The organism is Pseudoalteromonas piscicida (assembly GCF_002208135.1).
Taxonomy (GTDB): Bacteria; Pseudomonadota; Gammaproteobacteria; order Enterobacterales; family Alteromonadaceae; genus Pseudoalteromonas; species Pseudoalteromonas piscicida_A.
Genome location: NZ_CP021646.1, coordinates 3,375,454 through 3,427,500, shown reverse-complemented (window position 1 = coordinate 3,427,500; position 52,047 = coordinate 3,375,454). Strand labels below are relative to the sequence as shown.

39 protein-coding genes, 2 rRNA genes and 5 pseudogenes (2 of these 46 cut by a window edge) are annotated in these 52,047 nt (G+C 44.4%); 29 read left to right on the top strand and 17 right to left on the bottom strand.

Annotated features, from left to right (window positions below; translation table 11 throughout):
- Both B1L02_RS15720 and rrf read left to right on the top strand, forming a co-directional pair.
- Positions 1-1,730: ribosomal RNA gene (locus B1L02_RS15720) — 23S ribosomal RNA — on the top strand; it begins 1,155 nt to the left of the window's first position.
- A gap of 191 nt (positions 1,731-1,921) precedes the next feature.
- Positions 1,922-2,035: ribosomal RNA gene (rrf, locus tag B1L02_RS15715) — 5S ribosomal RNA — on the top strand.
- A gap of 420 nt (positions 2,036-2,455) precedes the next feature.
- On the opposite strand, the pseudogene B1L02_RS24140 reads toward rrf, so the two are convergent.
- The 3 genes and pseudogenes from B1L02_RS24140 to B1L02_RS15700 form a co-directional block, all read right to left on the bottom strand.
- Positions 2,456-2,671, bottom strand: a pseudogene (locus B1L02_RS24140) (transposase); the annotation flags it as partial.
- Positions 2,672-3,520: 849 nt separating this feature from the next.
- Positions 3,521-4,891 (bottom strand): oxygen-independent coproporphyrinogen III oxidase, encoded by a 1,371-nt coding sequence (gene hemN / locus B1L02_RS15705; protein ID WP_088532294.1) that lies wholly within the window; start codon positions 4,889-4,891, stop codon positions 3,521-3,523.
- 109 nt (positions 4,892-5,000) lie between these two features.
- Positions 5,001-7,031, bottom strand: a complete 2,031-nt coding sequence (locus tag B1L02_RS15700; RefSeq protein ID WP_088531780.1) for a methyl-accepting chemotaxis protein — start codon at positions 7,029-7,031, stop codon at positions 5,001-5,003.
- A 127-nt stretch (positions 7,032-7,158) separates the two neighbouring features.
- Here B1L02_RS15700 and B1L02_RS15695 point away from each other — a divergent pair.
- A pseudogene (locus B1L02_RS15695) lies at positions 7,159-7,940 on the top strand (NADP-binding protein).
- Positions 7,941-7,946: 6 nt separating this feature from the next.
- On the opposite strand, the gene hutH reads toward B1L02_RS15695, so the two are convergent.
- The 3 genes from hutH to hutC all read right to left on the bottom strand — a co-directional run bounded on the left by hutH (position 7,947) and on the right by hutC (position 12,080).
- Positions 7,947-9,479, bottom strand: coding sequence for a histidine ammonia-lyase (gene hutH, locus B1L02_RS15690; RefSeq protein WP_088531779.1), 1,533 nt, complete (start codon positions 9,477-9,479; stop codon positions 7,947-7,949).
- 2 nt (positions 9,480-9,481) lie between these two features.
- Positions 9,482-11,161, bottom strand: a complete 1,680-nt coding sequence (gene hutU, locus B1L02_RS15685; RefSeq protein ID WP_088531778.1) for a urocanate hydratase — start codon at positions 11,159-11,161, stop codon at positions 9,482-9,484.
- A gap of 157 nt (positions 11,162-11,318) precedes the next feature.
- Positions 11,319-12,080, bottom strand: a complete 762-nt coding sequence (gene hutC, locus B1L02_RS15680; RefSeq protein WP_088531777.1) for a histidine utilization repressor — start codon at positions 12,078-12,080, stop codon at positions 11,319-11,321.
- Between the two features lie 114 nt (positions 12,081-12,194).
- On the opposite strand from hutC, the gene hutI reads away from it, so the two are divergent.
- Complete coding sequence (gene hutI, locus B1L02_RS15675; RefSeq protein WP_088531776.1) at positions 12,195-13,418, top strand: imidazolonepropionase; 1,224 nt, start codon at positions 12,195-12,197, stop codon at positions 13,416-13,418.
- 24 nt (positions 13,419-13,442) lie between these two features.
- Positions 13,443-15,227, top strand: a complete 1,785-nt coding sequence (locus tag B1L02_RS15670; protein WP_088531775.1) for an EAL domain-containing protein — start codon at positions 13,443-13,445, stop codon at positions 15,225-15,227.
- A 43-nt stretch (positions 15,228-15,270) separates the two neighbouring features.
- On the opposite strand, the gene B1L02_RS15665 is transcribed toward B1L02_RS15670, so the two are convergent.
- Both B1L02_RS15665 and rraA read right to left on the bottom strand, forming a co-directional pair.
- Entirely contained in the window at positions 15,271-16,326 is a 1,056-nt protein-coding gene (locus B1L02_RS15665) for a formimidoylglutamase (RefSeq protein ID WP_088531774.1), read from the bottom strand.
- A gap of 18 nt (positions 16,327-16,344) precedes the next feature.
- The gene (gene rraA, locus B1L02_RS15660) at positions 16,345-16,848 is read right to left on the bottom strand and encodes a ribonuclease E activity regulator RraA (protein WP_010607046.1); all 504 of its coding nucleotides are present in this window, start codon (positions 16,846-16,848) and stop codon (positions 16,345-16,347) included.
- Between the two features lie 158 nt (positions 16,849-17,006).
- Between rraA and B1L02_RS15655 the strand changes: the two genes are divergently transcribed.
- The 4 genes from B1L02_RS15655 to B1L02_RS15640 all read left to right on the top strand — a co-directional run bounded on the left by B1L02_RS15655 (position 17,007) and on the right by B1L02_RS15640 (position 21,173).
- Positions 17,007-17,531: a phosphatase PAP2 family protein gene (locus tag B1L02_RS15655; RefSeq protein ID WP_088531773.1), complete on the top strand. Its 525-nt coding sequence runs from the start codon at positions 17,007-17,009 to the stop codon at positions 17,529-17,531.
- Complete coding sequence (locus B1L02_RS15650; protein WP_088531772.1) at positions 17,528-18,580, top strand: MJ1255/VC2487 family glycosyltransferase; 1,053 nt, start codon at positions 17,528-17,530, stop codon at positions 18,578-18,580. Before B1L02_RS15655 ends, B1L02_RS15650 begins: the two co-directional genes overlap by 4 nt.
- Before the next feature lie 105 nt (positions 18,581-18,685).
- Positions 18,686-20,566: a methyl-accepting chemotaxis protein gene (locus B1L02_RS15645; RefSeq protein WP_088531771.1), complete on the top strand. Its 1,881-nt coding sequence runs from the start codon at positions 18,686-18,688 to the stop codon at positions 20,564-20,566.
- A gap of 88 nt (positions 20,567-20,654) precedes the next feature.
- Positions 20,655-21,173, top strand: coding sequence for a GrpB family protein (locus B1L02_RS15640; RefSeq protein WP_088531770.1), 519 nt, complete (start codon positions 20,655-20,657; stop codon positions 21,171-21,173).
- Here B1L02_RS15640 and B1L02_RS15635 read toward each other — a convergent pair.
- The 5 genes from B1L02_RS15635 to priA all read right to left on the bottom strand — a co-directional run bounded on the left by B1L02_RS15635 (position 21,170) and on the right by priA (position 26,238).
- A complete protein-coding gene (locus B1L02_RS15635; protein ID WP_088531769.1) occupies positions 21,170-21,544 on the bottom strand; it encodes a gamma-butyrobetaine hydroxylase-like domain-containing protein in 375 nt (124 codons plus the stop codon). The genes B1L02_RS15640 and B1L02_RS15635 overlap by 4 nt on opposite strands.
- Before the next feature lie 49 nt (positions 21,545-21,593).
- The gene (gene hslU / locus B1L02_RS15630) at positions 21,594-22,922 is read right to left on the bottom strand and encodes an HslU--HslV peptidase ATPase subunit (protein WP_010607051.1); all 1,329 of its coding nucleotides are present in this window, start codon (positions 22,920-22,922) and stop codon (positions 21,594-21,596) included.
- A gap of 11 nt (positions 22,923-22,933) precedes the next feature.
- Positions 22,934-23,452: an ATP-dependent protease subunit HslV gene (hslV, locus tag B1L02_RS15625; RefSeq protein WP_010368932.1), complete on the bottom strand. Its 519-nt coding sequence runs from the start codon at positions 23,450-23,452 to the stop codon at positions 22,934-22,936.
- A 70-nt stretch (positions 23,453-23,522) separates the two neighbouring features.
- On the bottom strand, positions 23,523-24,053 hold the full coding sequence (locus B1L02_RS15620) for an SPOR domain-containing protein (RefSeq protein ID WP_088531768.1): 531 nt from the start codon (positions 24,051-24,053) through the stop codon (positions 23,523-23,525).
- Between the two features lie 13 nt (positions 24,054-24,066).
- Positions 24,067-26,238, bottom strand: coding sequence for a primosomal protein N' (gene priA / locus B1L02_RS15615; protein WP_088531767.1), 2,172 nt, complete (start codon positions 26,236-26,238; stop codon positions 24,067-24,069).
- Between the two features lie 214 nt (positions 26,239-26,452).
- On the opposite strand from priA, the gene rpmE reads away from it, so the two are divergent.
- Positions 26,453-26,668 (top strand): 50S ribosomal protein L31, encoded by a 216-nt coding sequence (gene rpmE / locus B1L02_RS15610; RefSeq protein WP_010607053.1) that lies wholly within the window; start codon positions 26,453-26,455, stop codon positions 26,666-26,668.
- 771 nt (positions 26,669-27,439) lie between these two features.
- Positions 27,440-28,681, top strand: coding sequence for a malic enzyme-like NAD(P)-binding protein (locus tag B1L02_RS15605; RefSeq protein WP_088531766.1), 1,242 nt, complete (start codon positions 27,440-27,442; stop codon positions 28,679-28,681).
- Between the two features lie 80 nt (positions 28,682-28,761).
- Here B1L02_RS15605 and metJ read toward each other — a convergent pair whose 3' ends face one another.
- Positions 28,762-29,082 (bottom strand): met regulon transcriptional regulator MetJ, encoded by a 321-nt coding sequence (metJ, locus tag B1L02_RS15600; RefSeq protein ID WP_010368921.1) that lies wholly within the window; start codon positions 29,080-29,082, stop codon positions 28,762-28,764.
- Positions 29,083-29,426: 344 nt separating this feature from the next.
- Here metJ and metB point away from each other — a divergent pair.
- Both metB and metL read left to right on the top strand, forming a co-directional pair.
- Positions 29,427-30,646: pseudogene (gene metB / locus B1L02_RS15595) on the top strand (cystathionine gamma-synthase).
- 4 nt (positions 30,647-30,650) lie between these two features.
- Positions 30,651-32,999, top strand: a complete 2,349-nt coding sequence (metL, locus tag B1L02_RS15590; protein ID WP_088531765.1) for a bifunctional aspartate kinase/homoserine dehydrogenase II — start codon at positions 30,651-30,653, stop codon at positions 32,997-32,999.
- Positions 33,000-33,043: 44 nt separating this feature from the next.
- On the opposite strand, the pseudogene B1L02_RS15585 reads toward metL, so the two are convergent.
- Positions 33,044-35,499, bottom strand: a pseudogene (locus B1L02_RS15585) (penicillin-binding protein 1A).
- A 130-nt stretch (positions 35,500-35,629) separates the two neighbouring features.
- On the opposite strand from B1L02_RS15585, the pseudogene B1L02_RS15580 reads away from it, so the two are divergent.
- The 9 genes and pseudogenes from B1L02_RS15580 to B1L02_RS15540 all read left to right on the top strand — a co-directional run bounded on the left by B1L02_RS15580 (position 35,630) and on the right by B1L02_RS15540 (position 44,492).
- Positions 35,630-36,708, top strand: a pseudogene (locus tag B1L02_RS15580) (pilus assembly protein PilM).
- Entirely contained in the window at positions 36,696-37,268 is a 573-nt protein-coding gene (locus B1L02_RS15575) for a PilN domain-containing protein (protein ID WP_088531764.1), read from the top strand. Before B1L02_RS15580 ends, B1L02_RS15575 begins: the two are co-directional and overlap by 13 nt.
- Positions 37,269-37,284: 16 nt before the next feature.
- Positions 37,285-37,890, top strand: coding sequence for a type 4a pilus biogenesis protein PilO (locus B1L02_RS15570; RefSeq protein ID WP_088531763.1), 606 nt, complete (start codon positions 37,285-37,287; stop codon positions 37,888-37,890).
- Positions 37,887-38,429 (top strand): pilus assembly protein PilP, encoded by a 543-nt coding sequence (locus tag B1L02_RS15565; RefSeq protein ID WP_088531762.1) that lies wholly within the window; start codon positions 37,887-37,889, stop codon positions 38,427-38,429. The genes B1L02_RS15570 and B1L02_RS15565 overlap by 4 nt, the downstream gene beginning before the upstream one ends.
- Positions 38,419-40,485, top strand: coding sequence for a type IV pilus secretin PilQ (locus tag B1L02_RS15560; protein ID WP_088531761.1), 2,067 nt, complete (start codon positions 38,419-38,421; stop codon positions 40,483-40,485). The genes B1L02_RS15565 and B1L02_RS15560 overlap by 11 nt, the downstream gene beginning before the upstream one ends.
- 150 nt (positions 40,486-40,635) lie before the next feature.
- A complete protein-coding gene (aroK, locus tag B1L02_RS15555) occupies positions 40,636-41,154 on the top strand; it encodes a shikimate kinase AroK (RefSeq protein ID WP_010607062.1) in 519 nt (172 codons plus the stop codon).
- 24 nt (positions 41,155-41,178) lie between these two features.
- The gene (gene aroB / locus B1L02_RS15550; protein ID WP_088531760.1) at positions 41,179-42,249 is read left to right on the top strand and encodes a 3-dehydroquinate synthase; all 1,071 of its coding nucleotides are present in this window, start codon (positions 41,179-41,181) and stop codon (positions 42,247-42,249) included.
- A complete protein-coding gene (locus tag B1L02_RS15545) occupies positions 42,250-43,611 on the top strand; it encodes an AAA family ATPase (protein WP_088531759.1) in 1,362 nt (453 codons plus the stop codon).
- A gap of 47 nt (positions 43,612-43,658) precedes the next feature.
- Positions 43,659-44,492: a Dam family site-specific DNA-(adenine-N6)-methyltransferase gene (locus B1L02_RS15540; RefSeq protein ID WP_088531758.1), complete on the top strand. Its 834-nt coding sequence runs from the start codon at positions 43,659-43,661 to the stop codon at positions 44,490-44,492.
- Between the two features lie 19 nt (positions 44,493-44,511).
- On the opposite strand, the gene B1L02_RS15535 is transcribed toward B1L02_RS15540, so the two are convergent.
- Together B1L02_RS15535 and B1L02_RS15530 are read right to left on the bottom strand one after the other, a co-directional pair.
- Positions 44,512-44,706, bottom strand: a complete 195-nt coding sequence (locus tag B1L02_RS15535) for a DUF2970 domain-containing protein (RefSeq protein ID WP_010368896.1) — start codon at positions 44,704-44,706, stop codon at positions 44,512-44,514.
- 38 nt (positions 44,707-44,744) lie between these two features.
- On the bottom strand, positions 44,745-45,047 hold the full coding sequence (locus B1L02_RS15530; RefSeq protein ID WP_088531757.1) for a hypothetical protein: 303 nt from the start codon (positions 45,045-45,047) through the stop codon (positions 44,745-44,747).
- Positions 45,048-45,184: 137 nt separating this feature from the next.
- Between B1L02_RS15530 and rpe the strand changes: the two genes are divergently transcribed.
- From rpe to astA, 7 genes are all read left to right on the top strand, one after another.
- The gene (gene rpe / locus B1L02_RS15525) at positions 45,185-45,856 is read left to right on the top strand and encodes a ribulose-phosphate 3-epimerase (protein ID WP_088531756.1); all 672 of its coding nucleotides are present in this window, start codon (positions 45,185-45,187) and stop codon (positions 45,854-45,856) included.
- Entirely contained in the window at positions 45,856-46,521 is a 666-nt protein-coding gene (locus B1L02_RS15520) for an HAD-IA family hydrolase (protein ID WP_088531755.1), read from the top strand. Before rpe ends, B1L02_RS15520 begins: the two co-directional genes overlap by 1 nt.
- A gap of 25 nt (positions 46,522-46,546) precedes the next feature.
- Complete coding sequence (trpS, locus tag B1L02_RS15515; protein WP_088531754.1) at positions 46,547-47,554, top strand: tryptophan--tRNA ligase; 1,008 nt, start codon at positions 46,547-46,549, stop codon at positions 47,552-47,554.
- Positions 47,555-47,735: 181 nt separating this feature from the next.
- Entirely contained in the window at positions 47,736-48,317 is a 582-nt protein-coding gene (locus B1L02_RS15510; protein WP_088531753.1) for an anthranilate synthase component II, read from the top strand.
- Between the two features lie 213 nt (positions 48,318-48,530).
- On the top strand, positions 48,531-49,706 hold the full coding sequence (locus B1L02_RS15505; RefSeq protein ID WP_017217249.1) for an HDOD domain-containing protein: 1,176 nt from the start codon (positions 48,531-48,533) through the stop codon (positions 49,704-49,706).
- A gap of 357 nt (positions 49,707-50,063) precedes the next feature.
- Positions 50,064-51,275: an aspartate aminotransferase family protein gene (locus tag B1L02_RS15500; RefSeq protein ID WP_088531752.1), complete on the top strand. Its 1,212-nt coding sequence runs from the start codon at positions 50,064-50,066 to the stop codon at positions 51,273-51,275.
- Between the two features lie 67 nt (positions 51,276-51,342).
- Positions 51,343-52,047 carry the 5' portion of an arginine N-succinyltransferase gene (astA, locus tag B1L02_RS15495; protein WP_088531751.1) on the top strand. Its footprint extends 309 nt past the window's final position, so only the first 705 of its 1,014 coding nucleotides appear in the window; it begins with the start codon at positions 51,343-51,345; the stop codon falls past the right edge of the window.

The window sequence follows — 52,047 nt, the reverse complement described above, 5'->3', positions numbered from 1 at the left end:
GACTTTGTCTGCGGGGTAGGGGAGCGTTCTGTAAGTGGCTGAAGGTGTGCCGGGAGGCATGCTGGACATATCAGAAGTGCGAATGCTGACATGAGTAACGACAAGAGGAGTGAAAAACTCCTCCGCCGGAAGACCAAGGGTTCCTATCCCATGTTAATCAGGGTAGGGTGAGTCGACCCCTAAGGCGAGGCTGAAGAGCGTAGTCGATGGGAAACGGGTTAATATTCCCGTACTCGGTATGAATGCGATGGGGGGACGGAGCAGGCTAGGCAAGCATGGCGTTGGTTGTCCATGTGAAAGGCTGTAGGCTGGTGACTTAGGAAAATCCGGGTTGCTAAGGCTGAGAGTCGAGACGAGCCACTAAGGTGGTGAAGTTGTTGATGCCCTACTTCCAGGAAAAGCCTCTAAGCTTCAGTTCATACTGAATCGTACCCTAAACCGACACAGGTGGTCAGGTAGAGAATACTAAGGCGCTTGAGAGAACTCGGGTGAAGGAACTAGGCAAAATTGTACCGTAACTTCGGGAGAAGGTACGCTCTTGTTTGTGAAAGACTTGCTCTGTAAGCAAACGAGAGCCGCAGTGACCAGGTGGCTGGGACTGTTTATTAAAAACACAGCACTGTGCAAAATCGTAAGATGACGTATACGGTGTGACACCTGCCCGGTGCCGGAAGGTTAATTGATGGGGTTAGCTTAGGCGAAGCTCTTGATCGAAGCCCCGGTAAACGGCGGCCGTAACTATAACGGTCCTAAGGTAGCGAAATTCCTTGTCGGGTAAGTTCCGACCTGCACGAATGGTGTAACCATGGCCACGCTGTCTCCACCCGAGACTCAGTGAAATTGAAATCGCAGTGAAGATGCTGTGTACCCGCGGCTAGACGGAAAGACCCCGTGAACCTTTACTACAGCTTGGCACTGAACATTGACCCTACATGTGTAGGATAGGTGGGAGGCTTTGAAGCGCAGACGCTAGTTTGTGTGGAGCCGACCTTGAAATACCACCCTTGTAGTGTTGATGTTCTAACTTAGGCCCCTGAATCGGGGTTGAGGACAGTGCCTGGTGGGTAGTTTGACTGGGGCGGTCTCCTCCCAAAGAGTAACGGAGGAGCACGAAGGTTTGCTAAGTACGGTCGGACATCGTACGGTTAGTGTAATGGTAGAAGCAAGCTTAACTGCGAGACAGACACGTCGAGCAGGTACGAAAGTAGGTCATAGTGATCCGGTGGTTCTGAATGGAAGGGCCATCGCTCAACGGATAAAAGGTACTCCGGGGATAACAGGCTGATACCGCCCAAGAGTTCATATCGACGGCGGTGTTTGGCACCTCGATGTCGGCTCATCACATCCTGGGGCTGAAGTCGGTCCCAAGGGTATGGCTGTTCGCCATTTAAAGTGGTACGCGAGCTGGGTTTAGAACGTCGTGAGACAGTTCGGTCCCTATCTGCCGTGGGCGTTTGAGAATTGAGAGGGGCTGCTCCTAGTACGAGAGGACCGGAGTGGACGAACCGCTGGTGTTCGGGTTGTGATGCCAATTGCATTGCCCGGTAGCTACGTTCGGAATCGATAACCGCTGAAAGCATCTAAGCGGGAAGCGAGCCTCGAGATGAGTTCTCACTTTGACTTAGAGTCAACTGAAGGGCCGTTGAAGACTACAACGTTGATAGGCGAGATGTGGAAGTGCTGTGAGGCATTAAGCTAACTCGTACTAATTACCCGTGAGGCTTAACCATACAACGCCAAAGTGGTTTATAAGCGACAGAAGTTAATAGACTAAAGTAGACAAAAGAATTTAATAAGCTTTTTCCAGATTTAAGAATTAAACAAGGTGACCAACCTCAGCGGTATCGCGAAATCGGTTCACCTTGCGCAAATGGAATGCTCGTGCGAGGCACGATGTCATTAGACATTTGCCCCCAGTTTTCCTGGTGACTATAGCGTTTTGGAACCACCTGACCCCATGCCGAACTCAGAAGTGAAACAAAACAGCGTCGATGATAGTGTGGATTACCCATGTGAAAGTAGAACATCGCCAGGGCCAAATAAGAGAAACCCGTTGCAGAGATGCGACGGGTTTTTTTCGTTTGGAGTAAAGTACTTCCATGTAGCATCTCCCCTTCGCGCGTCCTTGCGCTCACTTCCTCGAACTGCGAAGCGGTGCTTCGGTTTCTCGTCACCCGAACTCAGAAGTGAAACAAAACAGCCGAAGGGTCGGCCCCGGTCAATGATAGTGTGGATTACCCATGTGAAAGTAGAACATCGTCAGGGCCAATTAGAGAAACCCGCTGCAGCAATGCGACGGGTTTTTTGCTATGTGCGATTAAAAAAACCTCGCAAGCCAATCAACACATCGCGAGGTAAACTCGCTCCTACCACAGTATCAGCACAGTGCAACATGGTAGGAGATGTATGGACTCCTCTCCCTTAACGGGAGAGTACGGTATAATACCAATCCATCTTAACTTTTTCCCACCTCTATCCAGTCACGTTGACACATTTTAACCACTCGTTTTGTGCATGATACAAAGTCATTCCAAGCCTCACTACAACTCTCAACAATATCTTCATAACCTTTGAAACAACGATTTGCTAAATGATGCTGACGCAGCCAACTCCATACTTGCTCTATTGGGTTCAGCTCAGGAGAATAGGGAAGTAGCTTGATAATACCAATTAGTCTTAATACTTGCTCAATTTGAAGGAGCAAATCCGACGCTAACTGCGTTAAGAATTTCTCATTTAGAACAACTAAATAGCAAAATTTTCGCCTAGTTATCGACAAGATTTTCTCGCCTCAAAATAGATCACTTAATTAAGCTAATTGGTATCAGAAGTGAAACAAAACAGCCGAAGGGTCGGCCCCAGTCAATGATAGTGTGGATCATCCATATGACTCTCTATTGAAAAAATGAGAACATCCTACTTCGTAGCGAACTAGGGCCAAATAAGAGGTTGATGAAAAGCGTTCATCCATGAACTTCATCGACATTCGAACATCCATGTACATCAAAACCCGTTGCAGCAATGCGACGGGTTTTTTGCTATGTGCGATTTAAAAAGCCACGCAAGGCAATCAATACATCGCGAGGTAAACTCGCTCCCACCACAGTATAAACATGTATCGTGGGAGGCGGTTTATCCGCCGATGGCTTGCAATGAAAGTTTCGGCCCAAAAATAATGTGGAACACCCATGTACATCAAAACCCGTTGCAGCAATGCGGCGGGTTTTTTGCTATGTGTAATTTAAAAACCTCGCGAGATAAACTCGCTCCCACCACAGTATAAACATGTATCGTGGGAGGCGGTTTATCCGCCGATGGCTTGCAATGAAAATTTCGGCTCAAAAATAATGTGGAACACCCATGTACATCAAAACCCGTAGCAGCAATGCGACGGGTTTTTTGCTGTTGGGAGTATAGAGATTTGGGGGTATAGAAAACCTCGCAAGCCAATCAACACATCGTGAGGTAAACTCACTCCCACCATAAACACAGTATTGTGGGAGGTTTGAGAAGAAGGTGGTTAAATAACGCGAGAGAAGCGGGTGTTTTTGACTTGGTTTTGTAAGTAAGCATCAAAACACATGCAGATGATGCGAATAAACAAATTACCGTTACTTGTGACTCGGATAGATTGCTCACTTAGTTCTACTAAGCCATCGCGGGCTAGAGGCTCGAGAGCGTTAAGGGCTTGAGCGAAATATTCGTCAAAATTTATATCATAACGTTGCTCGAACATCTTTTTATCTAACTCGAAATGACAAATAAGCTGTTTGATCACAGCCGCGCGTATTTCATCGTCACCACTTAAGGTTACCCCTTTAGTGATCGCACACCTTTTATCACTTAAAGCCTGATAATAAAGTTTTAACTCTTTTTCATTTTGCAAAATCATGTGACCAATTTGGGAAATGGATGACACACCAAGACCTAATAGGTCGCACTCGCCATGTGTGGTATAGCCTTGAAAGTTACGGTGTAAATGCCCTTCATTTTGCGCTATAGCTAGTTCATCGTCTTTTTTGGCGAAGTGATCCATACCGATGAATTGATACCCAGCGGTGGTCATCTGTTCCAGTGTTTGCTTAAAGATCTCAAGTTTTTCTCCCGCACTTGGCATGTCGGCTTCTTTTAGTTTTCGCTGTGCTGCAAATCTATCCGGAAGATGGGCATAGTTAAATACAGAGACTCTATCGGGAGAAAGCGCGATAAGTTGCTCAATCGTTTGCTTGTAGCTCTCTACTGTTTGAAATGGTAGCCCATAGATCATATCCATATTAATAGATTTAAAACCGAGCGTTCTCGCTTCAGTTAAGATAGCCAGCACTTCGTCTAGATGCTGCGGGCGGTTTACCGCGGCTTGCACTTCATCATTAAAGTCTTGTACGCCAAAAGACACACGATTAAATCCGAGCTCGTGTAGATGGCGCATCATATTTGGTGCAAGTGATCTTGGGTCTATTTCAATACCACGCTGTGCACTTTGAGAGAAGTTAAATGCACTATTCAGCATTTCGATTAGGCGTGTCATTTGTTCTGCAGTTAAGAAAGTTGGTGTACCACCGCCTAAATGAAGTTGCTCTACACGATACTCAGAAAATAGCGGCGCTTTTGCTGCGATTTCTTGTGCTAAGTAATCTAGGTAAACGTCAGCTTTGGATTGATGACGAGTAATGATTTTATTACAGCCACAGTAGTAGCACAGTTGATGACAAAAAGGGATATGAATATACAGTGAGAGTGAACGAGATTTTGAACCAGTAATAGCCGCTTGTAACTCTTTTTGACTGTAGCCAGACTCAAGCGATAAGGCCGTTGGATATGAAGTATATCTAGGACCAGATATATTGTACTTGTTGATAAGGGAATCATTCCAAATAGGTAAATTAATCACGATACGCACTCTCGAGTTTTATTAAGAGTGTCAGTGTACTTTTTACCGCTTGGGTTAGGTTTGCCTCAGATCAAAACACGCCGCGATTGCGACGTGTTTTGGTGTTTGATTAAAGCTTAAATTGGTTTACTGTTGAGTTAAGCGCCTTGGCTAAGTCGTTCAAGTCACGGGCTTCATCTGCCAGTACATTGGCGTGGTTGGCCGTGCTATTAACGAGCTCATTTATTTGGTTAAGGCTATTGTTAATATCTTCTGCAACAACGGTTTGCTGCTCTGTTGATGTGGCAATTTGATGACTCTGGTCTTGTACTGTCGTGACCGATTCTGTGATTTCTTTCAAGGCATCAAGCACGGCTTGCGTTTCCTCTACGGTCCCCTCTGCGCGGTCTTGACCTTGTTGCATCATCACTGAAGCTTGCTGTGCAATTTGCTGTAAACGAGAGATCATATTGCGAATGTCATCGGTAGACTCTTGTGTACGGCTTGCAAGCGATCTTACTTCATCAGCAACCACCGCAAAGCCTCGGCCTTGCTCGCCCGCTCTGGCGGCTTCTATGGCAGCATTTAGTGCTAGTAAGTTCGTTTGTTCAGCAATACCGTTAATCACGTCGATAACGGCGCCTATGTTACTGGTTTCTTGTTCAAGTCCGGCAACCACTTTTGCGGCCTCACCAATATGAAGTGCAAGTTCAGTCATGACTTCTTGGGCTTGCGATGAGCGTCCTGCACCTTCATTCGTAATACGTTGCACGACATCAGCGGCTTGGTTGGTCTCTTGTGCATTACGTGAGATTTCAGTCACAGTGGCAGCCATCTCGGTTACTGCCGCGCTTACGCTATCTACCTGTTCTTTTTCGCGCTGAATCTCACTGTTAGTATTGTTTGATACTTCACGTAATTGGGCGGAAGCATTACTTAATTGCTCCGCTTGCGCTGCGGTATCGAGCATCATTGCTCTAAGTTTATCGATGAAGGTATTCATATGAAGCGCGAGTTGACCGACTTCATCTTTACTGGTGATATCGATACGTCTAGTCAGGTCGCCTTCACCCGATGCGATGTCTCGCATGGTTTCGGTAAGTGCTACAATCGGTTTGGTAATCATTTGCGTGGCGAGCAAGATCATTGCCACGATAATGGCTAAGATAATAATCAAGACTGTGATTGTGCTCATGACGGCGTCATTTACTGGCGCTTCGATCAGCGACACCGGAATGAGTAGGCCAACGTGCCAATCCAATAGGGGGTTGTCTAATTTCACATTGTCATAAACAACATAATACGCTTCCCCTTTGAACGTGACCGTACTGTTGCCTGCGGGATTACGCTTGATAGCGGCATTTAGAGCGTCAAAGCCTGATGTATTGGCAAACTGAGATTCAAGGCCATCTAAACCTTCTTTGCCTTTCTCGCCTTCATCTGTGGTAGAGAGTGAATGACCAGTACGCTTGGATAAATGCACAACATTTAAATCACCATCGAGCAAAAAGCCAAAACCTTTATCTTGAAACTTGATACGTTCAACCATATCGTTCAATTTATTGATTTGTAAGTCGACGCCACCCATGGCGACGAGTTTGCCGCCGTTATTGTAGATAGGTTGACGGATCACAGCAGACACCGCACCGGTATTGATATCGGTTGCAATTGGACCAACATACAATTTACCTACATCAAGCGTATCCTGCCACCATGGGCGCTGATAGGCGTAGTAAGGTCGACCATCTGAATATGCTGATGTACGATCATTTTCTTTAAAATATTCACCGGTGTTTGCTGAGGCAATAAAGGCTGAGAGAATATTTTCATCACCTTTGGCGATTCTAACTAAGTCTTCATTGACCTCTTGATAGTCTCTATCTTTAGTCAGATCGGCGCCACGGGTATTATAATTTTCAAACCAATGAATGTTGTGAGGCGTAGAAACAAAAGTTTCAACTACTTTGCCGTATTGGCCAAAGAACGCTTCCATCGCCAATTTTTCGGCTTGAATATAGCTTTGCGTTTCTCGTTCAATACCATCTCGAGAGAGCGTTGCAATATGGCTGACGAAAAAGCTTGATGCAATAATTAATAATACGGAAATGGTGCCGCCAATTAGCAGCAATATTTTCTTTCTAAGGGATAAATTCTCAAGCATGACACTTCTTATTTTTAGCTTATGCAAACGGTAATCAAACCATAGATAACAGGAGAACGCCACCGTTTGCGTTAACTTCTTTTACATAGATAATACAAGGTAACTTCATGGTTAAGGCAGTATTCATATGAAAGTATTAAATCGCAGTCTGGTCGTACTCGGCGCGGGTTGGCTCGGTGAAGCGTTGTGTCGCGAAGCCGAGTTGCAAGGGTGGCAAATTGAAGGCACCAGAACTCAAGCTAACGAGGTGCATAGCTGGTCAAGGCAGCTGGTCTTAACTGAAAGCGGCACCTTAAAGCACTCAATTTCTTTACACAACGCGTATTGGGTGTGTGCGATTCCACCAAGAGCTAGGCATGTCGATAGTAACTATTTAGAAACGTTAGAACAGGCGTTGTTACTTGCAAAGAAGATGTCAGCAGCAGGCTTCTTATTGTGTTCTAGCACTGGCGTTTATAGCACCGAAAATGGTGAATATGATGAACAAGGTAAGCTAGCGGATAAAGCCAACAGGCGTGTTGATATACTAAGAACCGCTGAAGAGATGGTGCTTAATGCAGGCGGTAAGGTTGTGCGTTTAGCGGGTCTTCAAGGTCCCGATAGGGAGCCTGGACGATTTGTAGCAGGAAAGGCTTTGTCTAGCTCAGCGAATGGTCTAGTGAATATGGTTCATCGCGGTGATGTTGTTACTGCAATAAATACCGTGATCGCGCAGTGGCAGGATGCTGCAGACATTTATAATGTTTGCTATCCAGTGCACCCACGAGACAGGCGTTTTATCAATATCACTGTGAAAAGTTAGGGACTGAGATGCCAAGTTTCGCTTCGTCAAAAGAAGAAGCGCGTATTATCAAAGCCGAGCGTATTACTGAACTCGGCTTTGCCTACCATCATCCGATTGTTAATTAATCTGAGTTAGGCTGAAGGTAAGAGTTGTGCTGGTAGCAGGTGCGCCAGTGCAGCTTGACCCAATAATGCATTGGCACTTTCAATATCAGGTGCAAAATACCTATCTTTGTCATAAAAGCTCACGACTGCTCGTAATATTTGCTGAGCTGCAGCCACTTTGTCAGATGGCTTAAGTGGCGCTCTAAAATCTAACCCCTGCGCTGCAGCAAGATATTCAACTGCGAGTACACCTTGGGTGTTGTCAGCCATTTCCTGTAAGCGTCTTGCCGCAAAGGTTGCCATGGAAACATGGTCTTCTTGGTTTGCCGAGGTTGGGAGGCTGTCAACACTGCCTGGATGTGCGAGTGTTTTGTTTTCAGAGGCCAGTGCTGCAGCGGTGACTTGCGCAATCATAAAGCCCGAGTTTACACCGCCATTGTTAACTAAGAAGGGAGGCAGTTTTGATAAGCTCGAATCAATAAGCAGCGCGATACGACGTTCAGCCAATGCACCAATTTCAGCAATGGCAAGCGCTAGGTTATCAGCCGCCATCGCGATAGGTTCTGCATGGAAGTTGCCGCCAGAAATAATATCGCCAGCATCAGCAAATACCAGCGGGTTATCTGTGACCCCATTGGATTCTACGAGGATCACCTCAGCGGCCTGGCGGATCTGAGTTAAACACGCACCAAGCACTTGTGGTTGACAACGTAAGCAATAAGGGTCTTGTACTTTTTCACAATCAACATGAGCATCACTTATTTCTGAGCGAGTTTGTAAGATATCTCTAAACGCCATTGCGGTGTCGATTTGGCCTTGCTGACCACGGACTTCGTGAATACGAGCATCAAATGGCGAGCGGCTGCCCATGGCCGCTTCAATGCTCATTGAACCAACGACACAGCTTTGCGCATAAAGATCTTCAGCTCTGAATAGGCCTTGCAGTGCAAAGGCTGTAGATGCTTGTGTACCGTTAAGTAGTGCGAGACCTTCTTTTGCAGCTAAAGTAAGTGGTTCAAGTCCTGCTATTTTTAATCCATCGATGGCATTGATAAGCTCACCACGATAGCGAACCTGGCCTTCGCCAAGGATCGGCAAACACATATGCGATAGTGGTGCGAGATCGCCTGATGCCCCGACCGAGCCTTTCTTGGGCACACAAGGATAGACTTCGGCATTAACCAAGGCCGCTAAGAATTCAATTACATCCAAGCGGATCCCAGAGAAGCCACGAGAGAGTGAGTTGATTTTTAGCACCATCATGAGTCGAACGGTACTATCGTCCATTAACTCGCCAATACCGGCTGCGTGCGACAGTACAATAGAGCGTTGTAGCAACTCTAATTCGTCTTTTGCAATTTTGGTGTTGGCCAGCAAGCCAAAACCCGTATTAATGCCGTAAACGGTGCGCCCTTCTTTGATCACTTGCTGAACTGTGTTTGCACTGTTAGCAATAGCGGCTTTCGCTGATTCGTCTAAGCTGAGATGAACAGGCTGTTGATTGATTTTTCGTAACGTGTTTAAAGTCAATTGGCCTGGGATTAAACTTAGTGAGTACATACTTACTCTCCTTCCAGCATAGGTAAATCTAGTTTTTGTTCTTTTGCACAATCTTTGGCTATGTCATAGCCGGCATCGGCATGACGCATTACACCGGTACCTGGGTCATTCCACAGTACGCGAGATAGGCGGGCGTCAGCTTCATCTGTGCCATCTGCCACGATAACGACTCCCGAATGTTGGCTGAAGCCCATACCAACGCCACCGCCGTGATGCAGCGAGACCCAAGTTGCACCGCCAGCCGTGTTTAACAAGGCATTGAGTAACGGCCAGTCCGATACCGCATCAGAACCATCCATCATCGATTCCGTTTCACGGTTTGGACTGGCTACAGAGCCTGAATCTAAGTGATCACGACCAATCACAATCGGTGCTTTGAGTTCTCCATTTTTGACCATTTCGTTGAATGCTCGTGCTAAACGCGCTCTGTCCTTCAGTCCAACCCAGCAAATACGAGCAGGCAGGCCTTGGAATTGAATGCGCTCGCGCGCCATATCTAACCAATTGTGAAGGTGTGGGTCGTCTGGGATAAGCTCTTTAACTTTCGCGTCTGTTTTATAAATATCTTCAGGATCGCCAGACAGCGCAACCCAACGGAATGGACCTATGCCTTGGCAAAACAGTGGACGAATATAGGCAGGAACAAAGCCTGGGAAATCAAAGGCGTTATCAATCCCTTCTTCTAAGGCCATTTGGCGAATGTTATTACCATAGTCAGTTGTTGCAGCACCGCGCGATTGAAGCGTTAGCATGGCTTGTACTTGTACTGCCATAGATTGCTTCGCTGCTTTAACAACCGCTTGTGGATCGCTTTCGCGAAGTGCTGCCGCCTTAGCCATAGTCCACGTTTGCGGTAAGTAGCCGTTTAATGGATCGTGCGCAGAAGTTTGATCGGTCACTACGTCGGGAGTGATATTGCGCTCAACCAATTCAGCATACACATCCGCTGCATTGCCCAGCAGGCCAACTGATACCGGTTGCCCAGCAGCCTTCGCTTCATCAATGATAGCTAACGCATCATCAAGTGTGGTTGCCTTTCGGTCAACATAGCGTGTGTTAAGACGAAAATCGATTCGTGACTCATCACACTCAACAACGAGGGCGCTAAAGCCTGCCATAGTTGCTGCGAGTGGTTGCGCGCCACCCATGCCGCCAAGGCCACCGGTTAAGATCCACTTGCCTTTTGCCTCACCATTAAAGTGTTGCTTTGCCATTGCTACAAAGGTCTCGTATGTGCCTTGCACTATGCCCTGTGAGCCAATATAGATCCAAGAGCCAGCAGTCATCTGGCCGTACATCATCAGGCCTTTTTTATCGAGTTCGTTGAAGTGATCCCAGTTAGCCCAATGTGGTACTAAATTTGAGTTAGCAATTAAGACGCGAGGAGCGTTGCTATGAGTTTTGAATACGCCAACAGGTTTACCTGATTGCACCAGTAAGGTTTCGTCTTCTTCTAAGCGGTCTAACGTTTCGACGATTTTATCGAAGCATGCCCAGTCGCGAGCGGCACGGCCAATGCCACCATAAACCACTAGTGCATTCGGATGTTCAGCAACTTCAGGGTCAAGGTTATTCATCAACATTCGCTTTGCGGCTTCAGTAAGCCAGTTCTTTGCGGTAATGTCTGTACCTCGTGGCGCGCGGATCTCGCGGTTTGGGTCTAATCTTGGGTTATCACTCATTCTGCTCTCTCCTATTGTATATACAACCTAAGTGAAACGTCTAGTTGTTGCGATTGCTTAACTTCGTTAGGTTGCTAGCTTATTTTTATGACATGGCAACCGAGGCTGTCATGTCGTTTTGATTTACCTGCCGCGATGTTTGGCGACACTTAATGTGTTACGACCTTTGCTTAAAGGTGAGATGGCCACCTAAGCGATATTTACTGCCTGGCGAAATTAATCTTGCGAAACTGACAATGCCTTTTGCTGACCAAGTACGGCGGATCATTTGTAAACATGGTTCTTCATTATAAAGCCCAAGCCACTGACACACCTCTTGTGATGGCATAACTGCTTCAACAGTGTGTCTGGCCTCTGTAAGTGGTGCGACTTGGGACAAATATTCATGTGGGGTAGTCAGTTCAAAGTTTTGGTCTAAATACTCCGGTGCCAACTGTGGATTGACAAAGCGCTCTTCTACTTGCAATGGTTGTTCATTTTCATTATGTACAATTACGCTTCTATAGACTGGCGCGTCTGCTTCTACACCAAGCGCAATGGCGATTGGCGCTACTGCAGCGATAAGTTCGAGCGTTAACACCGTGCATGAGTATTTGCCATTACGTGCATTAACCTCGTCGGCAATATTACGGATCTCAAGTAATGAAGACTGAGACTTAAAACTAGCAACAAAAGTACCGAGACCTTGGCTACGAGTTAAAATTCCGGCTTCAGTTAGCTCGCTTAACGCTCGTCTTGCGGTCATTCGACTAACATTAAATTGGTCAGCTAACTCATTTTCCGACGGCACACGCTCATTTTCGAGCCAGCGCGCAGCACGAATATTATCGATAATGTGTTGTTTTATCAGCGCAAATTTAGGAAGCTCTGGCACAGTTATTGTCTCGAGTTCATATTTATGTAAATAAAGATGGCACACTTCTCTTGTATATACAAGTATCCCTGATAGACTCAATTAATAAATCTCGCAGTGAGCGAGTTTACTTATTTTAATGTGATGGCATATGGATTTGATTTAGATAGGACAAGTATGATGTTAGAAGCGGATTTGCTTATTATCGATGTCAATATTGCAACTATGGATCCTAGTTTGGATACTCCTTATGGTGCGATAGAAAATGCAGCGATTGCCATTAAAGATGGCAAAATTAATTGGTTAGGCCCTCGGAGTGAACTGCCTGAGGTTGACGCTATTGCAACACCTATTCATAAAGCCAATGGCCAATGGTTGACCCCTGGATTAATCGACTGCCACACGCATATTTTATTTGCGGGTTCACGGGCCAACGAATTTGAGCAACGATTACTGGGGGCTTCATATCAAGAGATCGCCGCGCAAGGTGGTGGTATCGCAAGTACGGTTAAGGCAACACGATTGGCAGACAGAGAGACTCTGTATGTTAATGGTAAGAATCGCTTGAATAGTTTACTCAAAGAAGGGGTCACAACGGTTGAAAGTAAATCGGGTTACGGCCTTGACGTTGAAAATGAGCTAAAACTGTTGGAAATTAATCAATTACTTAATGAGCATCACCCGATTGATGTGCATAGTACGTTCTTGGGCGCGCATGCATTACCCCCAGAATACAAAGACAATAGCCAAGCCTACATTGATTTAGTCTGTGAAGAGATGCTGCCACAAGTTGCTTCGCGTCAGTTAGCAACGGCTGTTGATGTATTTTGTGAGAACGTGGGATTTACCTATCAGCAAACTGAGCAAGTATTTACTCGATCACAACAGTTGGGATTACAGGTTAAGTGTCATGCTGAGCAGCTATCTAATCAACATGGCAGCGAACTTGTGGCAAAGTTTAAAGGGCTCTCAGCAGACCATATTGAATATCTTGATGAAGCGGGTGTAAAAGCGATGGCGAAAGGGGATGTTACTGCGGTACTTTTACCCGGCGCTTTTTATTTCTTACGAGAAACGCAATTGCCACCAATTGACTTGCTCAGAAAGCACAAAGTAGCAATGGCACTCGCGAGCGACTTCAACCCAGGTACTGCGCCTTTGTGCTCACTGCGATTGATGCTTAACATGGCATGCACATTATTTAGAATGACGCCGGAAGAAGCGCTTAGCGGTGTTACGGTTAATGCCGCGAAGGCCTTGGGTTTAAGCGATCGTGGTGTATTGAAAGTTGGAACGCGCGCGGACTTAGCTTTATGGGACATTACCCATCCTGCACAGTTAAGTTATCAATTTGGTGTAGCAGACCTGTCAAATTTGTGGATCTTAGGTAAACTTAATCAGTAATGATCCTTTTATAAGCAATAGATTATGCTTTCAATTTCAACAGCAAGTGGCGGAGCCACAGAATTATTGCTGTCTGAAGGAATCGCGATACTTATTACACCAATAATGGCTGGCATGGCCGGAGCCATTTTGATGGGGGCGTTAGCATTAATGCTGCAGCGCCCCTCTGGTACGCTGAAATTGGCTCACCTTAGTAGTGCAACACTTGCAATGCTGCTCGCCTTTACGGGCAATATCACTACATTACATTTACTTACTTTGACGTTACTCCTTTACTTGTTCCATGGCTTACATGAGCATAAAAGCGGTTTATTGTTAATCAGTGCAACGGCGATAATCTCTCTGGTAATGTGGACGGTGTCTGAATACCTTTGGACACTGCCTGCTCAACATGGCGCAATTGTCATCGTGCTTATGTATAGCTTTCTTCTCGCCTATCAAGCATATAGCGATGCGAATGAGTTTGAATTAAAAGAACATGATGATGACCACACCGAACATGAAAGTTTGGGTTTACCTGGTCGGCAAAGTTTTAAACGTGCTTTTAATGAATATCGTCAAACGGAGAGTAGCCCTTGTATGCTCGTACTTGTTCGCCTCATGGGCTTCGAGCAGGTGAATTTTCATTTAGGCCGTGAGTTTGGTGACTTGCTGTTAGCTCAGTCGGCTAATCGTATCGCACAATGTTTGCAATCAGGTGATGTTATGGCTATCACTCATGGCAATGAAACTGCAAAGATGGCACATTTAGGTGGCCTTAATTTTGCGTTTGTGTGTTCGTTAAAGCATGGTAAGCACTTTCATGAGCAGCTAATTGAAGAAATATCAAACAGCACTTTAAAGCCATTCAATGTTGGTAGCTGTACGTTAGAGATCATGATGCGTGCGAGTTATGTGAATTGCGATGAAGAAATGGGACAGCTTGAGAATCTGATTTCTTGCGTGTTTTTAGCGCTAGATACACAATCAGAAGCACATCAGCATGGTCACCAACAGGTCGTGCCTTATCAGCAGCGTATGCAAATCCATCGACTCGAGCAGCAGGTTAGGTTGTCGGAGTTAGCTAAAATCAACTTTAGATCTGAATTTGAGCTCTACTTTCATCCTGTCGTTCGTCATGAAGATAATAGCATTGAGTTTGTGGAATTATTGTTGCGCTGGCAGCATCCAAAGCAAGGGATTTTAAGTGCGAATGAGTTTATTGATGATATTCGTTTAGTTGGGCTGGCTATTCCCGTTGCTGAATATGTGTTAGAGCGTGCTTGCGAAATCGCATTAGCACTGAAAATGGAAGGGATCAGCGTTCCCATCAGTATTAATGTGTTTGGTGCTGAGCTCTTGAGCGAAAGCTTTATCGAGTTTATTGATTACACTATGCTCAACCATCAGTTAAGCCCAGGAGCTATTATTATCGAGTGTCCAGCCAGTATGCTCGCTGAGCTAGATGAGCAAGAAATTGCGATGATCAGCCGCTTAAAAAATCTGGGTGTGAAAATGTGTGTCGATAGTTTTGGTGATGCGCCTCTGGTGCTCGCTAAGTTGCCCGCACTGCGTTTTGAGTACGTGAAATTGTCGCGCAATATGACGCAAGAACCTGAACACATGGGGCATACCAAATCTTTGGTAAAAGGCATTGTCGAGATGCATCAAGAAAAACATTGTCGCGTGATTGGCGAGGGCATTGAATCTCTTGGGCAGCTAGAGTTTGTAAAAAGCATTGGCACGGTGGCAGCGCAAGGATTTTATTTTTCGCGGCCACAGAATAGTAATATTTTGATCAGTTGGCTTAAACAAAGACTGCCTCAATAACCACGGCCTACCAATCGTAATATTGGCCCAGGCACCGAGAGTGTTAGTGGCCCTGTTGACGGGTACTTAAGTAAGCGTTAGCAAGATTCGTTAGTATTTGGCCGCAATGCTCGATACCCGCCTGTTCGCCAAGTGGGTGTCTAGCAGGGGCTGCTTCACATAAGTGCAGATATTTGGCGTTTCGAACCTGAGCCATACGGTAAACAAAATATTCGGCATCGCTACTTGTAAAGCCTTGATAGGTCAGGGCACTTGCAGGCATACCGACGATGGCATCAACGTCTAACTCTACTCCTAACGGAATGTCGCTAGGCATCGTCGCCAACGCTTTGTCGAGTGATGCTGATAAACTCTGAGTCTGTCTGGTTTTTATCGCTTGATAACTTGAAAATCCGAAGCCTGCGTTTTGCAATTGAGTAAGAATGGTTTGGTTATTTTTGTGCTCGTGTAAGCCGATGACATGATAGTGCGACAAGTTACCAGCCTGATGAGCATAACTGAAGCCATTACCGCTATGTCTACCTTCACAAGCTCTAAAGTCAGCATGAGGGTCAAAGTTTATGGCACCAGCGGCACGTTTGCTGGCCTCGAAATGTGCCTGCAAAATACCAAAAGCATTATTGTGACCACCACCGATGATGATTGGCTCCAAGCCTGCAGCAAAGATAGGTGCTAGGGCTGCAATAACTTGGTTGTCGAGGTCGGCACAGAGAGCGCGTAACTGCGCTAACTGTTCGCCAATGGTGTTATCAAGCGAGCGTGCGCTCGTTTGAATGGCTTGAGTATCCACCTCGCCTAGCAACAAGATCTTATCGCCCGACAAAAACTGGTTATCCGGCTGATTTAAAAAACGCTTTAAGAAGGCTCGCCAACCAAGCTCTGCGCCGCCTTGCCCGCAATTGGCGCGCGGACCAATATCCTCAGGGATCCCCAACAAGACATAGCGGATCCCAAACTGGGCAGCGTCTCTTAGCGAAGCCGCGTAGTCATGATTACATTGTAAAAAGCTGATGCTTTGCCAAATTCTGGTTTCACCGGCTCTTGCACTAACAAAAGTGGTAATATCACTTTCATCATATATACGGACTGCTGTACTCATGACTGTTACTTCTAGCGCTTAATTGTCTTCGTTATCATCTTCTAAAATTAACTCTTCCGCAGAGATGATAATGCCCGTGGAGTCGGCGTAAACAAAATCGTCTTCGTAAAAAGACACACCAGCGAAATTAACGGGAATGCCAACTTCACCACTGCCACTGCTATCTGCTGCAACGGGGATAGAAGCGATAGCTTGAATACCAATATCGCTTTCTTCTAGTTCATCAACATGGCGCACCGCACCGTAAACGATGATGCCTTGCCAGTTGTTCTCGACCGCCAGCTCAGCTAAATCAATATCAACCAGTGCTCGACGAGTTGAACCTCCACCATCAACGAGCAGCACACGACCAGTACCGTCTTGTTGTAGTACATCTTGGATTTGCTCATTGTTTTCAAAACATTTGACGGTAGTGATACGACCACTAAATGACGTCTGGCCGCCAAAATTGATGAACATAGGCTCTAGCACATCAACCACATCAGCAAAGTGGTCACAAAGATCAGAAGTGCTGTATTCCATATTGAATCCTCGAATATTGATTGTCGATAACCAGTATACTCTCATACTTGTGCTTAGCAATGCTTTGATTCAACTTACATATTTGTGTCTTAAAAGTGTCACCCATTTGTTATTTTGCTCTTCTATGCTGATATTGTGAGCAATTAGGCGTGACTCGAATGATGAAAGCAAAACTAGCTGAGCTGGACGCTGCATTATACTTTGTGGTGTTTTGCCCTAAACCAAGAAACTGGTTTAGATTGATAGCATTAGGTCTATCCAAAAGTGGCAATGGTGGACTCTATGTGTTGGTAGCAATTGCGTGTGCTCTTTTTTTGGAGCAGCTAGGTCAGCAATTTGCACTCACTGTGATTTTGGCCTTTGTAATTGAAAGGCCGCTTTACTTCTATCTAAAAAATCGTTTTGCACGATTACGACCATGTGACTGCTACGCCGTGAAAGCCTTGTTGACGCCGAGCGACAAATTTAGTCTGCCTTCGGGACATAGTGCTGGCGCTTGGCTATATGCGACTTGCTTGATAGAACAAATTCCGCTGGCTGCGTTTCCGTTGATGATTTGGGCCTCTGGGGTGTCATTGTCACGCGTAATTGTAGGTGTACATTATCCACTTGATGTGGTGCTTGGTGCGGCAATGGGTATTGCCTGTGCAAGTTTAGCGATAGTGATATTAGGAAGCGTATGAAAATACTATATGGTGTTCAAGGAACGGGAAATGGCCATACTACTCGAGCTCGGGTAATGGCAAATTGCTTTCGCAAGATGGGAATTTCTGTTGACTATTTTTTTTCTGGACGTCCTTCGGAAAATTATTTCGATATGCATGATTTTGGTGATTATCGTAGTTGCCGAGGGTTGTCATTCGTTACCGAGCGTGGCCAGTTAAATCGCATAAAAACCTTCCAATCGCTCAAGTTTGGTGAGTTTATCCGCGACGTAAAAAAATTAGATGTATCAGGTTATGATCTGATTTTTAACGATTTTGAGCCTGTCAGTGCGTGGGCAGGAAAGCTGGCAAAGGTTCCGGTGATAGCAATGAGTCATCAAGCGTCATATTTATATGATGCTGTCCCACAATTTGCCGTACAGCCTTGGCACAAAGCCCTGATCCGGTATTTTGCACCAGCGGATATTCATCTTGGGGTGCACTGGCAACCGTTTGATAAGCATATCATTCCGCCTTTTATTCCTTATGAGGCTGAGCAAGAGCAGTGTGCATCGATAATTAATAAAGTCTTGGTCTATCTGCCGTTTGAAGCATTGGATAGCATTATTGAGTTGCTAAAAGACTTTCCCGATAAGGAATTTTACTGCTATCACCCCAATGCTGAAAATGATTCTTTGCAACACATTCATCTAAGAAAACCGAGTCGCTCTGGGTTTATTCAGGACTTAAGAAATACCAGTGGCGTAATTGCAAATGCTGGGTTTGAGCTGTCTAGTGAAGCGTTAAAACTCGGTAAAAAGCTGCTACTTAAGCCATTGGATGGTCAATTTGAACAACAGAATAATGCGCAGACGTTAGCCGAGCTCGGTTACGCCCAAGTGATGAATTATCTCAATGCTGGCGCGTTGGAGGAATGGCTGCAAACAAATGCAAAAACATCGTTTTATTTTCCATCCGACCCTAGCTCACTGGTGGAGTGGCTGGTTGGGCGTCAGTGGCATAATATTGATTTATTACACAGTCAACTCTGGAGTGGTGTTAATAATTTGTATGTAAAAGCGGCGTAAATATATTAATTTGTAATATGAACCCAGAATAATTACCTATTATGAGGCAAGGCTGAGAGGCTTCAGCTATACTTTAGCCAGTCTATTAACATTGTAGGTAAGCCGATGGCGGTATTAGAAAATCTGACTATCAGACGTCGTTTGCAAGTGAATGCATTAGTGGTAGGGATTGCCTTGGTTGTTATGTTAATTATGATCATGTACGAAGCTCGTACTATGCTGAAATTGAATGAAACCATTCAATATGCAGAAGAGCTCGACATTCATGAATTAGCAATGCGCAAACACGAGAAAAACTTCCTATTTTACAAGCAGGTAGATTCACTCAATGAGTTTGAAAACGAGTATCGCGAGCTACAAACTAAGCTCACCTTGTTGCAAGGTACTTTTTCTGATTTTGATATCGATTTAGGTCGGATCAATGAATTTGAACGCTTAGCAAAAAGTTATTACGATGACTTTCAAAAAGTGGTGCAATTACAAAAAACGATTGGCTTGCATCCAAAAGATGCCCTTTACGGTGAGCTTCGTGGTGCGGTTCATGAGGTAGAAACACTACTAAAAGAGCAGCAGAGTTATCAACTCCTTGCAACCATGCTGCAGCTTCGCCGTGCTGAAAAAGACTTTATGCTACGTTTTGATATCAAATACCAGAAACGCTTTGATGAACTAGTTGCACAGTTTTCACAGGAAATCCGCAGTGCTGGGTTTAATGCTCAATATCAATCTACGCTGCTTAGCTTATTGAACACCTATCAATCTAAATTTGCGAGTTTAGTCCGAGCACAGGAATCACTTGGCTTGGATTTGACGAGCGGTGCGTTAGGTAAAATGAAAGCAAGTGTCGAAAAAAGTGATGCTGTGGTCACTGAAGTTGTAGATCAGGCAAAAGCAGAGATCAAAGAGAACGTTGATAAAACTCAGATGCTCGCCATCGGTGTATTTGTTGTGGCTGGCATTATCGTGATGACACTGGTGCTATCGACTAGTCGCTCAATTATTCAACCCGTAGAGCGTGTTTATCAAACTATTGAACGTATTCGCCGTGAAAATAATTTAAGTCTACAAATTGAGCAAAGCGGCAATGATGAAATCACGATTATGACCCGTGACTTTAATAGCCTAATTGCTGACTTTAGAGATTTAATCGCGGATGTGAATGGTGCATTGGCAACCATTAATGAAGCCACAGATCATTTAACTGAGACAACGACTCAAACGAGTACTGGTATGGCGGAGCAGTTGCACGAAGCGGATATGGTCGCAACCGCTGCAACCGAAATGCAAGCGACGATCCAAGACATTTCTCATAATACTGGTGAAGCGGCGCACAAAGCCGAGACAACGAATGAAAATGCGCAACAAGGTCGCCGTCAGGTCACTGCAACAATTGAGCACATCATGCAGTTATCGGAATCGTTAGGTGGTGCTTCAAGCGTTGTTGCTCAGTTAGAACGTGATGGTGAGACCATTGGCTCGGTATTGGATGTGATCCGTGGTATTGCAGAGCAAACAAACTTACTTGCTTTAAACGCTGCCATTGAAGCCGCGCGCGCGGGTGAACAAGGTCGCGGTTTTGCTGTTGTGGCGGATGAAGTTAGGTCGCTTGCGCAGCGTACCCAAGACTCTACACAAGAAATCGAAAGCATCATTTCTACGCTGCAACAGCGTACACGAGAAGTGGTGAACATCATGGAACAATGCCGTGAGCAAGGCAACGAAAGTGTGTCACAAGCCGAAAAAGCAGGGGAGTTGCTCAGCATGATCACCCAAGATGTACAAACTATTATGGAAATGAGTACACATATTGCGACGGCAATTGATGAACAAAATCAAGTTGCTTCTGAAGTGAACAAGAATGTAGTAAAAATCAGAGATATTGCACAGAGCGCTTCTGAGCATGCACATTCTAACGCACAAAGTAGTGAAGAAGTTGCAGAGCAAGCGCGCGTATTACACGAAGCCGTGGCTAAGTATCAGGTATAAGCACCAATTCAGCCTGAGGTTCTTTATGTCAAAGCCCCACTTATTTATAGTGGGGCTTTTATTTAGAATCAATATAGGTATCGCTTAAATGAATACCAACATAGCAGTGGTAAGTTACAATTCGGATTGGCCGCATCAGTTCAATAAAGAGAAACAGGCGATACTCGCTCATCTATCCAAGGCAAATGTAGCTGCTTTACACCATATAGGCAGTACATCGGTTCCACAGCTGTGTGCTAAACCAATAATTGATATGCTATTGGAAGTGAATGACTTAGATAAATTAGACATAGAGTCAGAAAAACTGAGTGATTTAGGTTATGAGGTAATGGGAGAGTTTGGTATTGCTGGGCGTCGTTATTTTCGTAAAGGCATAGTGTCTAGAACTCATCATCTGCATGCTTTTTTAGCCGGTTCTGATGGAGTTAAACGTCACCTTGCCTTTCGTGACTATTTAATTACTTTTCCAGATATAGCGACACAATACGCTAAGGTTAAGCAAGAAGCTGTTAACGCCTGTAACCAAGATATGGAGAAATACATCGCATTTAAGAATGACTTTATTCAATATCATGAGCAACATGCATTGTTATGGCGGTTTGGTTAAGGCACAAACTTGATAGGTACGCTGTCCTTTTGGGTTTGATACTTTTCTACCGCGTTTACGTATTCCTGCCATAGCGCATCGTGCTGTGTAGCTAAGGTATATAAATATTGCCAGCTGTAGAGCCCTGAGTCGTGACCATCATCAAAAACAAAGCGTGCAGCATAGTGTCCAACGGGGTCAATTGTCTTGATAGCGACATTCTGCTTGTTTAGCACGAGTTGCTTTTGCGCTGGACTATGTCCTTGTACTTCGGCTGATGGTGAGTGTGTTCGCAAGAATTCGGCACTTAGCGTAAAACAGCTGCTGTCCTCAAAATAAACATCGAGCACTTTGCTGAGCGTATGATAATGAAGTTTGGTGACTTGATACATAATTGCTATAACTCAAAAAGCGGAGCAAGGCTCCGCTTTTGGTTTTTATTTACAGAATGAAGCGGCTTAAATCTTCATCCTGAACAAGCATGTCTAAATGCTGTTCAACGTAGGCGGCATCAATCGTCAAGGTATCACCGGCCTTTTCACTGGCATCGAATGAAATCTCTTCCATCAGCTTTTCCATTACTGTGTGAAGGCGGCGCGCACCGATGTTTTCAGTTTTCTCGTTGACCTGATAGGCAGCTTCAGCAAGTTTGGTGATAGCGTCATCGGTAAAGTCGATAGTGACGTCTTCTGTTTTAAGTAACGCCTGTTGCTGCTCTGTAAGAGATGCATTTGGCTCAGTTAGAATACGTTTGAAATCACCCGCAGTCAGTGCTTCTAGTTCAACGCGAATAGGTAAACGACCTTGTAGCTCAGGGATTAAATCCGACGGCTTGGCCATTTGGAACGCACCTGACGCGATAAATAAAATGTGGTCGGTTTTTACCATACCGTGTTTAGTATTAACGGTTGAACCTTCGATAAGTGGTAGTAAGTCGCGTTGTACACCCTCACGGCTAACATCTGGGCCAGAAGATTCACCACGTTTACAAATTTTATCGATTTCATCAATAAACACGATACCGTTTTGTTCAACGGACTCAATCGCTTGTTCTTTAAGCTCTTCTGGATTAACAAGCTTTGCAGCCTCTTCTTCAATCAATAGCTTAAGTGCTTCTTTAATTTTCAGCTTACGGTTCTTCTTCTTATCACCCGACATGTTTTGAAACATGCTCTGTAGCTGGCTGGTCATTTCTTCCATACCAGGAGGTGACATGATCTCAACATGAGGCGCCGTTTCTGCGATGTCGATCTCAATTTCTTTGTCGTCTAACTGACCTTCACGTAGTTTCTTACGAAATACCTGGCGTGTTGACGAATTTTCATTTGGCTGAGACTCACCCCAAGCGTCTTTTGCTGGTGGCAAAAGTGCATCTAAAATACGCTCTTCGGCAGCTTCTTCAGCGCGGAATTTGAATTTCTTGGTCTGCTGTTCACGTGTTAGTTTAAAAGAAACTTCAACTAGGTCACGGATGATGGTTTCAACTTCTTTACCAACATAACCTACTTCAGTGAACTTAGTCGCTTCTACTTTGATAAATGGCGCGTTAGCAAGCTTTGCTAAACGGCGAGCAATTTCGGTTTTACCCACACCCGTTGGGCCGATCATCAAAATATTCTTTGGTGTAACTTCTGCACGCAGCTCTTCATCAAGCTGCATACGACGCCAGCGGTTGCGCAGTGCAATCGCGACGGCTTTTTTGGCTTTGTCCTGACCGATAATGTGTTGATCAAGCTCGTGCACAATCTCTCTTGGAGTCATAGCTGTCATGACGAGTCCTATTACAATTCTTCGATAGTTTGGAAATTATTGGTAAATACGCAGATATCGCCGGCGATCTTCAGGCTCTTTTCCACGATTTCTTTCGCACTTAAGTCTGTATTTTCAAGTAGTGCGGTTGCAGCCGCTTGTGCGAAGTTACCACCACTGCCGATAGCAATAAGGTCATGTTCTGGCTGTACTACATCGCCGTTACCGGTGATGATAAGCGAGGCAGTTTCATCGGCTACCGCAAGTAGGGCTTCAAGCCTTCTTAATGCTCTGTCGGTACGCCAGTCCTTTGCCATTTCTACGGCTGCTTTAGTGAGATGCCCTTGGTGCATCTCAAGCTTTGCTTCAAAGCGTTCAAATAGTGTAAATGCATCAGCTGTACCGCCAGCGAAACCTGCCAGTACTTTACCATTGTACAGGCGACGCACTTTACGCGCGTTGCCTTTCATAACTGTGTTACCAAGTGAAACCTGGCCATCACCGCCGATAACCACTTTGTCATCGCGACGAACACTAACGATGGTAGTCATAGTAATCCTTATCTGGGCCTGTGCCCGTGTAACTCTAGATTAGAAGGAAATATGGGTAGAGTTATAAAAATCAAGTCCAGCCCCAAATCCCGCAGCCAAATATCCCAACGCGCTGTAATTTGTTTTTATCGCTCTCCGCTAAACGCTTGGTATCGTAGGGACCAAGACGGACACGATACCAGACACCATTACTCCCTTCGGTACGACGGATCTCCGCGATTAACCCCGCAAACGCAACTTTGGCTTTCATGGCTTCGGCTTGGCTATGGGTTCTAAATGAACCACACTGCATTTGATAGGGACCTTTGCTCTCGATCTCTTTAACTTCGACCTTGATTTCATGATTTTTAATTTCTTCAATGAACTCAGGTGGGCGAGGTTTTGGCTTAATAACCTTTTGCTCGGCAACTGGGTGCGGGTTTTTGGCTTGCTCTACTTCTTTAGGATCTGCGTTGGTTTTTATAAACCAAAGACCGTAAGCAAATCCACCAATTAGTAGAAATGCAAAAATAGCAGCAATAACAGGAAATTTCGCCGACTTTCCAGGCTTGTCTTTCCCCTTGCCTTTAGGTTTCTTATTGATGTAATCGTGCTGTGCCATAGGTTATTTGATTTTAATAGCTATCCATTGGATCAACATCTATGCTCCAGCGTACTCGATTGGCAGACTCATGCGTAGCGATATAGCGCGCAAGTTGCGAAAGGTAGTCCCGCAGCACAGTACGTTGTTGTGCGTGTATATGTAATTGATATCTGAACTTTCCAGCTATTCGTTCAAGTGGTGCTGGAATTGGACCCAGCAATTGTATACCAGGATAGGGGGTAGCTGGAACCAAATCCGACAAAAAGCGCAATACTGTATTTATATTTGTTGCCTCTGCGCGGATGATAGCTAAGTGTGCGAAGGGGGGAAGCATTGCTTCTTCACGTTCTTGTAAGGCATATCGCGCAAAGTCGCCGTAGCCGTTATTAATTAAATCTTGCAATAATGGATGTTCTGGAAAATGTGTTTGCAATAATACGGTTCCCGCTTCACCAGCGCGTCCGGCTCGTCCAGCAACTTGCGTAATGAGCTGCGCCATTTGCTCGGTTGCTCTAAAGTCACAAGAGTAAAGTCCTGAGTCCACATCCAAGATAATCACAAGGCTGACATCGGCAAAGTGGTGGCCCTTGGCAAGCATTTGAGTGCCGACCAGAATTCGTGCGCCACCTTGGTTAATTTCTTCAAGAGCGCTCTCAAGACTGCCTTTACGGCGTGTAGAATCTCGGTCAATGCGAGTGACGGGAATATCAGCGAAGCGTTCGCTTAAAAAGCCTTCGAGTTGCTCTGTACCAAGTCCTGTAGGCATGATTTGGGTGCTGCCGCAATCTGGACACTGTCTCGGTACAAAGTCCTGCTCACCGCAATGGTGACATACCAAGCGGTTCATATTTTTATGGTACGTGGCGCTGGTAGAGCAATGTTTACAGGTATTAAGCCATCCACATTCGTGACACATCAATGTTGGTGCAAAACCCCGACGATTTAGAAACACCATAACCTGCTTTCCGCGAGCGAGTGTTTTTTCCATCCAATGTAAACTCATTGGTGAAAACCCGCCTTGTTCTGGCTGACCTTTCATGTCTACAAGGTGAAATTGGTTATCGTGCTGGGTCTGCGCTCGTTTACTCAGTGTGACGAGTTGATATTTGTTGGTAATGGCTTTATGTAATGTTTCTAGTGCAGGTGTTGCAGTTCCCAAAAGCAAAGGGCAGTGTGCCTGATGCGCTCGAAATGCAGCGAGATCTCTGGCGTGATAGCGCAGGCCTTCTTGCTGTTTAAATGAGTTGTCGTGCTCTTCGTCAACGATGATCATGCCGAGATTTTGAAATGGCAAAAAAATGGCCGAGCGAGTACCGATAACCAAGGCGCTCAGACCCTTTTCGGCGCGACGCCAAGTATGTAGGCGCTCGTTATCGGTTAGATTTGAGTGCCATAAATCAATGGGCAGATTATTAAAGCGCTTTTTGAAACGGTTGACTGTTTGCGGTGTGAGCCCAATTTCAGGCACCAAGATCAGTGCTTGTTTACCTGCTTTTATTATGTTTTCAAGGCTCTGTAAGTAGACTTCAGTTTTACCACTTCCCGTTACTCCTTCGATTAAAAAGGTACGGTAACCGACTTGTGCATTGACCGCGCTGCAAATAGTTGCTTGCTGGTCGTTTAGGCGGGGCTTTTCGCCTAGCTGCAATTCGTTTTGCGACCAATCACTATCATGTTCAATAGATTGTGAGATGAGCGCTTTTTCTTCCAGTGCTTTAATCGTTTGGCTAGTAAACCCGAGCGCTTTGAGTTCGCTTAATTTTATTGCACCGCCTTCATATAATTGAGAAAGCAGTGCTTGCTGCTTTTTGGCACGTAGTGTAGGTAGCTTTTGCCCTTTTTCTGTTAACCTGACGATGGGGATCTGCGTTTTGTCTGGGCTTCCACCATCTCTGAGTACGGCCGGCAACGCTGTGAACAAGGTATCGCCAATTGGATGACAGTAATACTGAGAGACAAAGTGTAAGAAGCTAAGCTGTGCTTGGTTAAAAACAGGAGCCTCGTCCAACACCTCAATAATTTGCTTGAGCTTTTCTTTTGGTACATCGGTGTCATCTTTTTTAGCAAGCGCAATCGCAGTGCAGCGGCGATTGCCGAAATTGACGGTCACTCTCATTCCTGCTTCAACTTGCATGGTTGGTGCTAGCAAATAGTCGAATGTTCGGTGCAGTGGCAGCTTTAAAGCTACTTCAAGAATGAGCATGTATTACAATTCCATAAAGTGAGCGCAGTGACGAAGTATATACCTAAGGTGGTGCGAATTGAAAACGCACTCTGCAACGGCGGTAAAAAACTCTGAAATATTGCTTGTAGATTGTTCAGTTAGGCACTAAAATACGCGTCCACATTTTTGTATAACTACGTATGGTGCCAGGCTTCGGGTTTGGAGAGCGATACGGCCTTAACTAGAGGTTGCTATGAAAGAAGGTATTCACCCTAATTACGAGACGATCACTGCATCGTGCTCTTGCGGTAACAAGTTCGAAACTCGTTCAACGCTATGTAAAGATATTCACCTAGACGTATGTTCTGCATGTCACCCGTTTTATACTGGTAAGCAGAAGATCCTTGACACAGGTGGCCGTGTAGATCGCTTTAACAAGCGTTTCGGTGCACTTAGCAGCAAGAAGTAATCTTGTTGGTCTAGTCGAGAAAAGCACCCTCGGGTGCTTTTTTTGTGCCTGTTTGAAAATACCTTCCCGATTTATACATCCTATTCTTCATCAACAGACAGACCATCAGTCATCCCGTCTTATTATGTCTTTTATTCTTCTAAAATAAAAAACTTGCCAGTTTGGCAGCAAAACTTTACTGATCTCTTGAGTAGAGTAAAAACTCTATTTAGTAGATAAATACTGAACATTTACGAGCTTAAGTTGTGAAAATACTCAAAGCTCATATAGTAATTGATATCAGGTGTTGGTATTTGATGTAAGTTAAATTCACTATGCTGCCGTTAAATGTAGATATCTTGATGCTAAAATCAAGTAAGTTGCAATTTTCTTATTGTTTTTATAGTTAGTGTACATCTGTGCTAATTTTCTGCATTTTGTGCTGGTTTTAGCGTCTTATTTTTTAAGTTTTAGTCATTTTATTTGTGAAATATTTCTTAAAATTGAGCTTATCTTCTCGGAAAAGTATAGAAAATACCGTGCTAGTGGATAGACCTGATTTTACTTGAATAATGAGCAAAACTCGGTATTGTGTGAATACGGTCGATTAACTATATGTCCTATTGACATACCGCGACATCAAAGCACATACGCTTGTTGAGTGGTTGAATGTCGTCGCTCATATAGTTAATCGCACTGTGTGTTGCTGTAACCAGCTAGATAGGTTGCCAACATTCAGAATGCGAACGTTTACCACACTCTCACATTAACTTCGTAGGAAAATATCGCGCCATGACAGATTTTCGTCAACAAGCTCTAGATTATCACGAAAAGCCCGTTCCAGGTAAAATCAGTGTAGAACTCACTAAACCTGCCGAGACCGTAAAAGACTTAGCACTTGCATACAGCCCAGGTGTTGCAGAGCCTGTACGTGAAATTGCGGCTGATCCGGCGAATGCATACCGTTACACGGGTAAAGGAAATATGGTTGCGGTGATCAGTAATGGTACGGCAATTCTTGGCTTGGGTAACTTAGGTCCTTTGGCGTCAAAGCCTGTTATGGAAGGTAAGGCGCTATTATTTAAGCGCTTTGCGGGTCTTGATTCAATCGATATCGAAGTTAAGCACAACACCACAGAAGACTTTATCAATACGGTGGCAAATATCGCTGACACATTTGGCGGCATTAACCTTGAAGATATTAAAGCGCCAGAGTGCTTTGAAATTGAGCGGGCGCTGATCGAACGTTGCGACGTTCCTGTATTCCATGATGATCAGCACGGCACCGCAATTGTAACCGCTGCGGGTATGCTGAATGCGTTGGAAATCCAAGGTAAAGATATTCATGATGCGATTATTGTGTGTCTTGGCGCGGGTGCAGCCGCTATTGCTTGTATGGAATTATTGATCAAGTGTGGCGCTCAACGTGAGCACATCTATATGCTGGACAGAAAAGGCGTGATCCATACTCGCCGTGATGACCTCAATGAATACAAAGAGTTGTTTGCAAACAATACGGATAAGCGCACGTTACAAGACGTGATTGCAGACGCGGACGTATTTGTTGGTGTTTCTGGCCCAGACTTACTTTCTGCTGAAGATCTGAAGCTAATGGCTGACAAGCCCGTGGTATTCGCTTGCTCTAACCCAGATCCTGAGATCAGCCCTGAAGTTGCACACGGTGCACGTAATGATTTGATCATGGCAACTGGCCGCTCGGATTATCCAAACCAAGTAAATAACGTGTTGTGTTTCCCATTTATCTTCCGTGGTGCACTTGATGTACGTGCAACTGCTATCAATGATGAGATGAAGATTGCAGCGGTTGAAGCGATCAGAACGATTGCCAAAGAGCCTGTACCTGCTGAGGTGCTAAAAGCGGCTGACGTGGATAGTCTTGAGTTTGGTCCTGAGTATATTATTCCAAAACCAATGGATCCGCGTTTGTTGCCTCGTATCGCAAAAGCGGTAGCGGTAGCTGCAATTGAATCAGGCGTGGCTCAAATCGAAATGCCTGCTGGATATATGGAATAATACAATTGCTATTATCTAAATGAAAAAAGCCTCGACTGAGGCTTTTTTTGTGTCTGTTTTCCAGAGCGAAAGAGTAGTTATCACTCTTCGTTTATTTCTGGGATCTCCAAACCGCGTTCTTCCATTATTTGTCTTACCTCTAACGGAATACGCTCTGGATTATCTTTTCTCAAGTCTTCATCGCTCGGCAGTGGCTGACCCGTGAATGCGTGTAGAAACGCCTCACATAAAAGCTCACTGTTCGTGGCATGACGTAAGTTATTCACTTGGCGACGTGTACGCTCATCAGTTAGCACTTTGAGTACATTCAGAGGTATGCTCACCGTGATCTTTTTTACTTGCTCTGCTTTCTTACCGTGTTCTGCATATGGGTGAATATACTCACCGTTCCATTTTGCCATAATTGTGTACTTGCCTCAGTTACATCAATGCCAATATGACTGGGTTCTGGTCTACATTATTCATCAACTGCCTGAATACGAGGATAACTTTACGAATTAAAGATAAATCCCAAACTCAAATAGATGAATAAACTAATCCGTCATAGCGAGATAGAAGAATCTCTGCCATAGTTTTCAATAACTCAGTCGTATTAGCAACGCCTAGAGTGGCGAAATTTTATCGGTTTAAAAAAGATAGTCAAATACTAGTTATTTAGCCATTTAGCAGTATAAATGTTTTGACTTCTAGTTTTTGTTGCTCTAACCTTTTAGACGTCTAAACATCCAACTATCTAGGTGACCTTATGAGTCAAGTTAATAAATCGACGGTTGCAGTGCGTCACGGCATAGAAGCTGATAAAGCACATGGGGCAGTCGTGCCACCGCTTTACCTTTCTACCACTTATTCTTTTGCCGATTTTGATACGAAGCGCGACTATGATTATGGCCGCAGTGGTAACTTTAATCGTGATGTGCTTGCACAGGCACTTACCGAACTCGAAGGTGGTGCTCGTGGCATTATTACCGCGACTGGCATGGCTGCCGTCCACCTAGTAACTCAACTGCTTAACCATGACGATACACTGGTTATTCCACACGACTGTTATGGCGGTAGCTATCGCTTGTTTACATCGCTTGCAAAGCGCGGATTACTCAAATTAGCCGTCTTGGATCTCACAAAACCGGAAAGTCTTGCACTGCTGCAGCAGATCAAACCTAAATTAGTTTGGATAGAAACACCAAGTAACCCAATTTTGCGGTTAACGGACATAGAAGCTGTCGTAAACGCGGCGCATGCTGAGGGTGCTTTGGTCGCTGCTGACAACACCTTCTTGTCTCCTGCACTACAAAACCCCATTGCCTTTGGCGTGGATGTCGTGGTGCATTCAACCACTAAGTATATTAATGGTCATTCTGATGTTGTAGGGGGGCGGTGATCGCGCGTACACAGGAATTGGGTGATGAGTTAGCTTGGTGGGCGAATAATATCGGTATTACCGGAGCGCCTTTTGATAGTTACCTTACCCTACGCGGACTGCGCACATTAAACGTTCGTTTACGCCAGCATCAAGAAAATGCTCAGCTGATTGCTGAGTATTTAGAAAAGTCGCCGTATGTTAGCCAAGTGTATTACCCTGGCCTTGAGTCGCACCCTCAACATGAGCTTGCGAAAAAACAACAACTCGGTTTTGGTGGCATGGTGAGTTTTGATATTAAAGGCGATCTGCAAACATCTGCCAAATTCTTAACGTCATTAAAGCAGTTTTCTTTGGCTGAATCTTTAGGTGGAGTCGAGAGCCTCATTTGCCACCCAGCAACGATGACACATGCTGGTATGGAGCCACAGGCTCGTTTGGAAGCAGGAGTGGGTGACACGTTAATTCGTATTTCTGTGGGCATTGAAGATGCACAAGATCTCATTGCAGATCTGGAATCAGGATTTGCATGTATTGATGAAAGTCAGGCGAGTGATGACGCTAAGTCATTCAAATTAACGCCTGCGCATACAGTGGCGTTGTGGTGAGTAAATGGCAAAAGTAGTGCATAAGTTTGGTGGTTCGAGTTTAAGCTCGCCAGAGCGTTATCAGGCAGTTGCCAAGATAATGTTAGAGCAGTGTCAGCTAGGTGACAGTGTGGTAGTTTCTGCTGCTGGAAAAACAACGAATACCTTAGTGAAGTTATGGCAAAGCTTTGAACAGCAAGATGTTCGCGCATTTAATGATGTTTTATTGCAAGTTGAAAATCATCAACGCGAATTAATTGATGCCTTATTTGTGGGTGAACAACACGCTGCGTTACTCAAACAGCTCGTCAATGAGCTGCAGGCAATCGCTTTAGGGCAAGAAGAACAGCATCTCCACTACGCCAGCTTACTGGCACATGGAGAGCTATGGTCGGCTCGTATTTTAGCAAACTACCTGAACTCTCAAGGTATTGAAGCCAAAGCTATCGACGCTCGCACGTTATTCGTGCAACAAGATGGGGTGTTGTTACACGCCCATAATAAAGAAGCGTGCTATCGCGCAATTGATGACCACGCTATCCATATCGTTACTGGTTTTATTGCCACAAATGCACAGGGTGAAACGGTAACTTTAGGCCGAAATGGCAGTGACTATAGCGCAACTTTGCTGGCAAGTTATATTGATGCGACTCAAGTATCAATTTGGACGGATACAACGGGTGTATTCAGCACCGATCCACGTAAAGTCGCTAATGCCATTAAATACACTAAGGTGTGTCGTGGCCAGGCTGAATTACTCGCACGATTAGGTAATCCGGTACTGCATGCAAAAACGCTGTCACCACTTAAGGATACCGATATTAAATTACAAGTGCGCAGCAGCTTTGATGCCGATGCGCTTGGCACTGAGATAGTAAAGGCGGGCTATAGCAAAGAGAAGCGCTTTATTACCACCTTTGGTCAGCTCGATCTGTTACGCGTTGAACAGTTAAAAAGTGGCGAAGTGAAACAGCTAAGCCAGCTTATCCAGCATAGTATTCATCATTTTGTTAAAGGTGGAGAAGCACACTTACTTGTGCCTTCTGAGTTTAGCCATGTTGTGATCAAAGCGCTGGATTCACGAGCCAATATTATTGAGTCGCAAGTACAAGGTTTTGCTATTGTTGCACCAAGTCAGGATGTTGCAGGATTACATCAGCAGGCACTGGAATTATTGGATGAACATGCGATTGTGACCCGTTTTGTGCTGCAGGAGCGTCATTACAGCTTAGTGTTAACCGATCAATCAATTGATAGCGATTTGCTTGCTATATTGCACGAGCGTTTGGTGAATAAAGGCAGAGAGCTTGCTGTGATCGTAGCTGGTGTTGGCAATGTGGGTGAAGTGTTTATCGAACAATGCAAAAACCAAGTCGCTAAGCTGAGCGAGCACTTTGATCTTAAGTTAGTTGGCCTACTGCGTTCTAAACAAATGTTATTCTGTCCGAGCGGGTTGAACTTAGCGTCGTGGCAACAGCAATGGCAAAATGAAGCCATAGAATACAATGAAGCCGAGCTATTCACTCGTATTAAAGAGTTAGATTACGAGCATAAAGTGGTAGTTGATATTACTGCGAGCGAGCGTTTCAGCGAGTTGTATCCGCAGTTTGTTGAACATGATTGTCATTTGATCAGCGCTAATAAATATGCCGGCACAGCACAACAAGGCTGGTACTCAAAGCTGCGTCAGCAGTTACAAGAGCGTAACCTTTTATGGCGTTATAACACCAGTGTCGGCGCGGGACTACCCATTAACTTTGCGTTGGCTGATCTACAAAATAGTGGTGATGAAGTGGTAAGAATTGAAGGCGTCTTTTCTGGCACTTTATCTTGGCTTTGTAGCCGCTATGATGGCTCTGAAGCATTTTCTGAGCTAGTGCTTGGGGCGCAAAAACTCGGCTTTACGGAGCCTGATCCGCGCGAAGACCTATCTGGCCGTGATATGCAGCGTAAGCTTTTGATCTTAGCGCGAGAGTTAGGCATTGAGCTTGAGCTTGAAGATATTGAATTAGAGGCATTAATGCCTGATTCTCTGAGTGTTGGTTCATGGCAAGCGTTTTTAGAAAATCGCCAGCAACTCGATGACTTTTATGCAACACACTATGCAGAGGCCACTAGGAATGATGCAGCGCTTCGTTATACTGGCGCGCTTGAAATTGCAAGCAATGGTAAAGTATCTGCAAAAGTAGGCATTGCGCATGTACCCAATGGCTCGGCAATCGCGAATTTAACACCTGGCGATAATATTTTTGTGATCCACACGAAATGGTATGAACAAAACCCACTAGTGATCCAAGGTCCAGGGGCGGGTAAAGAGGTGACTGCAGCGGGAATTCATTCCGATTTATTCTGGCTGACGCAAAATCTAAAATAGATATAAGACAAAAATGCCGATACATCTGTATCGGCATTTTTATTTTAGAATAACTCTTCGTGAGTCGGTAGCGGTGCAGTATCGTCAAACGGTGTGCTGCTATTGGTGTCTAACACATATTTTGTTGGCGCCGTACCTGGCTCAAAATACTCAAATCGAGATGTGTAATCGTTCTTGCGAGACAACAGCCCTGTCTTTAAGTCAATCCGAGTTGAGATAAGCCCTGGGGCGGCTCTATCGGGGCCAAAGGCTCATCTTTAAGCGCCTCACGCATAAAGTCTATCCAAGCAGGTTGCGCTGAAATCGCACCGGCTTCTGCGCCGACAAGTTGATTATCACCAAGGTTAGCGTTGTAGGCTGCACGACCCAAGGATTTACTCGCATCATCGAAGCCAACCCAGACTGTGGTGAGGACATTACGGTTAAAGCCCGTAAACCAAGTATCTACTGAGTCATTGGTGGTACCCGTTTTTCCAGCAAGGTCACGACGTTTTAACCACTGGCCACGCCAGCCTGTACCGCTCCAGCCAGTGTCGTGTTTCCAGCTACCGCCACCCCAGATTGCACTATGTAGCGCATCGGCAATCAGAAATGCGTTTTGCTCCGAGATAACTTGCGGTGCACAGCGCTCAGGTTGCTCTTCTAGCTGCTGCTCGTCGCAGACCAGTAGCGGCTCTGCAGAACCAAGCTCAGTACCAAAAGAGTCGGTAATTTTATCGATAAAATACGGCTCTATGAGGTGACCGCCGTTGGCAAAAGTGGCCATGCCGCGTGCCATTTCAATTGGAGTCAGTGCGGCACTACCGAGTGCCAATGACTCACTGCGGTTAATGTCTGCGTCTTGAAAACCAAATTTAAGCAAATGATCAGCGGCTTTATTTATACCAACACCTTTGATCAAGCGTACAGATACCACGTTTTTCGATTGTGCGAGCGCTCGGCGAATACGGATTGGACCGTTATACACTTCAGGGCTATTTTTTGGACGCCAAGCCACGCCAACGCTTCTGTCCCAATGATTAATCGGAGCATCATTAAGAATGGTGGCTAGGGTATAGCCATTTTCTAATGCGGATGAATAAATAAAGGGTTTAATGTTAGAGCCTACCTGACGTTTAGCTTGGGTAGCACGATTGTATTGGCTAAGCTCAAAGCTGTAGCCACCCACAATCGCCTTAACACGCCCATCCTGCGGGTCGAGTGAGACAAGAGCACTGGATGCCTGCGGTAACTGACTTAACATCCAGCCGTCGTCTTGTTTACGGACAAATACTTGCATGCCCGGCGCGAGGATATCTGCGGTTGTTTTTGGTGGTAAGCTTTGACGCGTTTCACTGATGTATTGTCTGGCCCAACTTAAGCCTGACCATTCCAATGTAATTTGCTCACCGGTTTTTAAGAGCAGGTCGGCTGTTTTCTCTGCAATGTTTAGCACCACAGCGGCTTTTAAAGGCCCAATTTCATTGACCTTTTTAAGGCGAGTAATAATGTCTTCACGGCTTAGCGGCGATTCCGTCTCAGCATGCCAATAGGTTTCTTCTGCGCCTCTAAAGCCGTGACGCATATCGTAGGCATGTAAATTATCAACTAATGCATACTGAGCTGCCTGTTGCATGTCAGACTCCACACTGGTGTAAACTTTCATGCCAGAGTTATAGGCTTTATCAGTACCGTAGCGTTCGACCATATACGCGCGAACCATTTCAGAAATGTAAGGTGCATACAGCTCTATTTCGGCACCATGGAATTTAGCTGTGATGGGAGCTTGTGTCGCCTCATCATATTCTGCTCGGGTAATATACTTTTCTGCAAGCATTCGTCCGAGCACAACATTCCGGCGCAATTGCGCGCGCTCTGGGTTACGAATTGGATTTAACGCAGAAGGTGCTTTTGGCAGGCCTGCAATCATTGCCATTTCTGCTAAAGTTAATTCTGAAAGTGAGCGACCGTAATAGACTTGTGCGGCTGCTCCGATACCAAAGGCGCGATTGCCCAGTTCAATTTTGTTTAAGTAAAGCTCAAAAATTTCATCTTTCGTTAATAGCTGCTCAATATGCAACGCAATAAAGATTTCTTTCACTTTACGAATATAGGCTTTCTCTCTTGTTAAGAAAAAGTTTCTGGCAAGTTGCATGGTGAGCGTACTGGCTCCCTGCTTTTTTTGTCCTGTGGTGATAAGCACTAAAGCGGAGCGGACGATACCTATCGGGTCAATGCCGAAATGATCGTAAAAACGGTTGTCTTCTGTCGCTAAGAATGCTTTTCGCATGGGGAGTGGAACATCCTGCAAACGTACAGGGATCCTGCGCTTTTCACCAAACTGATTGATGAGTTTTCCGTCTCGTGTAAAGACTTGCATGGGTGTTTGTAGTTGAACATCTTTCAAAACCTCTACACTTGGTATGTCAGATTTGACATAATAATAAAGACTGATAAGTGTCAACACGCCTAAAAGGGTACAAACAAAAACGAATTGTAAAAATCTTTTCAATAATTTCACGGAATTATCCCTAGTTAGACTCCCAATTACAGGTAGACACTGCTAGTATATCTTGATTAAAAAACGATTAATATTTTTTGTGTGCTAAATTTTTATGGTACACAGTCTTAAAAGGAAACGGGCGCTTCACATGCTGAGCCAACTACTAAAAAAACAAGCACCTCTGATGATAGGGATAGATATCGGTTCCCATTGTGTCAAAGCGGTGTTGCTGTCGAAGACAAGTTCCAGCTATCGAGTAGAAGCCGTTGCGATTGAACCTATTCCGAAAGGAGCAGTAAATGAAAGGGCCATTCAAGACATTGAAGCGATCGGCAACGCGATAACTAAAATGAAGCGGCGCATTCCAAAGCTCACGCAATATGCAGCAGTTGCCGTATCCGGTCAGACCGTGATTACCAAAGTGATCTTTATGGATGTGTCATTAACTGATGCTGAACTTGAGTCCCAGATAGCCATTGAAGCAGATAGCCTGATCCCGTACCCACTAGATGAAGTTAGTCTGGATTTTGAAAAAATTGGAGTAAACGAAGCCGATCCGTCAAAAATGAACGTGCTACTCTCTGCGGCTCGTACCGAAAGTGTGCAAGCACGAGTAGGCGCATTGGAAGAAGCGGGTTTCAAAGCGAAAGTTGTTGATGTAGAAAACTACGCGTTGAGCAGAGCTATGGATGTCATTTATCCTGAACTACCCAACGATGCCTTCGATAAAATCGTAGCAATGATAGATATTGGCGCTGTGCTTACACTGATAAGCGTTATTCAATCAGGGAAAACAATTTACACTCGTGACCAAGTATTTGGTGGTGAGCAATATACCAACAGCATCGTTGCTTATTACAACAAAACCTACGATGAAGCAGAACTGGCGAAAACGACGGGAGACTTACCGCCAAACTATACCTTTGAAGTATTGGCACCTTTCCAAACTTCTCTGTTGCAGCAGATCCGTCGAGCAGTGCAAATGTTTATGACGACCAGTGGTAAAGATCATATCGACTACATCGTGTTGACGGGGGAGCGGCTTTGGTGGATGGCTTAGATAAACTCCTGATTGATGAGCTAGGAATTCACACAATAGTGGCAGATCCGTTTGCTGATATGGAGATTGCACCAAAAGTAGATAGGCATGTGTTGCAAAAGCACAAGGCGCAGTTTGCCTTAGCGACAGGCCTGGCATTAAGGAGCTTCTCATCATGCCACATATAAATTTGCTTCCTTGGCGCGAGCAGCAAAGGCAAGCCTCGCAGCAAATCTTTCTAACTATCATTGCGGTGATCATTGCAGCTTGTCTGTTGATAATGTACATGCTTGGTAGCTTTTATGACGGCTTAAAAACCGGACAAGAAATTAAAAATCGCTATCTCGAGAGTGAGATCACTCAACTAGATTCACGGATAGTCGCGATTAACGATCTGAATAAGCAAAAAGAAAATCTACAGCGCCGTATTCGGCTTATTGAAGAATTGCAGCTAAACCGTAGTCTCGGTACACAAATTATTGATGAAATAGCGCGAGTGGTTCCTGCTGGGGTATACCTCACCAGCCTTGAGCGACAAGGCAATCTGATCAAAGTCATTGGTCGAAGTGAATCAAATAACCGTTTATCGCAGATGCTACGACAAGTTGAATCTTCTTATTTACTAGAGCGACCAGTGATCCAAGGCATAGTTGCAGGTGAGCAAAGCGCAAAATTACTGAGTGATTTTACGATGCATTTTTATGTTAAGTCTCATGAAGACATCCACTTAGCCGATAAAGCGAAATAGGGCGGAGGCATAGTGCATGAATTTTGACTTAAACAGTTTGAAAGAAATTGATTGGAATGAGCTAGAGCTCGATAACATTGGTCATTGGCCATTTCCTGTAAAAGTTTTATGTTCCGTTCTTGTCGTTATACTGATGATGATATTGGGCTATAACTTGATGGTTTCAAGCTCAATTGACCGCTATGATCAAGCGGTAAAAAAAGAGCAGGAACTGAGAACGAGTTACCGAATCAAGTATGCAAGAGCAAACAACCTAGAGTTGTATAAACAGCAAATGATTGATATGGAAGCACAGTTCACGGAGCTATTAAGACGACTGCCAAGTTCCAACGAAACGCCTGGACTACTTGATGATCTGACATACGTTGGTACTTCAAGCGGATTAACCTTCCTAAAAATTGGCTGGATGCCAGAGGTACGTAAAGAGTTCTATACCGAATTGCCGATTAAGTTAGAAGTGATTGGTAAATATCATGAGTTTGGTCAGTTCGTGAGTAAAGTTTCTGAGTTACCCCGAATAGTGAGCCTACATGATTTTAGAATCGAAAATGCAGGAAACGGCGAGCTGGTATTTAGTGTTGTGGCAAAAACTTATCGCTATGAGCAAGGAGGTCAGAAATGATCCGACTTATGCTCTGCGTGATCACATTAACGTTCATCTCAGGTTGCAATGATAGTACTGCGGAACAAAAAGAATTTATTGATCAGGTCAAAGCAAGTTCAACGCCGAAAATCGAACCTATACCTGAAATGCAGAACTATGAACCGTTTAAGTATAGCGCTTCGGAGTTACGTAGTCCCTTTGTTGCGCCGCAGCCTGAAGTGATTGAAAATAAACTGGTTCAAATTAAAAATTGCTTGCATCCAGATCCAGACAGAGATCGCTATCCATTAGAGAAGTTTCCATTGGATAATCTACGAATGAAAGGCATTATTGCCAAGTCTGACGGTCGCTGGGCGCTAATCGAAGCGGCGACGCAAGGTTTGTATCGTGTTAAACGTGGCGAATATATGGGCTTGTATCATGGCAAAGTACTAAGTGTACAAGCTGATCATTTAGAATTATTAGAATTGATCCCAGATGGAACGGGATGTTGGAAAGAAAGGCTAACAAAAGTGGAAATGTTAGAAGCGGAACAAGGTGGCACGAGTGAATACTAACAATAACGTTATAAAATCAACCATTAAAAGTACTCGAACACTATGGCGTTCTGTGTTCGGTGTTGCCTTAGTTGGCCTTTCGTCAATTGTGCATGCCATTCCTATGTTGTATGACATTCGCTATAACCCTGTACCGACAGGGGAAACTCAACTACAACTGGTGTTTGATGAAAAGCTCAATACAGAGCCAAAAGTTCGCGTTGTTGGCGAAAGTGCCAGTATTGAATTGTTTTTCCAGCAGGCTGAGTTTGAAGAAAGCTTAAAAGCTTTGAGTATTAATAAAGCAGGTATTCAAGGTATTACCAGTGAACTCAGAGATGGTGGTTTTGCCGTTTCCATCAACATGGATGAGCTGAAGCTATATAAAACCGAGGTTAAGAATAATCTTGTGATAGTGGAAGTGTCTAATAAACCGATTGTCTCTGAACAAGACCAAAGTCAAAAAGTCACCGCATTTATCAATCAAATTCAAGCCATCGATTTTCGTCGAGGTGAGAAAGGTGAAGCTAAGGTATTAGCGTTTCTAGAGCATAATCAAGCGGCTATCGATGTACAAGAGCGTGGTGGCAAAATCATTGCGGACTTTCATCATATTGATATTGCAGAAGACCTGCTATACGAACTCGATGTATTAGATTTTGGCACTGTGGTATCTCGTATAGAAACCTTTAAAGAAGAAAATAAAAGTCGTATTGTGATTGAGCCAAATGCGGCGTTTAAGTTTACGTATCAACAGCTTGATAACATTTTTACGCTTACTATCGAAAAGGACGAAGGGAATAAAACCTTTGGCGATAAAAAAGAGTATAAAGGTCAGCCAATCACGTTGAATTTCCAAGATATTCCAATTCGCTCTGTGTTGCAGATCATTGCGGACACAAACAACTTTAACCTTGTAACGAGTGACACCGTATCTGGCAATATTACCCTGCGTTTAGATGGTGTACCCTGGGATCAAGCGCTTGATGTTGTGTTGCGTGTGAAAGGGCTAGATAAGCGTATGGACGGTTCTATTTTGATGGTTGCACCATCAGAAGAACTTGCAGCGAGAGAAGCCAAAGAGTTACAAGCGCGCCAGCAAGTTGAAGAACTTGAGCCATTATATAGCGAATATATTCAACTCAATTACGCTAAAGCGGAAGAGTTTGCTGACTTACTAAAAACAGATATCAATTCTATTATTAGCCACCGCGGTAGTGTGTCGGTTGATAAACGTACCAATACTTTATTAATTAAAGATACTTCACGTAGCATTGAAAGTGTGCGCCGTATGGTTGAAACCTTAGATGTGCCGGTAAAACAGGTGCGTATTGAGTCGCGCATGGTGACTGTGGATGATACCGTACAAGAAGACTTAGGTGTTCGTTGGGGCTTTAGCGATCAGCAAGGTAGCGATGCCATATCTGGCACGTTGGAAGGCGCTGATGCTTTGTCAAACGGCAACATTCCATCCTTGGAAAACCGCTTAAACGTTAATTTAGGCGTGAAAGGGGTTCCTGCAGGTAGCATTGGTATGCACATTGCGAAACTAGCTGATGGTACTTTGATCGATCTCGAGTTGTCAGCACTGGAGCAAGAGAACAAGGGGGAGATAATTGCGACGCCAAGCATCACGACGGCTAACCAGAAAAAGGCGCGAATTGAGCAAGGTACGGAAATTCCTTATGTAGAAGCATCATCAAGTGGTGCCACAACAGTAAGCTTCAAAAAAGCGGTATTAAGCTTGGAGGTGACACCGCAAATCACACCTGATAATAAAATAATTCTCGACTTGGTGATTACACAAGACACTAAAGGTGATACCGTGCAAACGCCAAATGGCCCTGCGACAGCAATTAACACGCAAGAGATTCAAACACAGGTACTGGTCGAAAATGGTCAAACTATCGTACTAGGTGGTATCTATCAGCAAGAAGTGAAAACGGCAGTAAGTAAGATCCCAATTTTGGGTGATATCCCATATTTAGGTCTATTGTTTAAGAACTCTCGTGATATTAATGAAAAGCGAGAATTGCTGATATTTGTGACACCTAAGATCATTCAAGACAGTTTATAGGCCCGTTGACAGTAAAAGTATTGCGCTTTTTGCGTGGTTTGACTTGAAATTGTTCACGGATTACTGAGATAATCCCCTCCTTAATTTTGGGGCCAGGTCGTTAGGCGGGGTTTTATTTCAAATTTTAGAGTTCGTTTGTACTAAAAAGATATGGCTGAGAAACGTAATATATTTCTAGTAGGCCCGATGGGGGCTGGTAAAAGCACGATTGGTCGTCACATTGCAGATCAATTACACCTTGAATTTTTCGATTCGGATCAGGAAATTGAGCGCCGCACAGGTGCCGATATTTCTTGGGTGTTCGATATCGAGGGCGAAGAGGGGTTCCGCAAGCGTGAAGAAAGCGTCATCTCTGACCTAACAGAAATGCAAGGCATTGTGTTAGCGACAGGTGGTGGCTCTGTGATCAGCAAAGAAGTGCGCAATAAGTTGTCTGCGCGCGGTATTGTTGTTTACCTAGAAACGCCGATCGAAAAACAGGTAGCTCGTACTCAGCGTGATAAGCGTCGTCCATTACTACAAACCAGTGAAGACTCACGTGACGTACTAGAGCGCTTAGCTGATGAGCGTGAACCACTATATAGAGAAGTGGCGGATCACGTTGTTCGCACGGATGAGCAAAGCGCTAAAGTAGTTGCAAACCAAATTATTGAAAAATTAGATTTCTAATAACAACACCGTAGGAGGGAAGCCATGCTTGAATTAAAGGTTGATTTAAACGAGCGGAGCTATCCTATCTTCATCGGTGAACATCTCTTATCAGATGAAGGACGACTTAAGCAATATGTTGGGCAAAGTCGTCCTGTTATCATCACCAACACAACCATTGCACCTTTATATTTAGACAATCTGCTAGCGATATTTGACGCTCAAGAACCGCTACATTTTGTTATCCCTGATGGTGAACAATACAAGTCGTTAGAATGGTTTGAAAAGATCTCTGCCTTTTTGCTCGAGCATAATTGTGGTCGAGATACGTGTTTGATTGCCCTCGGTGGCGGTGTGGTTGGCGATTTGACTGGTTTTGTTGCGGCATGCTATCAGCGTGGTGTTCCGTTTATTCAGATCCCTACGACTTTGTTGTCACAAGTAGATTCGTCAGTTGGTGGTAAAACCGCGGTGAATCATCCACTAGGTAAAAACATGATTGGTGCTTTCTATCAGCCAAAAGCGGTTTTTATCGACACCAAGACGTTAAACACTTTACCTGCAAGAGAGTTTGCTGCGGGTATGGCCGAAGTCATTAAATATGCGTTGATCTATGATGCATCTTTTCTTGATACATTAACGGAACAGCACTCTCAGCTCAGCGCACTAGATGCTGAAAGTCTTCAACAAGTTATTTATAAGTGTTGTGCAATAAAAGCCGAGATCGTCGCCAAAGATGAAACTGAAGCTGGATTGCGTGCATTACTCAATCTAGGTCACACCTTTGGCCATGCGATAGAAGCGCAAATGGGCTATGGTAATTGGTTGCATGGTGAAGCCGTTGCTGCTGGCATGATGATAGCTGCAAATCTGGCTTGCCAGCGCGGCGCGCTGAGTACTGCCGAGGTTGAAAAGATCCGTCGCGTTATTGCGCTTTATCAATTACCGACAGAAGCACCAAGCGATATGACCGCAGCGCAGTTTCTACAACATATGCGCAAAGATAAAAAGAACAAGCAAGGCAAAATTCGCTTTATTCTTCCAACGCAATTAGGTCAATGTGCCCTAGTGGATGATGTTAGTGATGAAACCGTGGTAACTCTGATAGGTCGTTAAATGCAGTCGCAAATTTTACCAAGCAGAGCTGCATTGGTAGATAGAATTGCTATGCAATTCGACTATGGCCAAAACCTGATCACGCTTGTCGGTTCTTCTGGTCTTGGTAAAAGCTACCTTGCAGAATCGTTTCTTACCGATAAATATCCAGACTTTAACAAAGCGTTTGTAAAGCTGACTGCAAATACTCAAGAGTTTGATGTGGTGCGGCAGTTGCTTGAGCATAGTTTTCGCAGTCCTCTCATTGATCAGAAGTTATCTCTAAGTGAAAACTTCATGTTGCTCCATGATGAACAAGCTTGTGGGCCATGCTTATGGGTGTTAGACAACGTCAGGCATTTAACCCAAGAGCTTGCAGAACAACTGCAAAAGCTCGCAAAATCTTCTCGCGAAACAATTTACATACTCGCCACGGCACAACAGCCTCAGCTGATCCCTGAAAGTTTGGATATTCATATTGAACCTCTATCCGTGCTCGAAAGTAAGCGCTTGATGAGCATGTTTTACAAAGACTTACCGCCTGACGAAGATCCTATTTTTAATACGTTTGTTGCTGAAGCTCGAGGTAACCCGAGTGTTTTACTTTCTTGGCAGCCGCAGCAACAAAGCCTGAACCTACGTGAACAAAGTTCAAAAGTGGGGAGCAAATCACAATGGCAATGGTATGTCATTGCACTTTGTTTAATGCTGACAGCGTTGATGGTTGCTTTTGTGTATAAGCAAGAATTAAAGCGATACTGGACACCGACCCAAGGTAATGAAGAAGCCGTAGCTACTGCTATTGATGCGCAAGCTGTATTTGAAGCGCCAAATGCTACAGTTGAAAAAGTTGAAATTGAAAACGACGTACAACCAGAGTTGCCAGCCGAACAGCCAACGCAAATCGAAACTGCGTCTGTTGGTAGCATTTTATCTGCATTAACCGAAGCAAAAGAAGATACTACAAACAACAATAACGCACTATCAGAACAAGCTAATGCAGCTGAAGAAACCAGTGTTGATAACACTCCGGCCACCTTATCGCCAGTAAAAGCGCCTCAGCAGGCAGAGCCTGAACCATTGACGGGAAACCCTTGGTATCTCAGTCGCTCAGATGATGAATGGGTGATCCAGTTACTTGCAGTGACAGAAAGTGAGATTGCAACTGGGTTTATGGCGGAGCATAACGAGATAGTGACACGGCAATTTACTGTCTTAAGAAACGGCCGAACTTGGTTTGTAGTAACTACAGATGCTTATGAGAGTTTGGCATCAGCTAAGCAAGCAAAGGCGGTATTGCCAGAAGCCCTCCGAAAAGGTCAGCCATTTTTTAAGAGAATGAGTAAAATTAAACAAGAAATTACTCAGTCTCTCGGTAATTAGCCACATTTAGTGTAAAATCGCGCAACCACTCACGACATAGAACGAGCATGCAACAAAAGACTAGAGCCTTCTTAAAATGGGCAGGCGGAAAATACAGCTTAGTAGAAGATATTTCTAAGCGATTACAAGCAGCAAGTAATGAAGCCGACACGCTAGTAGAACCTTTTGTTGGAGCGGGATCTGTTTTCCTTAACACTCAATTTAAGCATTATGTCCTAAATGACATTAACGCAGATCTTATCAACCTGTATAAAGAGTTGAAGCGTATTCCTGATGAATTTATCAGTGACGCTAAAAAGCTATTCGTCGAGCTGAATAACCATCCAGATGCTTACTATGCCTATCGACAACAGTTTAACGAAAGTATTGATGTATATGAGCGTGCGATTCTATTTTTATATATGAACCGTCATGGCTACAATGGTTTATGTCGTTATAACTTAAAGGGTATTTTTAACGTCCCTTTTGGTAAGTACAAAAAGCCTTACTTCCCAGAACGCGAGTTATATGTGTTTGCTGAAAAATCCCAGCACGCCACCTTTACCTGTCAAAGTTACAGCCAAGTATTTGAAACCATGCCAAAGAACGCGGTGGTATATTGCGATCCTCCGTATGTACCTTTGAGCAAAACCGCATCATTCACTAGCTATGCAAAAGGTGGGTTTAACTTAGACGATCAAGCACAATTGGCGAATCTCGCAGAAACAGCTGCTTTTGAAAAGCAAACGCCAGTGTTAATCTCCAATCACGATACAGTGTGGACACGAAAGATTTATAATCAAGCAAAACTAGATGTGATCAAAGTAAAGCGTACGATTAGCCCGAAGGGCAATGGGCGGAATAAAGTTGACGAGTTAATGGCGTTGTATCACCATCCGTAGTTTGTGGCGTCATTAAGGACTAAGCCAAAACCACACCATTCACAAACCAAATTAAGCCAATGACAAAGGCAGCGACAAAAACGATCCCCGCAAAAGCAAAAGGCCAAAAATGCTTTTTGTTAAAGTCGTATGCTTGTTTTTGACCACTCTGCACACCAAACATCGCTGCACAGACACTTTGAACTAACGCGAATTTACTATTGGAAGAAGCCATAGTGTTTACCTCTTACCAGTTGGTTGGCTCAACTGGTATTAGTAAGGAGATGAAACTTTACTACTGCTTTGATTATCTTTAGAACCAAGTAAAAGCTCGAGCAAATCCAAGTAATGGAATTGGCCACTCGAACTACCGCCAGTCAACCACGCAGCCCAGCTAGTATGCGCTTCTTGCTGACATTCCACTGTATTTATTCGACTGCTTAAATTGCCAGTGTTACAAGTACATGCGGAGTAATCTGCGGCAAGATTCTCATCATTGTCGAAAGAAAATACCCCTGCCGACACGGCTAACACCGTCCCAAGCAGAGCAATCCGTGCTTTATATCTAGAAACCACAACCCTATCCCCAGAAATTAGATATCATATAATAATACACAATGTTCGTTTATTGCACAATCATAAAGCGCCTTAAATCGCAGACATTTTGGGCAATTTACGGTACAGTATCGCGGTCTTACGTTTAGGGGAAAAGTATGTCTGATTTTTTAATTGCACCATCCATTCTATCCGCAGATTTCGCGAGGTTAGGCGAAGAGGTTGAAAAGGTACTGACAGCAGGTGCCGACGTGGTTCATTTCGATGTAATGGATAATCACTATGTGCCAAATTTAACTTTTGGTCCAATGATTTGTGACGCATTAAGAAATTACGGAATTACTGCTCCTATCGACGTACACTTGATGATAAAGCCCGTAGATAGTCTAATCCCCGAGTTTGCTAAAGCCGGGGCGAGCATTATTACATTTCACCCAGAGGCCAGCGAGCATATAGACAGAAGCCTTGCTTTGATTAAAGAGTCAGGTTGTAAAGCGGGTTTAGTATTTAATCCTGGCACACCGCTGCATTATCTTGATCATGTGATGGATAAAATTGATCAAATCCTCTTGATGTCGGTAAACCCAGGCTTTGGTGGCCAAAGTTTTATCCCACATACACTTGAGAAATTAAAAGAGGCGAGAGCACGCATTGACGCATCAGGCCGTGATATTCGTCTTGAAGTGGATGGGGGAATTAAAGTGGACAACATTGCTGAAGTCGCAGCTGCCGGTGCAGATATGTTCGTTGCCGGCTCCGCTATCTTTAATCAACCCGATTACAAAGCGGTAATAGACGCCATGCGTCAAGAATTAGCAAAGGTAAAATAATGCGTTTTGAGGGTATTTTATTTGACCTCGATGGCACGTTAGTTGATAGCGTCGAGGATATGTATATGGCGCTCAATTTAACGCTGTCTGAGCTTGCCCATCCAATTGTTAGTCATGCTCTGGTGCGTGAATGGGTAGGTAACGGCATCGATATGTTAGTAAAAAGAGGCCTAAGCGGTAGCCATGAAGTTAGCGAAGCGCTATCCGAAAGTTTAGCGCACACCGCCATTGAGCGTTTTAAAGTGCATTATGATGAATTAGTTGGCCAGTATGCGGGTTTGTATCCGCATGTTGAGACAGGGCTATCAGCATTTGCCACAGTGCCAAAAGCCGTCGTAACCAATAAAAATCGTGCATTTACGCTAAAACTGCTGGATAAATTAAATCTCACAGCGCATTTTGATTGTATCGTCTGTGGTGATGATACTGACAAAAAACCATCACCGGCACCGCTATTGCTGGCTGCCGAGCGTCTTGGAATACCAGCAGATAAGCTAATTATGGTTGGCGATTCTAAAAGCGATATTTTGGCCGCTCAGGGCGCTAAGATACCTGTGATTGCTTTAAATTATGGGTATAATCAGGGATTCGATTTGAAAGAGTTCAATCCACAGTACCTTTGTGATGGATTCTTAGATATTATCCCCATTATCAATCAACGTTAATTCAATGAAGAAATAAAGGAACGACATGAGCAAACCTGTAGTATTAAGTGGTATTCAGCCAACCGGTGGTATGACAATAGGCAATTACGTAGGTGCCATTAACCAGTGGCTTAAACTACAAAACGATCATGATTGTTACTTTATGTTGGTTGACTTGCATGCCATTACGGTTCGCCAAGAGCCTCAGCAATTACGCGATCGTGTATTAGACGGCGTAGCACTTTACACCGCCTGTGGTATTGATCCGGACAAGTCTGCGCTGTTTGTGCAATCACAGGTTCCTGAACATGCGCAGCTTGGTTGGGTGCTAAACTGTTATGCGCAAATGGGCGAGTTAAACCGTATGACGCAGTTTAAAGATAAGTCTGTAAAGCACGCAAATAACGTAAACGTTGGTTTATTCGCGTATCCAGTGTTGCAAGCGGCGGATATCTTATTATATCAAGCGGATCAAGTACCTGTTGGTGAAGACCAAAAGCAACACCTTGAGTTGACCCGTGATATCGCAACGCGTTTTAACAACCTGTACGGCGATGTATTTAAGATCCCAGAACCTTATATTCCAGAGTTTGGCGCTCGTGTTATGAGCTTGCAAGACCCTAGCAAGAAAATGTCAAAATCAGACGAAAACCCAAATGGTTATGTGATGCTGTTGGATGAACCTAAGAAGATAGAGAAAAAGCTGAAAAAAGCGGTAACAGATTCCGATGAGCAAGCACGCATTTATTTTGATCGTGTTGAAAAGCCTGGTGTATCCAATTTACTGACTCTACTAAGTGTCGCAACTAAACGCTCAATTGAAGAGTTAGTGCCAGAGTACGAAGACAAAATGTACGGTCATTTGAAGAAAGACACTGCCGGTGCGGTAGTGAATATGCTTGAGCCGATTCAAGCGCGCTTTAAAGAAATCCGTGAAGATCAAACTCTGCTGGACGAAATCATGAAAAAAGGCGCGGAAAAAGCAAGTATTCGTGCCGAAAAAACGCTGAAAGCTGTGTATGACGCCGTCGGTTTTATTCCTCGCGGTAAATAAAACACAAAGAAAGACACCATTTATGGTGTCTTTTTGTATTGCAAGGGCCTATCACCCCTTGGCTTAAAGCAGATACGAGATATAAGAAAACCCTCCTGTTGAGTTCGTGATAAAATAGATTTATAACGAAGATGCTTACCCCAGTGGCGAATAGGCTGCTTGGTTTTTTAGTGGTACCTACATGCTGTTGATGATTGATAACTATGACTCCTTTACCTACAACCTCGTGCAGTATTTTCAGCGCTTAGACGTGGATGTGCTGGTAAAGCGAAATGATGAAATCAGCGCCTCACAAATCAAGCAGCTTAACCCCAAGTATATTGTGCTATCTCCTGGCCCTTGTAGCCCAGATGAAGCTGGAGTCTCGCTTGAAGTCGTAAAACGCCTACAGGGGCAAATTCCTATTCTTGGCATTTGCCTTGGTCATCAAACGATTGCACAAGCTTTAGGTGGTAAAGTCATTCGAGCAAAACACGTGATGCATGGTAAAACGTCTCAAGTGCACCATAACAATATAGGCGTATTTCAAGGCCTGCCATCACCATACGAAGTGTGTCGCTACCACTCTTTGGTTGTTGAGCAAAGTAGCTTACCAAAATCTCTAGCATTGACGGCTTGGACACAGACAGAATATGACGAGCTAGATGAAATTATGGGACTATTGGCATCCGATAGAGCACTCGAAGGTGTGCAGTTTCATCCAGAAGCTATCCTCACTGAACACGGCTTAGCATTACTTGATAACTTTATAAAACGCTTCTAAAGTTTAAACAAAACCAACAGGTTTTCGCCTAGGTGTTATACATCCATATTCACTGCGCTTTTGTTGGTTAAACTGGTTTTTAATACATAACTTTTTAATTCTATTGTGCGCAATATCAAATCATAATATTGCCTTTACTGGTATAATATTAACCAGTAAGACGATTCTGTTGAGTGCTTAACTCAGTGTTTTTCTTTTAGATAAGTAGCATGCATGACGCAAGAAAATAAGCAAATTAGAATGGCACAAGCGCTATCAGAGCGTGCCCATGACCTTCTTATCAGCCTCAACTTTGCGCAGAAGCAAATAGGCTATATCCATACATTTGATATTAGCTACGGTGAGAATATCGCACAGCGTACTATGCTAGAGGTGGAAATTGCCGCGGCTGCAAAACGCCAAGAAAGCAGCACAAGTCATCACAAATATATTGCCAAAGCGAGTAAGCATCTACATTCAGTTATCGAAGAAGCTATCACAAAGCAACTGCATGACCTTGATAATATTTATCATGAAGTCATTGGCATTCAAGACTCCGTTCCTGCGATCTTAGATATTCTTGCTGTGCGCTCAGCTTCGGTTGGGCGTTTAGAACCTTTGGTCAATGACTTAAGTTGGCTGGGTCGTGAGCTGGTTTCGCTAGTTAACTTGCCACAGTATCGCAAAAAAAACAGCAAAGGTACGTCTATTAAGGTCGACACGCCGGCATTAGCATTAAGGTATTTAGGCCTTGAGAACTTGCAAATGGTGATCCCGACAATGGCTGTAAGACATTGGATGCCACATGCAACAGAGCCGTTTACTCTGATGAAGCGTAAATTACGCGAGCTGAGTATGAGTACAGCCATTGCGGCAAAAGAGTTGGCGCCATTTTTTGGGGTAAAAGAACAGCATGCATTTACCTTGGGCATGTTACTGGAGCTTGGGAAGGTGGCCTTGATCCGTCTTTATTTACGCACCTTCGAAAAGGTGTGGCAAGCCAAGGTGCAAATAGCAAGAGACAAAAAGCAAAAAGACCTACACACCGCATTAATGGAGTTATCTCCTGATCCGTTATTTTTACGTAACTTGTTGATTGAACATTCGGCAGAGATTTCACGTAAGCTAATTGAAAAAATGGAGTTACGTTATTTGCCCTTTAATGCCGTCATGGAAGAGTATGCGCAAACTTATCTACCAAATGCGCATAAAAACATTGCCGACCCATTACCACTGACACAAGTGATGCAAAAAGCCTATGGCTACGCACAACTGCTTGTTTTAAAAGATAGTCAGTTGATTGAAGACGACGAAGCCGAGATTTTGCTCAATCATTTGGAACTTACCGAGGAAATGCGTCAGCAATTGGCAAAATGTGCATTCCATAACCTGCAGTTGACGATTTTGTAAAAAAAATTGAAATTTTTTTTGCGACTATTCATTCAAAACCTAATCTTAAATGATCTGTGCAAGGCTGCACGGCGCTTGCGTTGCCCTAAATATCTGCCCTAGATAGTTATTCACTTGAGTTGAGAATATATGTTAAACCCTTGAATACTAAGGGCTGAGAACGTGGTATAAGTGAGACAAATGGCGCTTTTTCTGGAATAATGAGCGTATGAATTTTGTGCCATCAAGGGGCGGGTCAAAATATATAGCACCGAATTGGTGTGAATAAATATCCTATCAAGTGGCGGCAACGCGCCGACCTCCAAAAGGAAATGACTCCTTGTTTGCACTTTTACTCACCAAATATGAGGAAATAAAATGACTATCAATCGTGAATTGTTTGACGACGTAATGGTACCTAACTACGCACCTTCAGCGGTAATTCCAGTGAAAGGTGAAGGTTCTCGAGTGTGGGATCAGGAAGGTCGTGAGTACATCGACTTTGCTGGTGGTATCGCAGTTAACTGTCTAGGTCATTGTCACCCAGCTTTGGTGGGCGCGCTTAAAGAGCAAGGCGAGAAAATTTGGCATCTATCTAATGTGATGACCAATGAGCCTGCACTACGTTTAGCGAAAAAGCTAACTGATGCCACGTTCGCAGAGAAAGTCTATTTTGCCAATTCAGGTGCAGAAGCGAACGAAGCGGCGCTTAAGCTAGCGCGTCGTTGGGCACTAGATAAGTTTGGTGCTGAAAAGTCGCAAATCATCTCTTTCAACAAAGGTTTCCACGGCCGTACTTTCTTCACTGTAACCGTAGGTGGTCAAGCTGCATACTCTGATGGCTTTGGTCCAAAGCCGGGCGACATTGTTCACACAGACTATAACGATTTAGCAGCATTTGAAGCGCTTATCTCAGACAACACTTGTGCCGTGATGATGGAGCCGCTACAAGGCGAAGGTGGTATCATTTCACCAACTGAAGAGTTTGTAAAAGGTGTTCGCGAGCTGTGTGACAAGCACAACGCGCTACTTATTTTTGATGAAGTGCAAACTGGTGTTGGCCGTACTGGTGACTTGTATGCATACCAAGGTTTAAACGTAACCCCTGATATTTTAACAACGGCTAAAGCACTTGGCGGTGGTTTCCCTATCGGCGCGATGATCACAACGACTGAGATTGCTGTGCACCTAAAAGTGGGAACTCACGGTTCTACCTACGGCGGTAACCCGCTGGCGTGTGCGGTTGCAGAAGCGGCATTTGACACAGTAAACACAACAGCAGTACTCGATGGTGTAAAAGCAAAAGAGCAGCTGTTCCGTGAACTACTAAACGACATCAATGAAAAGTACAACGTATTCACCGAAGTACGTGGTAAAGGTCTATTGCTTGGTGGTGTAGTTACTGAAAAGTACGAAGGCAAAGCAAAAGAGTTCTTGATTGAAGGTATCAAGCAAGGCGTGATGTCACTTGTTGCAGGCGCAAACGTAGTACGCTTCACTCCATCTCTTGTTATTCCAGAAGCTGACATCCGCGAAGGGATGGCACGTTTCGAAAAAGCCGTTGCTGCGGTAGTTGCTAACAACGCTTAATACTGGTTGCAAGGTCACCTTTTGGTGGCCTTGTTGTTATCCACATTTTTGAGGAGTAAGCGGGCTCATGATGATCCTTCGCCCAATCCAAGAAAGCGATTATCCAGCGCTTTTAAACATTGCTCATGAATCAGGCCACGGTTTTACCTCTTTGCCTGTAAACGAAGAGTTATTACAGAAGAAGATTGCACGCTCTGTTGCTTCCTTTGGCAAGCAAGCAGACAAGCCTTTTGATGAAGGTTATTTATTTGTATTAGAAGATACTGAAACAGGCGAGGTGGTTGGTACCAGCGGTATCGAAGCTGCGGTTGGTTTAGATGATGCGTTTTATCATTATCACCTAAGCAAAGTGATCCACTCTTCACGCACACTCGATGTTTATAAAGCAGTGGATATTTTAACGCTATGTAATGACTACACTGGCGCGACGGAATTATGCACCTTGTTTTTGAAAGATGGCTATCGCAAAGGCGCAAACGGCAAACTGCTGTCTCGTTCTCGCTTTATGTTTATCAATCAACATCGTGATCGTTTTGCTGAAACCGTTATCGCGGAAATGCGCGGTGTTTCTGACGAGCAAGGCGAAAGTCCGTTCTGGCAATGGCTTGAAGAGCACTTCTTCTCGATGGATTTCCCGACAGCGGATTATCTAACGGGGATCGGTCAAAAGGTCTTTATTGCTGAATTAATGCCTAAGTACCCAATCTACGTAAACCTGCTTAGTAAAGAAGCACAAGCGGTGATTGGTGAAGTTCACGACAATACGCGTCCT

Excerpts from the sequence above, each read along its gene's own strand:
- B1L02_RS15700 (WP_088531780.1), bottom strand. The coding sequence starts at position 7,031 with ATGCTTGAGAATTTATCCCTTAGAAAGAAAATATTGCTGCTAATTGGC.
- hutH (WP_088531779.1), bottom strand. The coding sequence starts at position 9,479 with ATGTACTCACTAAGTTTAATCCCAGGCCAATTGACTTTAAACACGTTA.
- hutU (WP_088531778.1), bottom strand. The coding sequence starts at position 11,161 with ATGAGTGATAACCCAAGATTAGACCCAAACCGCGAGATCCGCGCGCCA.
- hutI (WP_088531776.1), top strand. The coding sequence starts at position 12,195 with ATGTTAGAAGCGGATTTGCTTATTATCGATGTCAATATTGCAACTATG.
- B1L02_RS15670 (WP_088531775.1), top strand. The coding sequence starts at position 13,443 with ATGCTTTCAATTTCAACAGCAAGTGGCGGAGCCACAGAATTATTGCTG.
- B1L02_RS15665 (WP_088531774.1), bottom strand. The coding sequence starts at position 16,326 with ATGAGTACAGCAGTCCGTATATATGATGAAAGTGATATTACCACTTTT.
- rraA (WP_010607046.1), bottom strand. The coding sequence starts at position 16,848 with ATGGAATACAGCACTTCTGATCTTTGTGACCACTTTGCTGATGTGGTT.
- B1L02_RS15655 (WP_088531773.1), top strand. The coding sequence starts at position 17,007 with ATGATGAAAGCAAAACTAGCTGAGCTGGACGCTGCATTATACTTTGTG.
- B1L02_RS15650 (WP_088531772.1), top strand. The coding sequence starts at position 17,528 with ATGAAAATACTATATGGTGTTCAAGGAACGGGAAATGGCCATACTACT.
- B1L02_RS15645 (WP_088531771.1), top strand. The coding sequence starts at position 18,686 with ATGGCGGTATTAGAAAATCTGACTATCAGACGTCGTTTGCAAGTGAAT.
- B1L02_RS15640 (WP_088531770.1), top strand. The coding sequence starts at position 20,655 with ATGAATACCAACATAGCAGTGGTAAGTTACAATTCGGATTGGCCGCAT.
- B1L02_RS15635 (WP_088531769.1), bottom strand. The coding sequence starts at position 21,544 with ATGTATCAAGTCACCAAACTTCATTATCATACGCTCAGCAAAGTGCTC.
- hslU (WP_010607051.1), bottom strand. The coding sequence starts at position 22,922 with ATGACAGCTATGACTCCAAGAGAGATTGTGCACGAGCTTGATCAACAC.
- hslV (WP_010368932.1), bottom strand. The coding sequence starts at position 23,452 with ATGACTACCATCGTTAGTGTTCGTCGCGATGACAAAGTGGTTATCGGC.
- B1L02_RS15620 (WP_088531768.1), bottom strand. The coding sequence starts at position 24,053 with ATGGCACAGCACGATTACATCAATAAGAAACCTAAAGGCAAGGGGAAA.
- priA (WP_088531767.1), bottom strand. The coding sequence starts at position 26,238 with ATGCTCATTCTTGAAGTAGCTTTAAAGCTGCCACTGCACCGAACATTC.
- rpmE (WP_010607053.1), top strand. The coding sequence starts at position 26,453 with ATGAAAGAAGGTATTCACCCTAATTACGAGACGATCACTGCATCGTGC.
- B1L02_RS15605 (WP_088531766.1), top strand. The coding sequence starts at position 27,440 with ATGACAGATTTTCGTCAACAAGCTCTAGATTATCACGAAAAGCCCGTT.
- metJ (WP_010368921.1), bottom strand. The coding sequence starts at position 29,082 with ATGGCAAAATGGAACGGTGAGTATATTCACCCATATGCAGAACACGGT.
- metL (WP_088531765.1), top strand. The coding sequence starts at position 30,651 with ATGGCAAAAGTAGTGCATAAGTTTGGTGGTTCGAGTTTAAGCTCGCCA.
- B1L02_RS15575 (WP_088531764.1), top strand. The coding sequence starts at position 36,696 with ATGCCACATATAAATTTGCTTCCTTGGCGCGAGCAGCAAAGGCAAGCC.
- B1L02_RS15570 (WP_088531763.1), top strand. The coding sequence starts at position 37,285 with ATGAATTTTGACTTAAACAGTTTGAAAGAAATTGATTGGAATGAGCTA.
- B1L02_RS15565 (WP_088531762.1), top strand. The coding sequence starts at position 37,887 with ATGATCCGACTTATGCTCTGCGTGATCACATTAACGTTCATCTCAGGT.
- aroK (WP_010607062.1), top strand. The coding sequence starts at position 40,636 with ATGGCTGAGAAACGTAATATATTTCTAGTAGGCCCGATGGGGGCTGGT.
- aroB (WP_088531760.1), top strand. The coding sequence starts at position 41,179 with ATGCTTGAATTAAAGGTTGATTTAAACGAGCGGAGCTATCCTATCTTC.
- B1L02_RS15545 (WP_088531759.1), top strand. The coding sequence starts at position 42,250 with ATGCAGTCGCAAATTTTACCAAGCAGAGCTGCATTGGTAGATAGAATT.
- B1L02_RS15540 (WP_088531758.1), top strand. The coding sequence starts at position 43,659 with ATGCAACAAAAGACTAGAGCCTTCTTAAAATGGGCAGGCGGAAAATAC.
- B1L02_RS15535 (WP_010368896.1), bottom strand. The coding sequence starts at position 44,706 with ATGGCTTCTTCCAATAGTAAATTCGCGTTAGTTCAAAGTGTCTGTGCA.
- rpe (WP_088531756.1), top strand. The coding sequence starts at position 45,185 with ATGTCTGATTTTTTAATTGCACCATCCATTCTATCCGCAGATTTCGCG.
- B1L02_RS15520 (WP_088531755.1), top strand. The coding sequence starts at position 45,856 with ATGCGTTTTGAGGGTATTTTATTTGACCTCGATGGCACGTTAGTTGAT.
- trpS (WP_088531754.1), top strand. The coding sequence starts at position 46,547 with ATGAGCAAACCTGTAGTATTAAGTGGTATTCAGCCAACCGGTGGTATG.
- B1L02_RS15510 (WP_088531753.1), top strand. The coding sequence starts at position 47,736 with ATGCTGTTGATGATTGATAACTATGACTCCTTTACCTACAACCTCGTG.
- B1L02_RS15505 (WP_017217249.1), top strand. The coding sequence starts at position 48,531 with ATGACGCAAGAAAATAAGCAAATTAGAATGGCACAAGCGCTATCAGAG.
- B1L02_RS15500 (WP_088531752.1), top strand. The coding sequence starts at position 50,064 with ATGACTATCAATCGTGAATTGTTTGACGACGTAATGGTACCTAACTAC.